Consider the following 50712-nt stretch of genomic DNA (forward strand, 5'->3'; position numbering starts at 1 on the left):
CCCTGCAAGAACCACCACTTTCGTTAATGCCTCAGTGGTAACAATAACCGCAACATACAACTAGATAAAAATTCAAACATAATGGAGATTGAATAAATGAAAAAGCTCTTCGCATTTTTCTCATTGATCATGTTAAGCCTTTCAGCGCATGCTGCGAAATTTAACGAAGGTGAACACTATAAAGTCCTCGATCTGGAAGCGTCAAAGCACCCAGTCGTGACGGAGTTTTTCTCTTTTTACTGCCCGCACTGTAATAGCTTTGAACCTATCATCCAGCAGTTAAAACAGCAGTTACCTAAAGACGCTAAGCTACAAAAAAATCATGTTTCATTCATGGGCGGTAATATGGGATTACCGATGAGCAAAGCTTACGCGACCATGATTGCACTAAAAGTTGAAGACAAAATGATACCGGTGATGTTTAACCGTATCCACAATATGAACAAACCTCCACGAGATGAGAAAGAGCTTCGTCAAATTTTCCTAGACGAAGGTATCGATGCCAAAAAATTCGATGCTGCATATAATGGCTTTGCGGTAGATTCAATGGTTCGTCGCTTCGACAAAGCATTCAAAGATAGCGGTCTTTCAGGCGTTCCATCTGTTGTTGTCAATAACCATTACTTGGTTAATGCACAAAGTATCAACAGTCTAGATGAATATTTTGAGTTGGTTAACTTCCTATTGAAAAAATAATCTCTTAATTAAGGAAGCTTCGGCTTCCTTTTTATTGATTCAAAAATCAGAATAAAGAAAAACCAACAAGGGAACAGATCGCTTCACTCTCATTAATCGCCATTCTAAGAATCGGTGGGCAAGGAGCCCTAAAATGAAAATAAAAATAAAAATTACACTGCTCGCAATCAGCACGGCGGCTTCACCAGCCTTTGCTAAACTTGCGGACGAACAAGGTTTTAGTGGTGAAATATCTATCAATACTGGGGTAACCTCTTCCACCTCAAATTTTAATCCCAACGCTGATAGCACCCTCTTATCCAATACACAAAAAGCCTCTTCAGAGAGAACATTTATTGTCGCACCTTTAGGCACAGTGGCTTACACCTTCGGTGAGAAACTAAACCATCAGGTCTATACAGGGACTGCTCGTGACGACGTGGCAACCGGTACTGTCGTGCTAGAGGTTGGCTATAAATATCAACGAGAGTCAGGCATGATCATCGACGCTTCCGTTCTGCCAACCATCATGTCAGGAGAAACTTGGGCCGATCCATACAATACGGCATCACCTCGCACGAAAACCGATGAAACGGGTAATGCCTTTCGTTTGAAGCTCAGTAGTATTGCGGGCTCCGCTTTCTCGTTAGACATGGCCTATGCGACCAAAGATGTCGACAAGGATGATATTCAAGAGCAAGAGCTCAAACGAGATGCAAATACTCTCTATTTGAAAGGTCAATACCGCCTGCCACTAAGTCGTACCATGATGCTTATCCCATCGATCATCTACCAAACAAGAGCTGCCGACGGTAAAGCTGAGTCTTACGACCAATTCGGTGGTGAGGTAAGCTTGTTTGGTGGCTTGGGTCGTCATCAGTACGCATTGACGGCAGGATACAACCAACGATATTACGATGCCCGCAACCCAATTTATGATAAGAAACGCAACGACGACAACATCAACCTATTCGCCGCCTATGAGTATGACCAATTCATGAACTGGGAAAACTGGTCGTTTGTCTCTCTTGCCGGTTACGGCACCAGCGAATCAAATATAACCTTCTACGATGAATCACAATACCTCGTTTCAGTCGGCCTGAACTACAAGTTCTGATCACGAGCAGCATCTCGCTCACAACAGTAAAAGCCTGCATAATGCAGGCTTCTTTCCACTACACAGCCTGAGCCGTAAGTTGCTTCAATAATCTATCCATCGCTCGGTAGCCAAGCGCTTCCGATAAGTGTTTTTTTTCAATCTGTTGATTGCCATCAAGGTCAGCAATCGTCCGAGCAACTTTAATAATTCGATGATAAGCACGAATCGACAATCCCAGTCGATGCAGTGCCGTTTCTAGGAACTCAGCATCTTCGCGTTTTAATGGACAATACTTTTCAATTTCTCGACTACCAAGCAATGCATTCGACTTATGGTTTCGAGACAACATCAACTCACGAGCCTGCTTTACCCTCTGTTGAACCTCATGGGTGGTTTCTCCACGATCACCGCCCTCAGCTAGCATCCCTTTGGGTAATAAGGGGATCTCCAAAGACATATCAAAACGGTCAAGCAATGGGCCAGACAACCGATTGAGGTAACGTAAAATGATCTGTGGATTAGCACGCGCCTGATTCCCTTCGTAGTATCCCGTAGGGCTCGGGTTCAGTGCCCCTATTAACTGAAATCGAGCTGGAAAACGCGTCTTACCTGCCGCACGTGAAATAATGATCTCACCAGATTCCAAAGGTTCTCGCAGTGAATCAAGCACCTTACGTTCAAACTCGGGCATCTCATCAAGAAACAGCAGACCATTGTGTGCCAAAGAGATCTCTCCAGGGCGAGGGATTGACCCTCCCCCCACTAATGCCGCCATCGAACTCGAATGATGAGGAGCTCGAAAAGGTCTTTGTTTCCAGTTGTATTGATTGATCTCTTGTTGCGTTAACGAAGCAACGGAGGCCGTTTCCATTGCCTCTTCGTTGCTCATCTCAGGCAATAAATCACGCAATCGTGAAGCTAACATCGTCTTGCCAGTTCCGGGGGGGCCGAGAAAGAGTAAATTATGGTTACCGGCCGCCGCTATTTCTACACGTCTAGCGTCACCTAGTTTTTTACTAAAAGTATTATAAATACTGCCAGACAAGGCTTACAAAGAGATAACACAAAAAAGTGTTACTTATGCATACTTTATATGTACTGATTTGAGGTTTTATGGAAAATCGTTACCTAAACGGAGGGATTTGAGTATTGAGCGATCACATCAGAAAAACCCATTGAATATCAAACATTATATGGAGCACACAATCTAGACAGGTTGCTCTATATTGGTTGTGCCTATCTCTAAGCTATCTCACTTAGCCGTCATACTTTACTGATAAATATTTGGTTTGGCCTACCTTTTCTTATCAGTTTGGTGAGAATTTAGTATGCTGGGAGCTTATCACTTTCCAATTAGTGGCAAGCTGCTTTTGCTACACCAAAGCCAATTCAAGCATCGTATTGTCGTATATACTATAAATGGTTCAAAGAAGGCAGCTACAACTGATGAATTGATAGGGGTTCTAGTACTAACATAAACGTGTCATAACCCCACTATGTGAATAGAATAGGTTTTAAGCAGCAATGAAAGTAAAAATTGAGAAGACTAGTGATGGTGAAGCTTTGCAATAGGGTGTTTACCGCCAGCTTACAGAGAAGTCCATGTAATGCTCGAGTTAATGTTAAAAACACCAATTTGAGTACCACATGGACTGTTTAGTTCCCTATCATGCGACAGAGCCGCTTTAAATTCAGGAGAGTGGTTTCTACGTTTTCTAGTCATAATCTGTTCCAATGTTTCTGGGTACTATCACAACAGATCAATCACTTAAAGTCATGTCCGAAAATTGGGGGCCACTTCTCCGATCTCACGTTAAACTAAATCAACGGCTCAACATGTGACTAATTTGTATAGATACCAATGCTCAGAACCCCAGGTTACTCACTGTCTTTATCCATCATTTCTGAGTGCTCTAACCAAAGAGCGTTGATGATACCGAATGCACAAGCAAGTAGTACACCTAGAATCCATGCGAAATACCACATAGTAATAGCTCCTTAGTATAGTGAGTTTTTGTTTTCTTCGATGAACTGGTCATCCAAGCGGCCAAACATCTTGTAGTAAGTCCAAGACGTGTAAGCTAGGATGATTGGAACCATAACAAACGCTACGCCTGTCATTAGGTTCAAAGTCAGTTCAGATGAAGTTGCATCCCACATTGTCAGACTTTGGCTTGGCATTAGGTCTGAAGGCATTACGAATGGGAACATTGCGATACCAGCAGTAAAGATAACACCAGCGTTACCAAGGCTTGACGTTAGGAACGCGATACCACACTTCTCTAGGCGAGATGCCAATACAGCTAGAAGCGGCATAGCAACACCTAGTACAGGTGCAGCCCATAGTAGTGGGTAAGCTTCGAAGTTGTTCATCCACGCACCAGCTTCACGGATAACCTCTTTGTTTAGAGGGTTAGAAGCCGCTGCAGTGTCGATACCACCTACGATAACGTAGCCTTCGATGCTTTGGATCCAGAAACCAGCAACCACAAATGCAACCACTGTTAGTAGACCAGTAAGCTGAGCTACGTTACGAGCACGAGTATGTACTTCGCCAGTTGTCTTCATTTGAAGCCAAGTTGCACCTTGCATCAGGATCATGAACAAGCTTACTAGACCACATAGCAGAGCAAATGGGTTTAGTAGACCAAAGAATGAACCGTGGTACGTTGGCATTAGGAATTCATTCAACTGGAATGGAACACCTTGTAGAAGGTTACCAAACGCTACACCAAAGATGATTGGTGGAACGAAACCACTGATTGAGATACAGATATCCCAAGTGTCACGCCATTTTTTATCTTCAATCTTTGAACGGTAATCAAGACCGATTGGACGTAGCCAAAGTGCCGCTAGAGTTAGGATCATCGCTAGGTAGAAACCAGAGAACGATGTCGCGTAAACCAAAGGCCATGCTGCGAACAATGCACCACCAGCAGTGATAAGCCATACTTGGTTACCATCCCAGTGAGGTGCGATCGAGTTAATCATTACACGACGTTGCGTGTCGTTTTTACCGATAATAGGTACAAGTGCGCCCACACCCATATCGAAACCGTCAGTAATTGCAAAGCCAACTAGTAGAACACCGATCAGTACCCACCAGATGGATCGCAAGATTTCGTAATCAAACACCTTTTTGTCTCCTTGTCTTACGCTTCTATTTGGCGACTAACTTTGTCTTCAACAGAGTCAGCGTTTTGCTCGAAGTGGTAGCGACCAGTTTTCAGGCTGCTTGGACCTTTACGAGCGAATTTCACCATTAGGTATGCTTCTGCAATTAGGAATGTGGTGTATAGTGCTAGGATTGCAAATAGTGAAGTCCAGATTTCACTTGTTGTCAGTGCTGAAGCAGCAACGTGTACCGGTAGGATTTCATTTACAGCCCACGGTTGACGACCATACTCAGAAACGAACCAACCTGCTTCGATAGCAATCCATGGAAGTGGAATACTGAACAATGCAGCTTTAAGAATCCATGGTTTCTGTTCGATCTTCTGACGACATGTTTGGATGAATGACGCACCAAATCCGAATAGCATGATGAAGCCACACGCAACCATGATACGGAGCGACCAGAATAGCGGCCATACTGTTGGGATTGAATCATCCGCAGCGGCTTGGATTTGGTCTTCAGTCGCGTCAACAACCTTGTCTGTGTAACGTTTTAGAAGTAGACCGTAACCTAGGTCACCTTTCACTTCGTCAAATGCAGTCATGTTTGCTTCAGACTTGTCGCCTGCACGCAGTTTTTCAAGCAATTCGTATGCGTATATACCGGTACGGATACGGTCAACGTGCTCTTCACGTAAGTCATGTAGACCTGTTACTTTCTCGTCAAATGAACGTGTCGCGATGATACCCATTATGTAAGGGATCTTAATTACGTAATTGGTGTTCATTGTTTCTTGGTTCGGTAAACCAAACAAGGAGAGAGCCGCTGGTGCTGGCTCTGTGTGCCATTCAGCTTCTACTGCTGCTAACTTCACTTTTTGAACTTCACCAAGTTCGTAACCAGATTCATCTCCTAGCACGATAGTAAACAAGATTGCTGCCATACCGAAAGAAGCTGCGATAGCGAACGAACGACGAGCGAACGCCACATCACGGCCTTTTAATAAGTAGTAAGAACTAATACCTAGAACGAACATTGCACCACACGTGTAACCAGACGCGACTGTGTGTACAAATTTAACTTGCGCTACAGGGTTTAGTACAACGTCTGCGAAGCTCATCATTTCCATACGCATAGATTCAAAGTTGAACTCAGCGCCAACTGGGTTTTGCATCCAGCCGTTCGCAATAAGAATCCAAAGTGCAGAGAAGTTAGAACCCAGAGCAACCAACCAGGTTACAGCTAAGTGTTGATGTTTTGATAAACGATCCCATCCGAAGAAGAATAGGCCAACAAAAGTTGACTCAAGGAAGAAAGCAACCAGTGCTTCGATCGCCAGTGGGGCACCGAAGATGTCACCTACATAGTGGGAGTAGTATGACCAGTTCGTACCAAACTGGAACTCCATGGTAAGACCAGTAGCCACACCCAGTGCAAAGTTAATACCGAACAGCTTACCCCAGAACTTGGTCATGTCCTTGTAGATTTGCTTGTTCGTCAATACGTACATCGATTCCATAATGGCCAAAAGAAAGACCATACCGAGAGTCAATGGTACGAATAGGAAGTGATACATCGCTGTCAGTGCAAACTGAAACCGCGACAGATCAACTACGTCAATCATGGTAACTCCTATGTGTCTGCTGAATGACACTCTCTACATGTTGCAATTTATATGCAAGTGTTATTTACACTTGAAAAATATTGAATTATCACAACGCTTTTTTGCAAAAATACGCTTTGTTGGTTGATTGGATCCTGCCGAAAATATAGGTTTAATCCATCCGACACGAGCCTGAACTATCCACCTATTTCAAACTCATTTCTCTCTTGGAATAGAGTCAAAACCCCCATTGTGATATTGTTAAAGAGCTTGCTATTCAGCCTCGCCATCGCTCTAGAGCGACCGCACCACCAACCTTCGGAAGCATGAATGGTATAGTTACCATGAAGTAATAAAATGCTAGCTCCCAGCCTCCTCCCGGCAAAATCCACGTATAACCGACAGAGAAGTGACCACCAACGATTTGAGCAACAACTAGGTAAGATGCAGACATAAACGCACCGAATCTTGAGAATACTCCCAGACCAAGTGAAATAGCGGTTGCAAACTCAACAATACCGCCCAATACAATTAGAGCATTTGCTGTTGAATCGGTAAGAGGGTGACCAACCACCAAATTACCAAATCCATTCGCAAAGAATCCAACTAAACCAGCATCATGAGATGATACGAATAGCTTTTCCGTACAGTGCGTCAACCAGTTCAAACCGATAAAAATGCGGATCATGCTAAGTGCAGTTTCAGTCGAACCTTCAACCAGATATGTCTTTCTAAAAACAATGAATGCCTGTAGCAACAACGGTATATATGTTACTGCTGCAACCCAACCAATTGCAGTCCAATCATGTTGATCGGCGTTTCGAACTACAATCGTGTTGAAAAACAGCGGGATTAAAAATGATAGTGTTAAATTGTTCCTAAAAACATAAGCTGCTACGGGGACCAACAATGCAGCAGCAACAGTGGCTATCATTGACCAAGTTCCGTCATACAACTCAGCGTTGAACACCGCACTGGCCAAAGTAATTAGACCAGTAATGACGACTATCATAGAATAGTTTTTTCTTTCCATTTCTTTCTCCTATACAACTACCGCATGCGCATGTAGCTGACCTTTTTGTTGTATTACGTTATTTTACTCATGATATTAATTAGAGATTTCTTATCATCATCACTTAAGTTAGAGAACTGTTCTGACATCACATCAAAAAATATTGGATGGATTTTTTGCACAAGCTCCAAACCAGATTTAGTTAATGCTACTTTTACACTTCTCTTATCACGAATATCATGTCGTCTTTTGGTCAGTCCTTTTGACTCAAGTCTATCAACGCGATTAGATAGTGCGCCCGATGAGGGTAAAAGTGTTCTCTCTTTTAATTCTTTTGCAGTAAGCTCATGCTTACCTCCGGATCTGTATAATGTTGCAATAACGTCGAACTCTGAGGTATTTAGACCGTAAGATTTGCAAAAATTACAACGAGTATTAATTATGTTATTAGAAAATAAGACAAATTGAGTATTCAACTTAACATCAATATCAGATAAATTTGGATTGATATCCATCCACTCTCTAAATATTTCTTTGTCTTTACCATTATTTTTCATGCACACCTCAGTTATGACGCTATATGTATTTTAAAACTAGCAATTGGAACTTAGTTACTGCTAACTGAAACATCAAAGTCGAGAAGATGACGATGCCAGTTGAGATGACACAAAAGTCTACCAAAAAGATTGGTAAATACTTAATGGTTTTCTTAATTAATGTTAATGGATTCAGTGGCATATCACCCAACTCTTCGACCGTTTGGTGATTTAGTTCCCACTTTAGTTAATGACATTTGCCACACGCTTAAATCGCGACAGCGAAAGGCGCCAGCACAACTCAATAGGTAATATTTCCACATTCGATAAAAGCGTTCGTCATAATCGATTTGTTTTGTCGTCCATGCCTTATGAAAATTTTCATACCAAGCACAAAGAGTCAGGTCATAGCTCTGACCTATATTGTGCAAGTCTTCCATGTTAAAGGCAGGTTCCATTGCAATAGAGAGCTGCGCCAATGATGGAATTTCACCATTAGGGAATATGTACTTATGAATCCAAGGATCATTTGTTGTTGTTGACTCAAAAGAACCGATGGTATGAAGCAAAAAAATTGCATCATCTTTCATGAGTTTATTTGCGCATTTGAAAAAATCAGAATAATTTGATGAACCAACATGCTCTAGCATCCCAACTGAAACTATTCGGTCATATTTTTCATATGGTTCATATAGTCGATAGTCTTTAAGGATAAAGTTTACTGGAACATTTTTTTCATCTACTAGGAGAGAACCAAGCTTTGCTTGCTCTTCGGATAGTGTCAATCCATCACAAGTTACACCATATTTTTCAGCAGCATAGATCATAAAACTGCCCCATCCACAGCCGATATCTAGAATTCGCATCCCCGGTTTTAGGTCTAACTTTTTGCAAATTAAATCAAGCTTTGCCTCTTGTGCATCATCTAGATTATCTGAGTTATCCCAGTATGCACACGTATATGTCATACGTTTATCTAACATTGCTTTGTATAAATCATTGCCAATATCATAATGAAATTGAACGTTTTTCTTTGATAAAGATGTTCCTTGAGGATTAAAGAATTTTTTTACTTTGCTTTTTCCGATGTGCGCTCCAAGAACTAATTTTTTCTTTAGATCTAATTTCTTATCGATTTTAGAAGCAAGTACTCTAGAGATCATTTCAGCAATGTCATCACAATCCCACATTTTATCCATGTAAGACTCGCCAAAACCAAGAGAGCCATCTGTTAGCACTCGGTTAAATACGGCAGTGTCATGGATTTGAATGTCCCAAGGTCTATTGCCGTTAATTTTTATGTCTGCAACAGCAAGCATTTCTTCAAACATAGCGTACTCACCCTCTTTCATTTCTATTTCTCCAAAAGAATTAAATTGAGCAAAGACTTTACTACTCAAGAAGGTTTATGTAAAGTATATTTACGTAAACATTAATTGAGAATTGAAATGAAAATACTTTTGGCGATATTGGCGCCATTGTTATGGGGAACTACTTATGCAGTTTTGACAACTTTTTTTAAAGGATGGTCTCCTTTTGCGTTAGCAGTTTGGCGAGCGCTTCCAGCAGGAGTTATTTTACTAGCATTAAGACCGACTCTGCCTACAAAGCAAGAATTGCCTTGGTTGTTATTGATTGGGTTGCTAAATATAGCGCTCTTCTTTGGTCTTCTTTTTGCTGCTGCTCTTTACCTACCTAGTACTCTGGTAGGCGTTGGAATGATAGCGCTTCCTGTCATTGGCATTGTTGTTATGGCAGCCGCTCACAAGGTACATCCATCAAAAGTTCAATTTATTTCATCTGCAATTCTTATTGTTGCGGCTTCATATTTATTCTTAACCTCATCAACATCTATTAGCTTGATTTCAGTAATTTTGCTTATCGGCTCGATGACTGCACTTATTGCAGGCAGCATTGTAACTAAACATGTAATGAAGACCATAAATTGGTATAAATTATTGACGTGGAAGCTTTTATTTGGTGGGGTAATTCTTCTTCCAATTGCATATTGGGATGTGAATTTAAGAGGAATTAATTATGTTTCAGCTATTCCTTCATCTCTTCATCAATGGGAAGCAATGGCGTGGTTAGTTATTGGTTTAACTTGTATCGCATATGGGGCTTACGTATTCACAATTCCATTGATAACCACTACAGAGTTAAGTTTTTTTGGAACTATCAATCCAATTCTAGCAATGGTTCTAGGAGCAACCGTAATGGGAGAACAATTCAGCACAACTCAAATTACGGTAATGATGTGTATGATCGTGTCAAATTTAGCAGCTCAAACATACGAAAGCCTGAAAAAACGCCAACCAGAAGCAGTAATAATCGAATATTAGCAAACCCAATAATCATTTTCGTAATTCGAACATGGAAATTGAAAATAGACGTCTAGATGTAGAAATGCCTACAAAACATATTGTATTTTTCGTGGCAAGCTTGCGTTAGTTAGCCATGAGTAAACCTTAAGATTGGAGCTATCATGACTAAGCACCTGTTCACTTCTGAGTCGGTATCAGAAGGTCATCCAGATAAAATCGCAGACCAAATCTCTGACGCAGTTCTTGACACAATTATTGAGCAAGACCCAAAAGCACGCGTGGCTTGTGAAACTTACGTAAAAACCGGTATGGTTATGGTTGGTGGTGAAGTAACGACTTCTGCATGGGTTGATATCGAAGAAATCACTCGTGAAACAGTTCGTGAAATCGGCTACGTTCACTCTGACATGGGCTTTGATGCGAACTCGTGTGCGGTTCTAAACACCATCGGTAAGCAGTCTCCAGACATCAACCAAGGTGTTGATAAGGCAGACCCTAAAGAGCAAGGCGCAGGCGACCAAGGCATCATGTTTGGTTACGCTACAAACGAAACTGAAATTCTAATGCCAGCTCCAATTACTTACTCTCACCGCCTTGTTCAAAAACAAGCTGAAGTTCGTAAGAGTGGTAAACTAGATTTTCTTCGCCCAGATGCGAAATCTCAAGTAACTTTCCAATACGACCAAGGTAAGATTGTTGGTATCGATGCTGTTGTTCTTTCAACTCAACACTGTGATTCAGTAACAACACCTGACCTACGTGAAGCGGTAATGGAAGAGATCATCAAGCCAGTATTACCTTCAGAGTGGATCACTAAAGATACCAACTTCTTCATCAACCCAACCGGTCGTTTCGTTATTGGTGGTCCAATGGGTGACTGTGGTCTAACTGGTCGTAAAATCATCGTAGATACTTACGGTGGCGCAGCTCGTCACGGTGGTGGTGCGTTCTCTGGTAAAGATCCATCGAAAGTAGACCGCAGTGCAGCTTACGCAGCACGTTACGTAGCGAAAAACATCGTAGCTGCTGGCATGGCTGACCGTTGTGAAATCCAACTTTCATACGCTATCGGTGTTGCTGACCCAACATCTATCATGGTTGAAACGTTCGGTACTGAGAAAGTATCACATGAAATTATCATTGATGCGGTTCGTCAAAACTTCGACCTACGTCCATACGGTCTACAAGAAATGCTTAACCTGCTTCAACCTATCTACAAGCGGACGGCAGCATACGGTCACTTCGGTCGCGAAGAGTTCCCATGGGAAGCAACGGATAAAGCAGCTATCCTACGCGATTTCGCTGACATCAAATAACCGAGTCATGCAAGAATCGATAAAGCCCTCGCCTCTGGTAGAGGGCCTTATTATCTGAGTCCAGTTAGTGATGAAGCAGCGGCCAAAGCCTTTCTAAAATAAGGCGGTAGCTCAAACGGCTTACCAGAGGAAGCGGTGATAGATGACAATGAAAAACAACACTGCTATCGATGAATGAAACAGAAAATTCGACAAGTGCTGGGGCTACACACCTCCAACTATATTTGTGACAGAACCCGCGGCGGCTATAAGCGTGGGGCCTATAAAAGCAAACCTAGCTTAATTAAAGTTGCAACACGCGTGGAGCAAACTACAAAGACGTATGGCGGGCAGTTGAAGCAATGTCGTCAGGAATTAGAAGACTACAGCGGCTGGCTCTTTTAGCCCCCTAATACGTTAAGGGGAATGAATAGAAATGATGACCAATACGTGTAAGTATTGGAGGTTACAATCAGGAGATATGTAATGCCTTTATTAGACAGTTTTACCGTAGACCACACACGTATGCATGCTCCAGCAGTTCGTGTGGCTAAAACGATGCAAACTCCAAAGGGAGATACCATCACAGTATTTGACTTACGTTTTACGGCACCGAACAAAGACATCCTTTCTGAGAAGGGAATTCACACGTTAGAGCACTTGTACGCTGGCTTTATGCGCAACCACTTAAGCGGTGATAGCGTTGAGATCATCGATATCTCACCAATGGGTTGCCGTACTGGTTTCTACATGAGTTTGATTGGTACGCCTTCAGAGCAGCAAGTGGCGGATGCTTGGGTTGCAGCAATGGAAGACATATTGAAAGTAGAAAGTCAAAACAAGATCCCTGAGCTGAATGAATACCAATGTGGTACAGCAGCAATGCACTCTTTAGATGAGGCAAAGCAAATCGCGAAAAACATTCTAGAAGCGGGCGTTGCAGTCAATAAGAATGATGATTTGGCACTGCCAGAATCTATGCTGAAAGAGTTGCGTATTGACTAAATTAGGCTCTGTCGCATGATAGGGAACTAAACAGTCCATGGGCTTTGTTGCGTAATTCGATGGAACTAAATCAGAAAGTTACGATCTGATCGGCTAAATCAGCTAATCTTCGTTGCCTTATGCCGAAACCTCGTTATAAAACAACTAACTGGAAACAGTACAACAAAGCCCTAATAAACCGTGGTTCACTTACTTTCTGGATTGATGAGGAAGCGATAGCCGAGTGGAAGCAAAACAAACAAGGCAAGCGTGGTAGACCTCGCCGATTCAGCGACTTAGCCATTACTACCGCACTGATGGTGAAACGCGTTTTCTCTCTGCCATTGAGAGCGCTGCAAGGTTTTCTAGACTCAGTATTGAAGCTGGCTAACATCCCGCTTGTTTGCCCGCACTATACCTGTATAAGCCGCCGAGCTAAGGAAGTTGAGGTTTCATTTAAAACCAAAACCAGAGGAACAATACAACATCTGGCCATTGATGCCACTGGCCTCAAGGTTTATGGCGAAGGTGAATGGAAGGTCAAGAAGCATGGTACTGATGGGAAGCGCAGAGTCTGGCGTAAGCTGCACATCGCAGTAGATACAAACACCCACGAAATAGTCGCAGCAGAGCTGAGTTTATCTAACGTAACCGATGCCGAAGTGCTCCCAAACTTGCTAAAGCAGACACGTCGTAAAATCATTGAGATATCAGGTGATGGCGCTTATGACACAAGGGGTTGCTATGATGCTATACGGATCAAGCGAGCGGTTCCACTCATCCCGCCACGAGAAGGGGCGGCATTCTGGGAACGTGGGCATCCTCGTAATTTAGCGGTAGGTTGTCAGAAGCTATACGGCTCCAACAGGACTTGGAAAAAGCAGTATGGCTATCATAAACGCTCGCTGTCAGAGACAGCAATGCATCGAGTGAAACAGCTGTTGGGTGGGAAACTCAGTCTCCGAAATTACAACGCTCAGGTTGGTGAGACTTACGCCATGATCAAAGCTCTGAACAAGCTTACAGGACTTGGTATGCCTGAAACTCAGTATATCGTTTAAAAATCAAGCGTGATGGAACGGGCATGTCTTCTCTCTGAATTAAGCAACAAAGCCTCACACAATCTACATATTTACCATTGATAATGAGAAATATCACATAAATACAATCACTTCAGGCCTAACTTATTCACGCAACATTTCAATTCCGTGAGCATATCGAGCTCTATCATTGGATGAATACTTCTCAGGCAACAGTACAACCCTACACCCACACAAAGCCTATGAGTAGCGCGCACGAAGAGAAAGTAGTAGTACATAACGGGGTATGAAGCCCAATGAAACGTACACGCTTAATTCTCGAAGTTATTCCTATTTAAATTCAAAACTAGGGGGATGTTGTTATAGCCTTTACCTAAAATAGTCACTTCACTGCGCATTAAAGCTTCCCATACTTTTCTTTATATTCTAGTAGTAACTCAGATGCATTCTCGTATCTGACTCTCATATCATCATACATGCTGTACAAGGCGTTAATGTGTGATAGTAAGGCAGATACGTCATCACCTTTAGCCGACTTACTCAACTGTGATATAGCCTTCTGCTGCTTCTTATTCTGCTCTGTTAGCTTCTTATTTTTATAGGATAAATCTCTATTATCCCATTGTTTTTTTTGAACTTGCCCCGCAGTGTCAATTTTTGCCAATAGTTTAGGATAGTTATTGGCAATGTTAGAGCGTTGGCAGCCTAGATATCTCGCGATGGCATTAGCATTTATTTTTCTATCTTCACTGATAAAAAGGGCTAAAGCCTGCTCGATTTTTTCCTCTGATACTTTACCCATTATAAACCTCTTTTGTTCCATTACCTTCTATATCAGATATAGCCTTATCAGCTGATGCTAGCGTCCTTTTCAAGACACTTAAGAAGGTTTGGTATCTATCAGCTAAGCCAGCATCCATGATTCGGCTAATGCCTCGCTCGGCGCTGTTTTTGGTTGCCGTCCAAAATGGTAAGTGCCTTCTAGTCGCAAAATATGTATAACAATAAATACAGCTATCAGGAACGGCCACATTGTGCATTTTACAGCTAGAACCTGCTGCACAATAACCATGAGGTAAACCAAGGATTCCATCACTGTTTTTTGTCGCCAAGGCAATTAGCTCTTGAATACTCTCTATATGTTCGTGATGGTCTGTCGAGAATATAATTCCTGATTGTCCTTTGTTTAATTTATTGACGATGTTTTTCAGCCGTTTGCCACCGCCGCCACCTATTTCACCTTTTATAGCGCTTTCAACAATATCGGTAATTACTTCCTCTGTTAAAAGAGCATCAAATCCCTCGATAATATTTTTTAAATCATCAATCGCCTCAAAACCACGTTGAGCATAAACAAATGTGACCATCTCGCTCATATGCTTAAACTGTTGGGATATATGATGGATATCGCCTAATTTATTGGCAATAATGAACCACGCAAAACTATGCCTCAACATATGAGGCGTAACTCTGAAAATATCTCCTACTTTATATTCAACTCCTCTCATACCAGAGTTTGCACTTACTGATTTATAGTTGCATTTGTATTTTTTTAAAAACTCAATATCAGACTCTGTTACTTCAACTTCAATTAAATCTAACGCTACAGCAGTCGAGCCTTGCCCAGAAGTATCAGTTTTAATTGGTTTGGTTGGTTTAGGAAACCAGAGGTTTCCTTTTTGTGATGCGTAGTTAAATGCGAAGAGATAATTATTTTCAAGAGCTTCTTCAAATAGCTCCTCGTTCCTTTCACTAATTTTTGAAGGATAGTATTCTAGAATTAGCTTAATTCTATCATAATAGACAGTATTAACGTCACTTAGTAATTTCATAGCGTCATACACTTGTTTACAGGATACCCAATCAAGAACAACATCCTCATTGGTATATTTCCTCAATGTTGACTCAATGAAATATTTCACCTTCCCATTTTCTCTTTTACACTTATGAGCGTTGTTTTTTGTTGCTTTGCCTTCCGATACCCTAAACCCTGTAAGAGCTAGCAACATAGTAAATGCATAAGGAGTTATTCTTCTTATCTTATCCCTTAGCCCCCTATATTCAACAACTTCATCTTTACTCAGCATTCTAGGTAATATACTTAAAACATTCTGGTTCACATTTGGGTTTCTTAGTGCATAAGCTTCAAAATTGACATTAACTTTTTTTCCTAGGGTGATAAACCGCTTTATATCCTTTTTATTTTCAAATAATTTACTACATTCAGAAATTATTTTTTTCTGAATCATCGGTGGAACTAATGGGTGTTTCAGTCGGTTGACAGTATCAGCTTTAGTTCGTTTGGCTTTAGTGTTAGCCTCAATAACTTCCTTTGAAAACTCTTGATTTATGAAGTTCAGCTCAAGCAATACGGTCAAGGAGTCCTTAACCACACCAACTGTTGACGGACCATGCTCCTGCCGATAGTTAATATAAGATGAAACAACATCATTAAACTTCAACTTTGGTAATTCACCTAATTCATGAAATGATTCATAACCTCTGGAGTTAAGATACTTTGAGAGTCTTATCAATTCTTTTATTATTCTTGAAGATGTACTGAACCTTTTTGTGGCACCTCCTAGTTTAGTACCACGCTTAGCTATTAAGATAAAAATCGTTTTTACTTCAAACTCGAATATAGGAAGCGTCTCTATTACGAGTCTTTTTTCAGTTTTATTTGGTCTAAATTTATTACCTTTAAAATTGTAAGCTTCGCCGCTCAACTGTGATTCGTAGACAGTAAAATCAGGTATTTTATTGATTTCTTTCAATGTTAGCCTATTAATTTTATAGCTTCCATCTAGCTCTTGAGACACTAGCTTATCAAACACTTCATCCAATTTATTCATGGCTATTACCTACAATATTAGATAATGGAAATGCAAACTCCCAATCAGGGTGCAGCCCCTTTGTCTCAATTAAAGATCTCGCTTTATTAACAATGTCTGGCTTAGATGCTTCTATGAAAGATATAATGTCATCAACTCTCTTTGACAATATGTCAACGAACTCCCTCTGATTCTCAGGATCTTCATTGTTGACTATAGCTCGCTCCATTGATGATATGACATATTCTTTATATGACAATAACTTCCACATATGGTCTGCGTCTTTCACTACTTTAAAATACTTACACCAAATACAAGCAAGAAAATCGCCGCAATACTTATTGTCTTTATCAACAATTTTAGCATTTAATTTATTAAATCGTTTCACTTCATCGCTATCTGGTTCTGATGAGCAAACTCCTACTGGTGTTTCTTGAGCATTATCAAGTTCATTAATATCATCGATAGCATTTAACTCTTGGCTTATTTCTTTCCCTGAGAAATAGTTAGCCATTATATCGATCCCCCTTGAAAGTGTTTCCTCGCCCTCAGATTTTGATATCGCCTTGTAGCTTTTCAGGAAAGTTTGAAAGTTATGAGCAGCCAATTCCTCATATTCTCTCACACTCTTGGCTATATTTTTGTAAATAAAATTCACACCACCTTTCCTAATTTTTCTTGGGTTATAGTGTATCTCGCACCCCAAGTCTGATATTAATTTAGGTATCCTTCTTAAATTACCGGCATCTATCCTTTTTACACCATTTACGTCACATGGCTCTATAAATAAATGACTTTCTATACTGTGTCTTTCCCTTAATTCAGAAGTTAGGTTATCTCTGACAAATATAATATCTCTTACAACCGACCTTAAGTCTCGGTCTGCAACTGAACTGCTATCAAAGTCATATTGACTTGACTTATATGAACGCCTATTTTTAATCAAAACCAAGTCATAGTTTTCTTGATTAGTTATAGGATTAACTCTTTTGGTTAATCTATCTAGTGATAAGTCCAATAATGGCTGTTGATTCCAACCTGTCTTTATTTGTATCTTTGCATAATAGAAATATATTTTATCACGTAAAGAATTATTTTTACATCTTAGTGCTTTCTCTATGTAGAAAGCCAACTCTCTAACTTCTTCCACTGTATAGTGTTTATTGCTATTACCAGAAATCTTTTTAATTTTCTCATCTTTAGAGTTTGATATAATATACACATCTGGAATCTCTCCAGCAAACTCGCCAATAATACTCCTAAATGAATTTCTATAGTGCATAATTGTTGTGGAATTTTCGCTCTTATCTTTTACAAGAGATTGAAATATCTCTAAGCAAGTAACGCCTACATTATATTTTCTATCAACAAAGGCTAATAACCCATTATCTTTTATTGCCTCTAATTGTTTACCGGATAATCTTGGCAAGACTTTTTTTAAACCAGCTATAAAATTCTGAAGTTTTGAGTGATAGGTTATTTCAGATATATCAATATGGTCTAGATTTCGCATATATTCTTCATGTTTTACTTTGAAGTCATAGAAAGCCTTTTCTGATAAATACCCTAAGACATCTAGGCTCATAGGTTTAATTTCATCATTTCTTGATATACCGCTAAAATATAACGTATATGGAGAGTCTTTTATAACAAATACTTCTTTATTGAAATGATGTTTTAGTATTGACAATCCAAGACGATATAGTGACTTTGCTCCGATTAATCTAGCGCGATCATTAATCCTATCATTTATATCTTCTTTATCTAAATAATTAAGACCAAATCTACATAACTCATTAAAGTCATTATCAGGTAGTATCTCTTTTAGCAGTGGAAGACCGATAGAATCAAAGTCTGAAAAATAATGCATGACAGTGGTTCTACTTACTCCCTTAAATTCATGTTTTGTAGCTATATCCGCTAATTCATTGAATATTACCTTTGAGTATTTGTAGGTATTTTTTAAAAATACATCTCCTCCTTGTAACTTAAGTGGCACTCTATAATTTGGGTAATAAATACCTAGCTGAGTCAAGACTTCAATCATAGTTTTATGATTAAAATGATCTACATTTCCCTTTAAATCTTCTGACAGATCTATATTTTCATTGAATATCAACAGATTTACATCAGTGAATATTTCTTTATACTTATCACTACTTTTTATGTATTCAATTGCTTCTAATGCACCAATTATATTCAACCTGACAGTGCATTCTTTAACATCATTACTTAGTTTCTTAACTTTCCAATCAACAAGTGCATCAAAGAATTCAATCGACACATGGTAAGCACTGTATAACACAGGGGTATCAACCCCTTCATGTTTAGTTGTTGTAATTAAATCAGCCTGCTTATAAACACCATTAGAGTAATTTATTAAGTTAGTTAGTTGTTTTATTCGTAGCAAAGCTGATTTTTCGTCACTTACATTGTATATGGTATACTCAAGATCGATCCAATCCACCTTATTGATTATAAGTGGATGCAAACCTTTTTCTTTTAACTTCTTGATTTGCTGATTATTCAAAAGAGGTAAGATGTCAAAAAAACCTTTGATAGAGCCAGCAAGCGTTACTGATAATCCACCATGTTTGTAAACAGAGGAAGTTAAGTCTCTTAGATCTTGAAAAAGCTTTGTTCCAAAAAGTCCATGATTAAAAATGAGATCACTGTGTAATTGAAGTCTGTACTCATTACCTACCAGAGTCTCTGTAGTAACTATTTTAGATGTTGCATAAATACCATGAGAGTAATTTATGATATTTGCTAAAGCCTTTCTTAACCCTACTGCTTTTTTGGGGTTAGAAGCATGAGCAGCATGAATAAGATATTCTAACTCAACCCATACATCTGTTTCTTCTAACAAGAAGCTTACGCCAGAACCTCTCAATACCTTAAGGTTTTCATCGGATAAACAGTCCAAGAGTTCAAAGAAATAATTTATTGTTTGGCGCTTTGTGTCCCTTGATGCTCCCGCAGGTAAAGAAGTTGTGAGTATGCTATCTAATTGCTTCAGTAGCCTAGAATCTTGCAAATGATGCCTTTCAATGATGGCTCCATTCTTCTCGTGAAACTTTTTAACCATGTTTGCTTCACTTATTGTCATCCCTGATCCTCACTTCCTAGTTCTATTACTGAAGCTTCCACTTCTTGACTTAGCTCCTGTTTTTCCCGAGTTAAACGTTCTTCAACATCCTTGTAAATTTCACTAACCCACAGGTCTAACTTCTCATCATATGTAATGCCTCTAGCCACATTAACGTAATGCTGTAATGTGGTATCCCAGTTATTATGACCTAGCAGCTCCATAACCTTCCATTTGATGAAACCTAATGGCATCCCCATAGCGAACATAGCTTTAATTAACCTTGTAGCATATGTGGATCTAGAGCCATGAAAGTGCGGCTCATCAAGGATTAAGTTGCCTTTTTTTCTGAGTTCTGGTCTAGATTTGGAAACAATATTAATAACAGAGCGCTCAGAGATTCTGACCCCACGTTGGTTTATAAATAATGGCTTGCCGTGTGTTTGTTCGTAGGCTAGTGCATCGGAGTGCTCAGGAAGGCTTTCTAAGTAGGATTTGTACTTAGGCATATGCTTGAGTCGTTTTGCAGAATTCTTATGAGCAAAAAGACGTGACATCAGTTTCTTGGGAACTAATACGGTTCTTCGCTTGTCATTTTTGCCAATTATCTCAACATCGAATACTGATTTATCAGAGAGTTCAGGATCTACAATTTGTTCATCAGGTAAGCGGGTTATTTCTTTAGCTCTGAGACCCACCTGAAAACCTAAATCAGCCCAGAGGCGCCTTGTCTCAAACTGCATGTATTGAGTTCCGAAAAAAGCCGTCATTTCAGCTAGTGACCAAGGCTGATTGTCTCGTTTCACCTTATCCGATTTGTGTTTCTTTGGTACCCTTAGGTCAGTTGTTTGTACTAGGAGTGGTTTCTTATATGCAGAAATAACTGCATCAGGAGCAAAGAGAAAGTCCAACTCATCATCGTCTTTATCCTTGCCCTTGGATACTGAAACGTACTTATAATCAAAAGGGATCTTATCAATTCGACCAGTCTTATACATCCATTCGTAAAACTGTTTAACGTGCAAGAGTAAAAGGTTCCCAGTGCTGAACTCTATCTCTCTAGATTTCACTCTATCAATGACATGACTTTTAAATCGGTATGGCGGCAGCCATAGTTTCTGGTCAGCAGAGAAAGTGTTTAGTAGGCCATCGTAAATATCTAAGCTCTCTTCTTCGCAGAAAGTAAAGTATGCTTTGAGTGAAGCTGCTATCTTATCAAGTGTGACCACCTGAACTGTCTCACCATCGCTATCTCTATTCTTGTCCTCTATATCCTTGTAATTAACACGACCTGTGTATTTCTGCTGTAAGAACAAGTTAGCATCAAGACATTCACTCATCATAGAAGTGCTATGCAACACGGGAAACTTAAGTACCACCTCTGGTGCCTGATATTTGATAACTCTCAAATGTTCACCATTCAGCTCTTCTGTCTCTCCATTGAAAGAACCTAATGCGCCTACTTCTAATTCGATAGCCTTCTTAAGAATCATATGGATAACCACTGTTAAGTAACACAAACTAAAGGGTAACACTTTTTGCATTATTTTACAGGTGATACTTCCATAAACTTGATCGAGGTGACGGTGATGCTCGCTTACCTTGTTGCTGACCAATAATATCTTGTAGATCACGATTGTTTGACCCATCAACCGGATGGTACTCGGTTCGATACAAGCCCAGTTGAGCCTGACCACACAGGTCCGCACAAACCTCCAGCAACGTTTGTGCGGATTTGTGATCGCCTCTTCCAACCAACGCAGCCTGATCACCATTATGATGAGGAACAACTAAGCCGCGTTCAACACTGTCGGCGGCTAACGTTGCTGGCAACACGCCCTTTACTGATCGCAACTCTCCTGACAACGCCAACTCTCCGATGAATTCATGCTGCGCTATTTTTGATGTGGGTAATTGTTCCGATGCCACCAATATACCCAGCGCAATTGGCAAATCAAAACGACCACCTTCCTTGGGCAAATCAGCAGGAGCAAGATTGACGGTGATTCTCTTCGATGGAAACTCAAAGCGAGAATTGATAATGGCGCTTCTCACTCGATCTTTAGACTCCTTAACCGTTGTTTCAGGTAGACCCACCAGTGTAAAGCCAGGCATTCCGTTACTTATATGCACCTCAACAGTCACTTCTGGCGCCTCTACACCCACACTAGCTCGACTGTGAATTATCGCGAGTCCCATAACTTTCCTTTGTCTTTGATTTAAAAGTATTCACTCTGGATATTCATGCTTCACCAAAGCGATAAGGTTGTTATATAGCGTGATGGAATGGTATTTTAATGTGAAAAAAGAATGACATTTTCCTTGTCATGCGGCAGATTTGTGTGATAACACTAGAGATGTAGACATTTACTGAAGACAATAAACGAGAAAACTCGAATTTTATGATTTTTAACGCTCGCATTTACGCACTGATTAACCTGATTATCGTAGTCATTATTGGGACGGCGCGGGGGCGAGTGGGAAAAAAGTAACCACGAATTAGAAAAAACCCCCGCACTGAAAAGTCCGGGGGTTTTTTCTAATTTAATGATTCGATTTTTATAATTTTGATTATTTTCGGCTTTGCCGATTTACAGGAAGAATGGGAGCACAAGATGTGCAGAGACAATGGAAACAATGACCAAAATAAAGGTAATACGGAGGAATTACGATGAAAGGCGCAGAACTTGTCGTATCCGCACTCAAGCAACAAGGCATTGAGACCATTTTTGGTTACCCTGGTGGTGCCATCATGCCCATCTACGATGCTCTCTATGATGGGGGGGTCGAACACATCCTATGTCGCCACGAGCAAGGCGCTGCAATGGCCGCCATCGGCATGGCTCGAGCAACACAAGAGGTCGCGGTTTGCATGGCCACCTCAGGACCAGGGGCAACCAACTTAGTCACAGGTCTTGCTGATGCCTTTATGGATTCCATTCCACTCGTTGCCATTACCGGTCAAGTCGCTAGCTCTCACATCGGCACGGATGCATTCCAAGAAATGGATGTGATTGGTATGTCTCTATCTTGTACTAAGCACAGCTACCTAGTGACTGACATTGAAGACCTTGCGCCAACACTCGCAGAAGCGTTTGTGGTAGCAAAATCTGGTCGGCCTGGTCCGGTTATCGTCGATATCGCTAAAGATGTTCAACTAGCAGAAGCACCCGTTAACACTCTTCCTGAATTTACGCCACCCGCCATGCCTGTTGCAGCCACTGATGCCATTGAACAGGCACAATACTTTTTGTCTCAAGCGACCCGCCCGGTTTTATACGTTGGAGGGGGCGTTCAACTTGCTAAAGCCACCGATGCAGTTCGTGAGTTTTTACGCCTTAACCCCATGCCAGCAGTAAGCACACTCAAAGGCTTGGGTACGATCGAACGTGACGACCCACACTACCTTGGCATGCTGGGTATGCACGGCACTAAAGCCGCTAACCTTGTGGTTCAAGAGAGTGACCTATTGATTGTTGTTGGTGCTCGTTTTGATGACCGAGTAACAGGCAAGCTCGATACCTTCGCGCCGCATGCTAAGGTTATCCATATTGATATCGATGCCGCCGAGTTCAGTAAACTTCGCCTTGCCGATGCACCAATTCGCGGCGACATTAACAAGGTTATGCCTCAGTTAGAACTGACTCAAGATATCTCCTCTTGGGTTCACCACTCTGAAGGCCTTCGTCGCTCATTCAAATGGCGTTACGACCACCCTGGCGATTTGATCTTTGCTCCACTGCTGTTGAAGCAACTGTCAGATATGATGCCAGCAAGCTCTATTGTTTCAACCGATGTCGGCCAACACCAGATGTGGGCCGCTCAACACATTCAGCCACGCGATCCACAGAACTTCATCACCTCTGCCGGTTTAGGCACCATGGGCTTTGGCTTACCCGCAGCAATGGGCGCCTCAGTTGGCCGTCCAGATGACCAATCAATTCTTATCTCTGGTGACGGCTCGTTCATGATGAACGTGCAAGAACTTGGCACGTTGAAGCGTCGCCAAATCCCAGTGAAGATGGTACTGCTTAATAACTCTCGCTTGGGTATGGTTCGTCAATGGCAATCGCTGTTCTTTGACGGTCGCCACAGTGAAACCATCCTGGATGACAACCCTGACTTCGTGATGCTCGCGAAAGCATTCGATATCCCAGGAAAAACCATCACTCGTAAAGAGGAAGTCGAGCCAGCACTGAAAGAGATGCTAGAGAGCAAAACCGCTTACCTCCTTCATGTCCTGATCGATGAAGAAGAAAATGTATGGCCACTAGTACCGCCAGGTGCTTCAAACAGTGAGATGTTGGAGAACACATAACATGAAAAGATACCTATTAGACATCAAAGCCGATGATAAGCCAGTACTACTAGAGCGTGTTCTTCGTGTTATCCGTCACCGTGGCTTCATTGTCAAACAAGTAGCTGGTACTCAAAACCAAGAGAGTAAAGTGGCAAGTGTTGAGATCATTGTCGACAGTGACCGCCCGATCTCTTTCTTGGTGAATCAAATCGAAAAATTATGGGATGTACGTACCGTTGACGTTATCTCTATCAGTCGTAATGAGCTACCAAACAACAACCTACAACAAAAGATCAATGCTTGAGGAACCACTGAAGATCAGTGGGGCTGGTTAGACGACGTTTACTCAGAAAACCATCGACCTATGAATCAGTAAGCAATAGCCAAATATTTTATAAGGAATTAAGTAATGCCTATCTATCGTTCAGCAACGACTACCCACGGACGCAACATGGCTGGTGCGCGCGCTTTATGGCGTGCAACTGGCGTCAAAGATGATGACTTCGGTAAGCCAATCATCGCCGTTGTAAACTCTTTCACTCAATTCGTACCAGGCCACGTTCACCTAAAAGATATGGGGCAACTGGTTGCTGGTGAAATCGAGAAAGCGGGCGGCATCGCTAAAGAATTCAACACCATTGCTGTCGATGACGGTATCGCTATGGGTCACGGCGGCATGTTGTACTCACTGCCATCACGTGAGCTTATTGCAGACTCAGTTGAGTACATGGTCAATGCGCACTGTGCTGATGCGATGGTATGTATCTCTAACTGTGACAAAATCACCCCAGGAATGATGATGGCAGCAATGCGCCTTAACATTCCGGTGATCTTTGTATCTGGCGGTCCAATGGAAGCGGGGAAAACCAAGCTTTCAGATCAAATCATCAAACTCGACCTGGTTGACGCGATGGTTCAGGGTGCCGATCCAACCATTTCTGATGAGCAAAGTGAACAGGTAGAGCGTTCTGCTTGTCCGACTTGTGGCTCATGTTCAGGCATGTTCACAGCTAACTCAATGAACTGTCTAACAGAAGCGCTTGGCCTATCTCAGCCAGGTAACGGTTCTATGTTGGCAACGCACGCAGACCGTAAAGAACTATTCATCAATGCCGGTAAACGTATCGTTGAGTTGACTAAGCGCTACTACGAGCAAGATGATGAATCAGCACTGCCACGCAACATCGCTAATCGCGCAGCATTTGATAATGCCATGGCGCTTGATATTGCGATGGGGGGTTCAAGTAACACCGTTCTTCACCTTTTAGCTGCCGCTCAAGAAGGCGACATTGATTTTGATATGAGTGATATCGATGCAATGTCTCGTCGTGTTCCTCACTTATGTAAAGTGGCACCGTCAACACCGAAATACCACATGGAAGACGTTCACCGCGCGGGTGGGGTTATGGCAATCCTAGGGGAACTTGACCGTGCGGGACTGATCAATAACCAAACTCGTACTGTGCTTGGTCTAAGCATGCAAGAGCAGCTCGCTCAATACGACATCATGCAGACAGAAGACGAAGCGGTACTCAAGTTCTTCCGCGCGGGACCAGCAGGCATCCGCACCACCAAAGCTTTCTCACAAGATTGTCGTTGGGATCGCCTGGATGACGACCGCGTCGATGGTTGTATTCGTGCCAAAGAGCACGCATTCAGCCCTGAAGGTGGCCTCGCGGTACTTTCCGGGAACATCGCCGTTGATGGTTGTATCGTTAAGACCGCTGGCGTTGATGAAGAAAACCTAAAATTCCAAGGCCCTGCGATCGTATTCGAAAGCCAAGATAGTGCCGTTGACGGCATCTTGGGTGGAAAAGTCAAAGCCGGTGAAGTGGTTGTTATTCGTTACGAAGGTCCGAAAGGTGGCCCGGGCATGCAAGAGATGCTTTACCCAACCACTTACCTAAAATCGATGGGCTTAGGCAAGTCTTGTGCTTTGCTAACAGACGGTCGTTTCTCTGGTGGTACTTCGGGTCTATCGATTGGTCACGCCTCTCCAGAAGCAGCAAGCGGCGGCGTCATTGCCCTTGTGAATACTGGCGATATTATCACTATCGATATACCTAACCGTTCAATCACACTTGATGTGCCAGAAGCCGAGTTAGCAGCGCGTCGTGTTAAGCAAGACGCACTAGGTTGGAAACCAGAAAACCGTCAACGAGAAGTCTCTTTCGCACTGAAAGCTTACGCAAGCATGGCGACCAGCGCCGACAAAGGCGCGGTACGTGACAAGTCGAAACTAGAGGGCTAATCGATGAGTGATGACACTTCCAGTACCCAGAAACAAACTGGCGCAGATTATCTGCGCCAGATCCTGAGAGCACCGGTTTATGAAGCGGCAATTGTGACCCCTCTTCAGGATATGCCACGCTTAAGCGCTCGTATCGGCAATCGGGTTCAGCTAAAACGCGAAGACCGTCAACCAGTACATTCGTTCAAGTTGCGTGGTGCCTATAACATGGTATCAAACCTCACTGAGCAGCAAAAAGCCGCCGGTGTGATTGCCGCATCGGCAGGGAACCACGCTCAAGGTATGGCGCTATCAGGCTCTAAATTGGGGATTCAAACCACCATTGTGATGCCAAAAACCACTCCGGATATTAAGGTCGATGCAGTACGCGGATTCGGTGGTCATGTGGTTCTGCACGGCAGCAACTTTGATGAAGCTAAAGATGAAGCCGAGCGCCTCGCTTCTGAACATGGCTACACCTTTGTCCCTCCTTTCGATCACCCATTGGTGATTGCTGGACAAGGCACAATGGGGATGGAGATGCTGCAGCAAAACGGTCACATGGATTATATCTTTGTCCCCGTCGGTGGTGGTGGCTTAGCCGCTGGTGTTGCTGTGTTAATAAAACAGCTGATGCCAGAAATTAAAGTGATTGCGGTTGAGCCTGAAGACTCTTCTTGCTTAAAGGCGGCACTCGATGCGGGTGAGCCCGTGATACTGGATCAAGTCAGTATGTTTGCTGATGGTGTTGCGGTTAAACGCATTGGTGAAGAAACCTTCCGCCTTTGCCAACAGTACATTGACGGCCACGTTGCGGTTTCGAGCGATGAAATCTGCTCTGCGGTGAAAGACATCTTTGAAGACACTCGTGCAATTGCCGAGCCTTCAGGTGCACTTGCTCTGGCTGGTTTAAAAAAGTTTGCCGAACAAAACCAACTGCAAGATAAGCAACTGGCAACAGTACTGTCAGGCGCCAATACGAACTTTCACGGTCTACGCTATGTGTCTGAACGTTGCGAGTTAGGTGAGAAACGAGAAGGTCTACTTGCGGTGACGATTCCAGAACGTCAAGGCGCATTCTTAGAGTTCTGTAACTTGATTGGCGGCCGAGCCGTGACTGAGTTTAACTACCGCCACAATGACGAAAGCTTAGCGAATATCTTCGTTGGTGTTCGTCTACAGGGTGGCCAAGAAGAACTTGAGCATATCATCAACGATCTACGCGAAGGAGGCTATCCGGTTGTCGATCTTTCTGATGATGAGATGGCAAAACTGCACATTCGCTACATGATTGGTGGTAAACCATCAAAACCATTGAAAGAACGCTTATACAGTTTTGAGTTTCCAGAATACCCAGGTGCATTGATTAAGTTCCTTAGCACCTTAGGGACTCACTGGAACATCAGCCTGTTCAACTACCGTAATCATGGTGCCGATTACGGTCGTGTATTGTGTGGTTTTGAGCTTGGCGATGATGATTTGGCTCAGTTTTCAACTCACTTAAGAGAACTGGGTTATCAGTGCAAAGATGAAACCGATAACCCTTCTTACAAGTTCTTCTTGTCTTAAGAGTGAGTTATCAAACTCAAAAGAGCGAGTGTTTACTCGCTCTTTTTATTTGTGCGCTTTCAGATAAAGCCTCATACGATCCGATGTAAATGAGATCATTAAAGTGCTTTGCGATGCTCTAGCCAATCTTGATAAAGCTGCTCACTCGATCCTAAATATTTAACCATCCAATCGATCAATTTATGATTGTCGTCTTTACGCCACACTAAGCAGCAATGACTCTGTGGGCTTGGTTCGGGGAGTACTTTCTCTACCAACAAACCTTGTTCGATGATAGGTGCTGCAATGTGCCTTGGCATATAACCCACCCCAACACCACTCTTAAGACATTCTATAGCGCTATACCAGTTGGGTAACAACAGACGCCTTTGATTAGAATAATGGCCCGTATGCCGCTTAGGGAGTACGCTAGAAGTATCATCCAAACATATTGCTAGGTACTGACTCACAACGGCTTCATTGAGGTTTTGCTCTCGCACACAAGGGTGACCAGGCGACATCACAAACGCCCAGTCTAACCGTCCCATATCTTTAACCTCAAAGTCGCCACCGACTGGAATTGCCGAGGTAGCACCAATCACGATATCAGCCCGCCCCTGTGCAATGGCCTCCCAAGAACCGTTAAACACCTCCATGTTGATCTGAAGCTCGGCAAACTCAAAGGTTTGATAGAACGCTTCAATCATTGGCTTCATCTGGTCGAGCTTAACCACATTATCGAGCGTTAAACGTAAGGTTCTTTTCCAACCACGTGCAGCCCGTCGAGTCTGGGCACTGACCTCTTCCATCTGTCTCAGTAATGCACGTGCCTCTTCAATGAACAACTCACCGGCAGGCGTCAACTCAACCTTTCTCGGTAAGCGCCTGAACAGTAAAACATCCAGCTCTTGCTCAACTTGCCTAACGCCATAGCTGATCGCTGAAGGTACTTTGTGCAATTGTTCTGCGGCAGCAGTAAAGCTGCCTAATCGAGCGACAGTATCGAGCATTTCTAATGAGGATTTAGAGAACATAAGCCTTCAAATTTTTTGATTGATAACTACATATTTTAGCGTTTTATTTTACCATCACTGAAAAATAGAATGTCAGCATAGATAAGAAGGGATATGAGTCCCTTAATTATCAAACAATTTTTTTGATGATAAAACATCACCACCTTCAGTTTAATGGCATCTTATGAATATATCTAAATTTCAATTGATCTACCTTGCGGTACTTTCCATGCTTGGTTTTATTGCGACTGATATGTACCTTCCAGCATTTAAGGCAATGGAAGTCGATTTCGCAACGGGCCCAGAGCAAATCGCACTGTCTCTCACCGTATTCCTGGGCGGTATGGCCATTGGTCAGCTTCTGTGGGGTCTAGCGAGTGACAAATTTGGTCACCGCAATACGCTTGCGGTTGGTCTTGTTATCTTTACTGCCGCTTCATTCGGTTTGGCATTCAGCACCGAGGTTTGGCATTTGCTGACCCTGCGCTTCATTCAAGCAATCGGAGTGTGTGCTCCTGCGGTCATTTGGCAAGCGATGGTTATCAAGCGTTACTCTCAAGGCAGTAGCCAGCAAATTTTTGCAACCATCATGCCTCTTGTTGCGTTATCTCCAGCATTAGCACCTCAACTGGGGGTGTTACTCGCGAACAACTTCGGTTGGCACAGTATCTTTGTCACATTGACGCTAATGGGCGCATTACTGATCGCAACGACAATGGCTCAACCAAAAGAGACGCCAGAAGTAAAACAAACGTCGATCAAAACTGACATTAAAATGCTACTTCAATCCAAGCCATACCTAGGCAATGTGTTGATGTTTGCATCGGCATCGGCAGCATTCTTCGCTTACCTCACGGGTATGCCGGAAATCATGGCTCAATTGGGTTATGAAGCAAAAGACATTGGCCTTAGCTTTATCCCACAAACGATTGCATTTATGGCAGGGGGTTACTTCGGTAAGCAAGCCGTCAAAAAGTATGGTGATGGCATCGTATTACGAAACTTGATAGGTCTGTTTAGTGTTGCTGCGTTACTGATTTTCATCGCATCACAATGGGCGCTGACATCCATTTGGCCTCTACTCGCACCGTTCTGTCTGATTGCAGTCGCAAACGGCGCACTTTACCCAATTGTAGTAAACCGTGCACTATCAAGCGCAAAACAGAGCCCAGCTACGGCTGCCGGACTACAGAACAGCCTGCAAATAAGTGTTAGTAGCCTCTCAAGCGCACTCGTAGCCGCAATGGCGAGCCAAGCATTGAGCGCAACGGGTATCGCTGTGGTGATTTGTTTAGGTACTTTATGGATTGGCTATATCATGTCGAACAAAGAACTGTCTGATCACTTTGTTGCGCCAGATAATTCACGCGTAGTAGCCGATGAGAAACAAGATTAATTTCTTGTGCAATAAAAACCAAAAAAGAGCGAGTTGACTCGCTCTTTTTTAGAAGAAAAAACCAGTCGCTGTGCGACTGGTTTTAATTAAAATCATCGTTTTATTTCGAGGCTACTTTTTCTTAGTCGGGCGCTGCCAGTTGGCAATTTTACGTTCTTTTGCTCGGCTAATAACCAGTTCATTCTCAGAAACATCACGTGTCACCGTTGAACCCGCTCCGACAGTTGCACCATTACCAATCGTGACAGGCGCAATCAGCTGACTGTCTGAACCAACAAATACGTCATCGCCAATGATGGTTTTAAACTTGTTCACACCATCGTAGTTGCATGTGATAGCACCTGCCCCCACATTTACGCGCTGGCCAATTTCAGCATCACCAAGATACGTTAAATGGTTGGCTTTAGAGCCCTCACCAAGGCGAGTATTCTTCACTTCAACAAAATTACCCACGTGTGAATTGTTACGCATATCTGCTCCCGGGCGCAGACGGGTAAATGGGCCAACGGTACAATCTTCACCGACCGTTGCGCCTTCAATTACGCTGTATGGACGAACGACAGTGTTATCATCAATCTCACAATCTTTCAGTACACAACCCGTGCCGATAAACACGTTATCACCAATGCTGACACTGCCCTCGATAATAACATTGGTATCAATCTCTACATCCATACCACACTGAAGTTCACCACGGAGGTCAAAACGGCTTGGGTCACGTAACATGACACCTTGCTTCAATAACTTATCAGCCTGATCAGCTTGGTAAGCACGCTCTAGACGAGCCAATTGAGAGCGATCGTTCACGCCTTCCACTTCAATTGGGCTTACTGGATGCACAGCTTCAACCGCACGACCTTCGTCATGAGCCGCAGCGATAACGTCAGTCAGGTAGTATTCCCCTTGCGCGTTGTCATTGCTTAGGCCTGATAACCAGCGCTTCAGATCGCCACCAGTCGCCACCATCACACCCGTGTTGATCTCTTTGATAAGCTTCTGCTCATCGGTTGCATCTTTCTGCTCAACGATCGCAACCACCGGCCCATTACGACGAATGATACGACCGTAGCCCATTGGGTTGTCTAACACGACGGTAAGCAGAGCGATGCCACCGTTTGGCTGAGCGTCTAATAGGTTTTCAATGGTTTCTGGAGAGATAAGAGGCACATCACCGTATAATACGAGTACCTTTTCATCATCAGCGAAATGCGCAGAGGCTTGATCAACCGCATGTCCAGTACCCAACTGTTCAGCTTGCAGTGCCCAGTTTACAGACTCTTCAGCTAACACCGCTTTCATCTGATCACCACCGTGGCCGTAGACCAAGTGAATGTTCTGTGCACCTAAACCGTTGCAGGTATCGATAACGTGTTTCACCATCGGCTTACCAGCCAGCGTATGTAGCACCTTTGGTGTGTTTGAATACATGCGAGTGCCTTTGCCCGCTGCGAGAATCACTGCACTAAACTTCATTGTTAACCTATCCAACGTTATTTTTATTAAGCCGATATTGTAACCGTTTTTGGTCAATAAATTAAATATCAATCACTCCCAATCATTCCTGAAACATAACACTGAACAATATCGATATACAAAAATGCAAAAAGGCGACCTTTAGGTCGCCTTTATCTCATAGCCAATAATCTTACAAAAGATTAACGGCGTCGCTTCGTCAGTTCGATGACTCGTAACTGAGCAATGGCTTTAGCCAATTCACCAGCCGCTTGTGCGAAGTCCATGTCGCCATGCTGATTTTGGATATTCTCCACAGCCTTGCGTTTAGCTTCTTCCGCCTTTGCTGCGTCTAGCTCTTCACCACGGATAGCCGTATCAGCCAGTACAGTTGCAGTACCAGGTTGAACTTCTACCATACCACCAGAAACATAAATAATTTCTTCGTGGCCGTGCTGCTTAACAATACGCACCATACCAGGCTTGATAGCGGTCAACAGCGGAGTATGTCCATGGAAAATACCAAGTTCACCTTCGCTACCGGTCACCTGAAACGTCTCAACAAGGCCAGAGAAGATTTGTTTCTCAGCACTTACAACGTCTAGGTGAAAGGTTATTGTTGCCATATCGCCTCCTAGTTAGCCTTATAGCTTCTTAGCATTCTCAATAGCTTCGTCAATTGCACCACAGTACATAAACGCTTGCTCTGGAATATCATCGTATTCACCCGATAGAAGACCTTGGAAGCCACGTAGAGTCTCTTTTAGAGGTACGTAAACACCTGGGTCACCTGTAAATACTTCCGCTACGTGGTAAGGCTGAGTTAGGAACTTCTCAATCTTACGAGCACGAGATACGACTTGCTTATCTTCTTCAGATAGCTCATCCATACCTAGGATTGCAATGATATCTTTCAGCTCTTTGTAGCGCTGAAGAGTCGACTGAACGCCACGAGCAACGTCGTAATGTTCTTGTCCAACTACCAATGGATCCAGTTGACGTGAAGTAGAGTCTAACGGGTCGATCGCTGGGTATAGACCCATGGCTGCGATGTTACGGTTAAGTACAACCGTTGCATCCAAGTGAGCGAACGTTGTTGCTGGAGACGGGTCAGTCAAATCATCCGCAGGTACGTATACCGCCTGTACAGACGTGATAGAACCGGATTTTGTTGACGTGATACGCTCTTGTAGCACACCCATCTCTTCAGCCAGTGTTGGTTGGTAACCTACCGCAGAAGGCATACGACCTAGCAGTGCTGAAACTTCAGTACCAGCGAGTGTGTAACGATAGATGTTATCAACAAACAGTAGAACGTCACGACCTTCGTCACGGAAACGCTCTGCCATTGTTAGCCCCGTCAGTGCAACACGTAAACGGTTACCTGGTGGCTCGTTCATCTGACCGTAAACCATTGCTACTTTTGATTCTTCAGGGTTTTCGATGTTTACAACACCCGCTTCCTGCATTTCAAAGTAGAAATCGTTACCTTCACGAGTACGCTCACCTACACCTGCAAATACAGATAGGCCAGAGTGTTTCAGTGCGATGTTGTTGATAAGCTCCATCATGTTAACGGTCTTACCGACACCTGCACCACCGAATAAACCAATTTTACCACCCTTAGCGAATGGACAAATCAAGTCGATTACTTTAACACCCGTTTCTAGAAGAGTGGTCTCGTTAGACTGCTCTTCGTAACTCGGAGCTTCACGGTGAATAGCATAATGCTCTTCAGCACCAATTTCACCGCACTCATCAATCGCGTCACCTAGGACATTCATGATACGACCCAATGTCTTAATACCCACTGGTACTGAGATTGGAGCGCCAGTATTTTCAACTGTCAAACCACGACGTAAACCATCAGAGCTACCCATTACGATTGCGCGAACTACGCCACCGCCAAGTTGTTGCTGAACTTCAAGAACGAGACGTTCTTGTACTTCATTAACATTCAGAGCATCGTATACACGAGGTACTTCGCCCTGTGGGAACTCTACGTCGACTACCGCACCGATGATCTGTACGATCTTACCTGTAGCCATCGTTAATCCTCTAACTATTTAGTTTTACCTAAGCTTAAACTGCAGCTGCGCCTGAAACGATCTCAGAAAGTTCTTGTGTAATCGCCGATTGACGGGCTTTGTTATACACAAGTTCTAAGTCATCAATAATGTCACCAGCGTTATCTGTTGCTGATTTCATCGCAATCATTCGAGCGGCTTGCTCACAAGCAAGATTCTCGACCACACCTTGGTACACTTGAGATTCGACGTAACGAACCAGTAGTGCATCGAGCAGTGGTTTTGGCTCGGGCTCATAAATGTAGTCCCAAGAATGACTGCGTTGCATTTCTTCGCTATCTGATTTAGGCAAAGGAAGTAATTGATCGATCGTTGGTTCTTGAACCATAGTGTTTTCAAACTTGTTGAACACTACGAACAGGCGATCCAATTCACCTTCATCATATTTCTTTAGCATTACGCTTACAGAGCCAATCAAGTCTTCAAGGCTTGGACGATCGCCCAGACCAGAAACTTGAGCTGCTACTTTCGCGCCGCTGTTATTGAAAAATGCTGTTGCTTTAGAACCGACAATTGCAAGCTCTATATCAGCACCTTTCTCAGACCAACCTTTCATGTCGTTCATGGCTTTCTTAAACAAGTTAATGTTCAAACCACCACAAAGACCACGGTCTGTAGAAATGATGATGTAACCAACACGTTTGGCTTCACGTTCCTCAAGATAAGGATGCTTATACTCAAGGCTACCGTTCGCCAAATGACCGATCACTTTACGCATTGTTTCTGCATATGGACGAGTCGCTTCCATTGCGTCTTGAGAACGACGCATTTTTGAAGCTGCTACCATTTCCATCGCTTTCGTAATTTTCTGTGTGCTTTTAACACTACCGATTTTATTACGTATCTCTTTTGCGCCGGCCATCGTTACTCTCCGTTAACGGTATGAGGTGGCCCTAAGACCACCTACCAATTACCAGGTCTGGGTTGCCTTGAAATCGTCAACAAGCTTCTGCAGCTCAGCTTCGATTTCTTTATTGAACGCACCCGTAGTGTCGATCTGTGTGACTAGATCGGCATATTGACCATGAGCAAACGACAGTAAAGCAGCTTCAAAGTCTAGAACTTTTGAAAGTTCAACGTCTTGAAGGTAGCCTCGCTCTGCAGCGAAGATGACTAGAGCTTGGTCAAATACAGACATAGGAGCATATTGTTTCTGCTTCATCAGTTCTGTCACTTTTTGACCATGATCGAGTTGCTTCTTAGTCGCTTCATCAAGATCCGATGAGAACTGTGCAAAAGCAGCAAGTTCACGGTATTGAGCTAGAGCAGTACGGATACCGCCAGATAGCTTCTTGATGATTTTAGTCTGCGCCGAACCACCTACACGAGAAACTGAAATACCAGGGTCAACAGCAGGGCGAACACCCGCGTTAAATAGCTCAGTTTGTAGGAAGATCTGACCATCAGTAATCGAGATTACGTTGGTTGGTACGAATGCAGATACGTCACCCGCTTGCGTTTCGATGATAGGAAGAGCAGTTAAAGAACCGGTCTTACCTGTCACTTCACCATTAGTGAATCTCTCTACGTAAACTTCACTTACGCGAGCAGCACGCTCAAGCAAACGAGAGTGAAGGTAGAAAACATCACCAGGGAATGCTTCACGGCCAGGTGGACGTTTCAGTAGTAGTGATATTTGACGGTAAGCAACCGCTTGCTTAGATAGATCATCATAAACAATCAGTGCATCTTCACCGCGATCACGGAAGTATTCACCCATCGCACAACCAGAATACGGCGCAAGATATTGCAGCGCTGCAGATTCAGAAGCCGATGCAACAACAACAACCGTGTTAGCCAGTGCACCGTGCTCTTCTAGTTTGCGAACTACGTTGGCAATAGTCGACGCTTTTTGGCCGATCGCTACGTAGATAGAGAAAATACCTGAATCTTTTTGGTTAATAATCGCATCGATCGCCATCGCTGTTTTACCAGTCTGGCGGTCACCGATGATAAGCTCACGTTGACCACGACCGATAGGGATCATTGAGTCAACAGACTTGTAACCAGTTTGAACAGGTTGATCTACCGATTTACGGTCGATAACACCCGGTGCGATAATTTCTACAGGCGAAGTCAGTTTCGCTTCGATAGGCCCTTTACCATCAATTGGCTCACCTAGCGTGTTTACAACACGACCAAGCATTTCTGGACCCACTGGTACTTCAAGAATACGACCAGTACCTGTAACTTTCATGCCTTCCTGTAGGTCAGCATATGGGCCCATAACAACAGCACCAACCGAATCACGGTTCAAGTTAAGTGCGAGTGCGTAACGGCCACCCGGTAGTTCAATCATTTCACCTTGCATTACGTCCGCTAGGCCGTGAATGCTAAGGATGCCATCGCTTACCGAAACGATGGTACCTTCATTACGAGCTTCACTAACAACGTCGAAAGATTTAATGCGTTGTTTAATTAGATCGCTAATTTCAGTGGAATTAAGTTGCATGCTCCAATCCCCATTAAGACTGCAATGCATCGCTCAGGCGGTCTAAACGACTGCGCGCTGAGTTATCGATGACTAGGTCTCCGGCTCGAATAATAACTCCACTAAGTAGAGTCTCATCTATACTGCAATTCAGCTGAACTTTGCGCGCAAAGCGCAATTCCAATTTGCTGATGATATTTATGCGTTGTTCTTCTGAAAGTTCAACCGCTGAAATCACTTCAACGTCGATCTCTTTCTCATACTCTTTTTTAAGTATGAAGAACTCTTTACAAACATCAGGAAAGGCCATTAATCGACCGTTCACAGCCATCACTTTAATTAAGTTCTGACCGAATTCATCAAATTGTTCGCCACAAATGACAATGAATATTTCAGCTAATTTATCAGCGGTCATAGAACCACTTAATAAATGGTGAACATCATCATTTTGTGCCACTTCGGCAGCAAAAGTAAGCATTTGACCCCACTGGTCTAGCTCACCTTTATCTACCGCAAAGTCAAACGCTGCTTTAGCATAGGGGCGTGCGATTGTAGTCAAATTAGACATATTCAGCCCCTTGCTTTAAAGCTTTGCAGAAATATTATTAAGAAGATCATCGTGTACATCTTTATCGATTGTACGCTCAAGGATTTTCTCAGCACCAGCTATAGCCAGAGTTGCGACTTGTTTGCGCAGGTCATCACGGGCTCGTACGCGTTCAGCTTCAAGTTCAGCTTCCGCTTGCGCTAAGATCTTCTGGCGTTCTACCAGAGCCTCTTCGCGAGCTTCTTCAATAATTTGAGCCTTACGCTTATTCGCCTGATCAATAACCTCAGTTGCAGTGCGCTTTGCTTCTTTCATTTGCTCAGAAGCATTGGCTTGTGCCAGGTTTAAGTCTTTACTAGCGCGTTCAGCGGCTACAAGACCGTCAGCGATTTTCTTCTGACGCTCTTCAATTGCTTGCATAATTGGCGGCCATACATATTTCATGCAGAACCAAACAAAAAGAGAAAAAGCAATTGCTTGACCTAGCAGAGTTGCGTTCATATTCAAAACAGCTACCCCTCGTTAAGAATCAACTACAAAAATGTCATTAACTACTAAAATGAGTTAATTAGCCTGCTAGTTGACCAACAAATGGGTTAGCAAACGTGAATAGTAGTGCGATTACGATACCGATCATTGGAACAGCATCCAATAGACCAGCGATGATGAACATCTTAACTTGTAGCATTGGAGCCATTTCAGGTTGACGCGCAGCACCTTCTAGGAATTTACCACCAAGAATAGCAAAACCAATTGCTGTACCTACGGCACAAAGACCAACAATAATAGCAACAGCGATTGCTGAAAAGCTTAGTACAGTTTCCATTTACGTTCTCCGATTAACATTTATAGTTAGAATAAAGCTTAAAAATTTTTTAGTGATCACTATCTTCATGAGCCATTGATAAATAAACGATTGTCAACATCATGAAAACAAACGCTTGAATCAAAATAACTAAGATATGGAAGATAGCCCAAGGTAGTGCACCCACCCATTGTAAGTACCACGGCAGCATTGCCGCGATAAGAATAAACACCACTTCACCAGCAAACATATTGCCAAATAAACGCATACCTAAAGACAGTGGTTTCGCTAATAACGAAATAACTTCAAGTACCAAGTTAAATGGAATCATGATTGGGTGATTAAATGGATGCAGTGCCAATTCTTTAGCAAATCCGCCGAGTCCCTTCACTTTGATGCTGTAATAAATCATCAGAGCAAAAACACCTAGAGCCATTGCCATTGTTATATTCACATCAGCTGTAGGAACCACTTTCAAGTAAGGGATACCTAGCCAATGTTCAGCTGGATACGGTAAGAAATCGATAGGCACTAAGTCCATCAAGTTCATGAGAATAATCCAGCAGAATATAGTCAGTGCTAGTGGGGCAATCAGAGGGTTGCGGCCATGGAAAGTTTCTTTAACGTTGTCACCAACGAATTCCACCACCATTTCAACAAAACACTGAAGCTTACCAGGTACACCTACTGTTGCTTTCTTAGCGACTGAGCGAAAAACCCAAAGGAATAACACCCCTGTCAACACCGAAAAAAACAGACTGTCTATATGTACGTTCCAGAAACTTGTCTCCTCTACAAGACCAAACTTAGCTAAAGAAAGGTTTTGTAAGTGATGCTCAATGTATCCGGATGCTGTTGGCGCAGCCATAACTCATCCTATTTTTTATTGTTAATGAAAAGCACTGGCGCAAAGATATTAATACCGAGTACCAGTAAATAGGTCAGTTTGAGGGGAATTAACTCCACCTGCATATACATGTAGACAATAGAGAATAGTAGAACTGTGATAAGGATTTTTAGTGCTTCACCTGTGTAGAACGATGCCGCAACTAACTTAGTCGCACGAGCTCCGCAAAATAGGAAAGCACTCACACAAAACACTGCATTTGCAATGACAAAAATACCGCCACCGATTAACGCAGAAAAACCCCAATCAAAATTAACAGCTAAACCTAACCCTATCGCCACTAATATAACCGCGCTAAGCTCGAGCAATAACATCTGCTTTGCAAGCACTCGCCCTGGTCTTGCTAACGCTGTTATCATGTATTCGTTCCTCTTTTAAGCCCAATTAACTACTCGCTTAAAAGCGTTCTGAGAAGCTGTCAAAATTATACGTTCAGGCAAACCGATTTCAATAATACTGCAGCAATTGCTTACACTTTTGCTTACAAGCTTACAACTTTAAACGATATTACTGTTTCTAACATAATTGACCTAAATCAATTATGTCACTTAGCATTCTAATTTCGCAATAAGTTGCTCTAATTTGTGAGGTTCATCAAGAGTAATTACTACTTTTGACTTACCGCTAACAGAACGAGTAATTGAAACATTTGATTGCAATTTTTCTGAGAGTCTTTGGGAGAGTTTGATGGCTTCTGCGTCCTCCGGTTTTGATTCTGGTTCAACGTCCGGTTTTAAGCACTTTTTGACGAGTTGTTCGGTTTGACGCACGGTCATTTTTTTGCTTGCAGCCACATTTGCGACTTCAACTTGGGTATCTCCTTCAAGCGCAAGGAGTGCTCGTGCATGACCCATTTCTAGCTGCTTTGATATCACCAAAACCTTGACAGGTTCTGCCAACTGGTTCAGGCGCAGTAAATTACTCACGGTTGCTCGTGATTTACCGATCACATCAGCGACCTTCTGGTGCGTGAGTTCAAATTCATTTTGTAAGCGCTCAAGCGCTTGCGCCTCTTCGATAACATTAAGGTCTTCACGCTGAATATTCTCAATCAATGCCATCGCTATCGCGGCTTTGTCTTCAACCTTTTTAATCAAGCACGGCACTTGCTTTAAGCCGGCTTGACGAGCCGCCCTCCAACGACGTTCTCCAGCGATAATCTCGAACTGATTCTGCGTTAATGGACGCACAACGATTGGCTGAATAATACCTTGAGATTGAATAGACGCCGCCAACTCTTCTAAAGCTTCAGGCGCCATATCCTTACGCGGTTGGTAGACACCAGGCTTTAAGCAGCCGACAGCAAGTTCAATGAGTTCACCATCAACCGATAACGACTGACTATGAGAGGCGACTTGTTGTTTTTCACGAGCCAACGAGCTAGTTGCAAGTAATGCATCTAACCCTTTTCCTAAACCACGCTTAGACATTGAGCGAATTCCTTTTGTTATACCTATACAGGGACTTCTTCACGACGTAACATTTCTCCAGCAAGAGCAAGATATGCTTTGGCACCTGCGGAGTATTTGTCGTAGTACATTGCTGGCTTACCATGACTCGGAGCTTCCGCCAGACGCACATTTCTAGGGATAACCGTTCGGTATACTTTACTCCCGAAGTGTTTTTTTAATTGATCCGATACTTCATTTGATAAACGGTTACGAGGATCGTACATCGTACGCAGAAGACCTTCGATCTTCAGATTATCGTTGACCACCGCTGCAAGTTTACTGATGGTATCCATCAATGCAGTTAAACCTTCCAGAGCAAAATATTCACATTGCATCGGAACCAATACTGAATCGGCCGCCGCCATCGCATTGATGGTAAGAAGGTTTAGCGAAGGTGGACAATCGATAAAGATAAAATCATAGCTATCACGAATTGGTGCCAACGCATTCTTAAGTCGAACTTCGCGGGCAAACACTTCCATTAGCTTAATTTCAGCGGCTGTAACATCACCGTTTGCGGCAATGAGATCGTAGTTACCGGATGTACTCCGGCAAACTACCTCATCAAATGGGGAATCTTCAACTAATAAATCGTAAGCAGTTGCTTCAACTTGATATTTGTCGACACCACTTGCCATAGTGGCGTTACCTTGTGGATCAAGGTCAACAACCAAAATCTTGCGTTTTGTTGCTGCCATCGATGCTGCTAAATTTATGCAAGTTGTTGTTTTTCCTACACCACCCTTTTGGTTGGCAATTGCGACTATTTTACCCACTGTGGCCTCGCTGATTATCCTTGACGCGATAAAGTAACTAGATGACGCTCTCCATCAAGCTCTGGCACTTGCAAAGCTTTAATGTCTGTCACTGAACACCATTCAGGTAACAAATCTATTTCGTCTCTAGGATGTTGTCCTTTAAGAGCCAAAAATACACCGGATGACTCTTTAGGTAGATGGTGACACCACTCGACCATATCTGTCATTGACGCAAACGCACGACTGAGGACTGCATCAAACTTTTCTTCAGGTTGAAACTCTTCAACACGGCTTTGAACCGGCACCACATTGTCGATCCCCAGTTCATGAATCACTTGTTTAATAAAACGAATACGTTTACCTAAACTGTCTAACAAGTAAAACTCGCAGTCTGGATTCATGATTGAGAGCGGAATCCCAGGAAGACCAGGTCCCGTACCTACATCGATAAAGCGCTTGCCTTGTAAGTGAGTGCTCACAATGATGCTATCTAAGATATGTTTCACCATCATTTCAAGCGGATCTCGAACCGACGTTAGATTGTAAGCTTTATTCCATTTGTTAAGTAACTCAACGTAACCAACTAATTGGCCACGTTGTTTTTCCGATACTTCAAGTTCCGTCTGGCCAATCAGGTGATCCAGTTTTTCGCGTAATACGCTCATTATGCTTCCTCACCTTTTTTCAACAGGCCGTGTTTTTTCAGATAAACCAACAGAATAGAGATTGCAGCAGGCGTAATTCCAGAGATACGAGAAGCAATGCCAATTGAGTCAGGTTTCGCGGTTGTCAGTTTTAAAACCACTTCGTTAGAAAGTCCTTTTACCTTGCTGTAATCGATATCAGCAGGCAGTTTGGTATTTTCATGACGCAGTGATTTCTCAATTTCGTCTTGTTGACGCTGAATATAACCATCGTACTTTACTTGGATCTCTACTTGCTCAGACGCTTGTTGATCGTCCAGCGCAGGGCCAAAACGATCCAATGCCGTTAGCTGTGAATAAGTCATTTCTGGGCGACGAAGAAGATCCTCACCGCTCGCTTCACGTGACATCGGTGTTTTAAGAATTTGGTTCAGTTGATCAATATCTTCCGATTTTGGATTAATCCAGGTCTCTTTCAGACGTTGACGCTCCTTCTCCATATTTTCTACTTTCTCGTTGAAACGAGCCCAACGAGTATCGTCGATAAGACCAAGTTCACGTGACTTCTCTGTCAAACGAATATCAGCGTTGTCTTCACGAAGCAGCAAGCGGTATTCCGCGCGAGATGTAAACATACGGTAAGGTTCTTTGGTGCCCATGGTTGATAGGTCATCAATAAGCACGCCCATGTAAGCTTGGTCACGACGTGGGCTCCAGCTTTCTTTGCCTTGAGTAAACAAACTTGCATTCAGACCCGCCATCAAACCTTGTGCAGCCGCTTCTTCGTAACCTGTGGTCCCGTTGATTTGACCGGCAAAGAACAGACCTTTGATAAACTTAGTTTCGTAAGTCAGCTTAAGGTCTCGAGGATCAAAGAAGTCATACTCAATGGCATAGCCTGGACGAACGATATGCGCATTTTCAAAGCCCTTCATCGACCGAACAATTTGAACCTGTACATCAAACGGCAGACTGGTAGAGATACCATTCGGGTATAGCTCATGGGTCGTTAACCCTTCAGGCTCAATAAAAATTTGGTGGCTGTTCTTATCTGCAAAACGCATCACTTTGTCTTCAATTGAAGGACAGTAACGAGGGCCAATACCTTCAATCACACCCGCATACATAGGGCTGCGATCAAGGTTGGCACGAATTACGTCATGAGTATTTTCATTGGTATGCGTGATGTAACATGGAATCTGACGAGGTTGTTGAGCTCGGCTGCCCATAAACGAGAAAACAGGCGTCGGATTATCACCGTGCTGAACCTCAAGCTCAGAAAAATCAACGCTGCGAGCATCAATACGAGGAGGAGTACCTGTTTTTAGGCGATCAACCCTAAACGGAAGATCACGCAGACGTTCAGCTAGCGCGATCGAAGGAGGATCTCCCGCTCGACCGCCTGAAGAACTTTCCATGCCGATGTGGATCTTTCCACCAAGAAATGTGCCAACGGTTAACACAACTGCGTTAGCATGAAATTTAAGGCCCATCTGTGTGACGACACCCACCACTTGATCCTGTTCAACGATCAAATCATCAACGGCTTGTTGAAACAGAGTTAAGTTTGGTGTGTTTTCGAGAACATTACGGACAAAAGCTTTGTAAAGAGCGCGATCAGCTTGCGCGCGAGTTGCACGGACCGCTGGACCTTTTGATGCATTTAATGTTCTGAACTGAATACCTGCATGATCAATAGCTTGCGCCATTAATCCACCCATTGCATCGACCTCTTTTACCAAGTGGCCTTTACCGATACCGCCAATCGCTGGGTTACAAGACATCTGCCCCAATGTATCGATATTATGAGTTAGCAATAACGTACTTTGACCAGTACGTGCCGATGCGAGTGCAGCTTCCGTTCCTGCATGGCCACCACCAACAACGATGACGTCAAATTTTTCGTGATAAAGCATGAACCAACCTCAGGTATTCAAACGTTTCTAGACTGACAAAAAGGAGCGATATTCTACCTGTTTTCATAGCATGAGAAAACGTTTTTGAAATTTTTAGAGAAAGCGGTTTTTAATTAATATAGATAAGATCTTTAAAGAGATCTTTTATTAGATCTATTATTAGGATCGAGGGTATCTGTGGATAAGTCAAAAATGATCAACAAGATCATGGATCTTTTTTGGATCAAAGCATGTGATCTAACTTTGATCATGATGAGGATTAGCTGGGATCAAAATAGCGACTTATTCACAGGTGAAAATCAGAAAAAAACTTATTATTTGGATAACTATAGGTTAATCACCGTATATGTATGATCTTATCCACAAAGGAAATTGAAAATTGTTTGTATTTTTTGATGTTTTTTAAAAAAAGTTATTCACAATCACGATATTGAGAGACAAAAAAAGCGGCCTAAGCCGCTTTTTGAGGTAAACGAGGGGGTTAAAACTGGTCGCTATGATTGTTAAACCACGCTTCTGCAGCGTCTTCGGGTACCGGAGTTTCTAGTACATCGATGGTTAAACAGTCAGAAATAGGCTGAGCGCAGAGCTCTTTTAGCTGGCTGTGGATTAATTTACCCGCCAAACAGAAAGTATCGTAACTCGAATCTCCAAGCGCCACGACAGCAAAGCGAACCTGACTTAAATCTGGAGATTGCTGAGTTAATGCGTCGATAAACGGCTTAATATTGTCAGGAAAGTCACCTGCACCATGTGTTGACGTTACGAGCAACCAAGTGCCGTGCTGCGGAATGTTGTCGTATTCAGGCTGATTATGAAGGGTTATCTCGGCCCCTTGGGTCTTGAGAAGATCATGGAGGTGATCGCCAACGTATTCAGCGCCACCTAAGGTGCTACCTGTAATAATGTGGATCATGAAACTGTCCTTACAAAAGTAAAGGCTAGCCTAAGCCAGCCTTTATAATTATTTACCGATACAGAATGAAGAGAATATGCGGCCTAATAAATCATCTGAGCTGAATTCGCCTGTGATCTCATTGAGGTATTGTTGGGTGATTCGCAGCTCTTCCGCCAAGATTTCCCCTGCCATATAGCCTTCGAGCTGTTGCTGACCAATATCGAGATGCTCAGATGCGCGCTCTAGAGCATCTAAGTGGCGACGACGTGCCATGAAGCCACCTTCATGACCACCAGCAAAGCCCATGCAATCTTTTAAGTGATTACGCAGTGCATCAACGCCTTGTCCCGTCTTGGCTGATAGTCGAATCAGAGTTGGATCATTAACATGGCAGATCCCGAGCTCTTCACCGGTTTGATCGGCTTTGTTACGAATTACGGTCATTCCGATGTTATTCGGCAGACGATCAACGAAATCGGGCCAGATATCTTTTGGGTCGGTAGCGTCGGTAGTGGTGCCATCGACCATAAATAAAACGCGATCGGCTTGGGCTATTTCTTCCCAAGCGCGTTCAATACCGATTTTTTCGACTTCATCGGAGGCTTCTCGCAGGCCTGCGGTGTCAATAATGTGCAGTGGCATACCATCAATATGGATATGTTCACGCAGTACATCACGCGTGGTACCAGCAATATCAGTCACAATCGCGGAGTCTTTACCCGATAATGCATTCAGCAAGCTCGACTTACCGGCATTAGGACGACCTGCAATCACCACCTTCATGCCTTCACGCATGATGGCACCTTGATTGGCTTCTTGGCGCACTGCTTCGAGGTTGTCGATGATAGCTTGTAAGTCTGCACTGACTTTACCGTCAGCAAGGAAATCAATCTCTTCTTCAGGGAAGTCGATCGCGGCTTCAACATAGATGCGTAAGTGAATCAGAGAGTCCACCAGCGTATTAATGCGTTTTGAAAACTCACCTTGTAACGATTGCAGGGCTGATTTCGCCGCTTCTTCTGAACTGGCATCAATGAGGTCGGCAATCGCTTCTGCTTGGGTTAAATCCATCTTGTCGTTCAAGAAGGCACGCTCCGAGAACTCGCCTGGACGTGCTGCGCGTAGCCCTGGAATAGCAAGGATACGTTTGATGAGCATATCTATGACCACAGGACCGCCGTGGCCTTGCAGCTCTAACACATCTTCACCTGTAAACGAGTGTGGGTTAGGGAAGTAAAGCGCGATGCCTTGGTCTAGCTCTAAACCATCGTGAGATTTAAAAGGGGTATACTCAGCGTAACGTGGTTTGAGTACTTTGCCGGTAACTTCAAGCGCAACTTGGGCTGCTTGTGGGCCTGAAACTCGGATAATACCGACGCCGCCACGGCCGGGTGCAGTCGCTTGAGCGACAATCGTGTCTGTGGTCATAGTTGTGCCTGCTAGCATGTGAAAGCCAAAAGGGGGCATTCTCGATTAATCAATTAGCTGAATTGTAATCAGCTAAAAACAAAAAGGCGACCTTTTGGTCGCCTTTCTTTATCTCTTTCTATTATCGAACTTACTTAGAATGTAAGCCTTTCTTTTCCAGCGCTCGGTAGATAAGCGTTTGCTGAATCAGAGTTACAATGTTCGATACTAGCCAGTAAAGAACCAGACCTGACGGGAAGAACAGGAAGAAGAATGTGAACATAACCGGCATAAAGGTCATGATCTTCTGCTGCATTGGATCCGTTACGGTCGTAGGGCTCATCTTCTGGATTAGGAACATTGAAGCACCCATCAGAAGTGGCAAGATGTAGTAAGGGTCTTGTGCTGAAAGGTCTGTAATCCAACCGAAGAACGGTGAATGACGAAGTTCAACTGACTCCATTAGTGCCCAGTATAGCGAAATGAATATAGGCATTTGTAAGACGATTGGTAAACAGCCACCAAGTGGGTTTACTTTCTCTTTCTTGTACAATTCCATCATTTCTTGACTCATGCGCTGGCGGTCATCGCCAATACGCTCACGCATCGCTGTCAGTTTAGGCTGAAGCATGCGCATTTTAGCCATCGATGTGTACTGAGCTTTTGTCAGTGGGTACATAGCACCACGAACGATAAACGTTAGACACATGATCGCTAGACCCCAGTTCACAACAATACCTTGAATAAATGAAAGCAGTGTGTGAAGTGGTTTAGCGATGAACCATAACCAACCATAGTCAACAACCAAATCTAGGTTTGGCGCCACTTCAGCCATTTGGTTTTGAAGTTTAGGACCGACCCAAAGTGTTGCTTTGAAGTTTGCTTCATCACCTGCTGCGATGGTTTTGTTTGGCATGCGAACACCAATATCACCAAGGTTACCAATGACACGAGTGTAAAGGTTGCTGCCTGCTTCGTCGCGCGGGATCCATGCCGTAGCAAAGTAGTGTTGAATCATCGCTGCCCAACCTTGACCATTGGCTAGGTTAAGAGACAGGTTGCGATCTTGCATGTCTTTGAAGCTGTATTTTTTGTAACGTGTGTCTTCCGTAGAGTAAGCACCACCACGATAAGTTGGCATAGTTAGACTACCACCGTCGTCCATTACGTTTTGACGAAGGTGAGCATACATGCCTAATGTTGCGTTATTTCCAGAGTTGTTCACGACATCGTATTCAACATCCAATGCGTAGCTGCCACGCTTAAGGATGAATGTTTTGGTGTAATTAAGGCCGTTCGCTTGGAAAGTCATTGGAATGCGCAGTTCGTCCTGACCATCAGCAAGTGTAAAGCTGTCTGCTGAAACTGTGTAACTAGGACGATTTGTGCTGCTTAGATCGATACCTTGAGGACCCACTAGACCGCTTTGAGCGATAAATTGGTGACCTGGTTCGTTCTTCAGAAGAACGAACGTATCCTTAGAATCGAATTCTGCAGAGTAATCATTTAGGTTTGCCTTAACTACATCACCACCAACTGTATCAATTGACAGAGTCAGTACATCAGTTGTTACTGTGATCGTTTTTGCAGAAGCGACTTGGCCCGGAGCTGGGTCTAGATCATCTGCATAAGATGGCGCTGGTAGAGTGCTGTCAGATTGTGCCTGCTCAATCGCTTGTGGAGCTGGGTTCTTCGCTACATTCCATTGTTGGAAAAGTAGGAAAGAAACCAAAGCCAGTGCGATTAACAGGATATTACGTTGAGAATCCATCGTTATTTATCTCTGTCTTGTTTTTGGACTGGTGGAATGGGGTCAAAGCCCCCTTCGTTCAAAGGATGGCATTTTAATAGACGTTTGCCTGATAACCAACACCCTTTTACAAAACCGTGAGCTTTCAACGCTTCTATCGCATATAAAGAGCAGGTCGGAGTAAATCGGCAGCGTGGGCCGATGAGTGGACTAATAAACCATCTATAAAAATAGATGGGTATTAGCGCTATCCACGCGAAGGGCGAGACAGGCGAAGCCATAATTTGTCGAGTAGCTTAAACATTTCATCATTGCTTAAATCTTGCGCGCTCTTTTTAGCAATTACAACAAAATCTTTGTTTGGAAGTTTATGTTGAATGTTACGAAAGCTTTCACGAGTAAGACGCTTGAATCGGTTACGACCCACGGCGGTTTTTATCTGCTTTTTCGGAACAGCTAATCCAAGACGAGGATTTGAAAGAGAGTTATTTCGGGCAATGATGGTGAAATGAGGGGAGCCTGCTCGATGAGCTTGCTTGAAGACGTTTTGATAATGTTCGGGAGTTAACAAGCGTAACTCCCGACCGAAGGCTAGCTTATTCAAAATAATCAAAGATTACTTAGAAAGACGCTTACGGCCTTTTGCACGACGTGCATTGATTGTTGCGCGACCGTTCTTAGTAGCCATGCGAGCACGGAAACCGTGAGTACGCTTACGCTTTAGAACTGTAGGTTGAAAAGTGCGTTTCATTGTAATTACCTTACTGATCAGTAGTTTTAGGTTTTTGTTAAACCCGGCGTGGGTATTTTTTCTCTTCTTTATATAAGAAAGGAAAACCGACGCCTCTCAACAAAGAGGCGGAATTGTAATCACTGTCACAAAAAGTGTCAATGATTGGGTTAACTAAAATTCCGGTCGGGGGATTATACGTAGAATAACTAAAATCACAAGGATCCTTCGTCGATCCCTACCTTATTTAAGAATTTTTTTAATTTAGGATCCTGTGGATTACCAAAAATATCCTGTGGAGATCCCTGCTCGACAATATGGCCGTCAGCCATGAAGATCACTCGGTCTGCTACCTCTCTAGCGAACTGCATTTCATGGGTAACCACCAGCATGGTTTGATGCTGATTTGCCAGTTTTTTCATTAGGTTAAGCACTTCGCCAACCCACTCAGGATCGAGCGCTGAAGTCGGCTCATCAAACAGTAAAAGCTCAGGTTGTAGTGCCATAGCACGACCAATACCCACCCGTTGTTGCTGGCCACCAGAGAGCGCGGCTGGGTAGCTATCACCTTTGTCACCCAAGCCAATGTCATCAAGTATTTGTTGTGCCTTTTTATGGGCTTGTTGTTTTTTCCAACCACGAACGGTAATTAAACCTTCAGCAATATTCTGTCTCGCGGTTTGGTGAGCGAACAGTGCATAGTTTTGGAACACAAAACCGGTCTTACGACGCAGTGCAAGTACCTCTACCTTGGTGTGCTTCTGGACATCCACTTTGATATCGTCAATCGAAATTGTACCTTGATCGGCTTGCTCTAGAAAATTCACACAACGCAGTAATGTCGACTTACCCGTGCCACTAGAACCTATGATGACAATGATTTCACCTTGTTTTATTTCAAGGTCGATGCCTTTCAATACTTTGGTGTCGCCAAATTGCTTATGAATATTTTGTAATTTGATCATCGTATATACGCCTTGTTTAGTTTCACTTCAGCCCAAATTTGAATACGAGTGAGGATGGCCACCACACCCCAATAAATCAGGGCGACGGCTAAGAAAGCCTCGAAGAAACGAAAACTTGAGGAGGCTTCCATTTGTGCTCTTGCCATGATTTCTGCAACACCTAACGTGAAAGCAAGCGATGTCGACTTAATCATATCGATGAAGTAGTTCATTAAAGAAGGCAGTGCAACACGTGTGGCTTGTGGCAAGATCACTCGGCGCATTGCTTGGCTGGTTGTCATGCCAACAGAAAGGCTGGCTTCCATTTGGCTGCGATCAATACCGATAATCGCAGCACGAATACTTTCTGCCATATAAGCGGCGAAGTGAAGGGTTAAGCCGATCACGGCAGCGCTGAACGCATCTAATCCCACCATCCACGGGAAGATTTGTGGCAAGCCGTAATAAAGGAGGAACAATTGCACCAACAGCGGCGTTCCTCGGAAGAAACTGATATACAGTTGACTCAATTGATCGAGTACTGGAATTTTGAATACACGAATGTTTGCCAGTATCAGAGATAGGATCAGAGAAAAGAACAATCCCCAGATAGCCATCTCCATAGTAGTGCCGAGATACCTTAACAGTATTGGCAGCAGCTCTAGCATGTAATTAAAGTCAAATCCCATAATCTATCTCGCATTTATATTGGAGGGGTGTTCTATTTAGAAATACTGTTCTATCTGGCTTTTTAATCAGTGAAACTTAATCTGTGAAACAAAAGCAAAAAGCCCACCGCTGAATAAGCCGTGGGCTCTGAATGCGTTGAGTGAGTCATTACTTCTGAGTAATGTCTGCCTCGAACCATTTCTTAGAGATGCTTTCTAGCGTGCCGTCTTTGCGCATTGCTGCGAGCGCTTGATTGACTTCAGCTTGTAGCTTTTTGCCCTTATCGTTATTGACGAAAGGCCATGCATTTTCAATGGTTTCAAATGGTTGCCCAGCTAGCTGTAATGGCAGACCAGTCTTCTTGATTAGCTCGAGTGTTGATAGGCGATCCATAACGAACGCATCTGCACGGCCTAATGCGACATCATGCTCGATACCCGTATCGTAGGTCTTTACATTGATTTTGCCATCTTTATCGTAATTGCGTAATAGTTGCGCAAAGTTTGATCCAAGGTTTACGGCAACCGTTTTACCAGCAAGGTCTTTGAGGCCTTTGATGCTGTCATTACCTTTGCGAACGGTAATCTGTGCACCATCTATTACGTATGGGTCTGCAAATAGGTATTTTGCTTTGCGTGCATCGGTGATCGTAATTTGGTTTGAAATAGTATCGATTCGACCTGTTTCAAGAAGACCGAACAGACCTGAGAAGTTTGCTGTCACGTATTCAACGTTATAGTCATTGCGCTTACCGATCTCATCCCATAAATCCACTTCAAAACCTTGTAATTGGTCCTGTTTCACGAAAGTGAATGGGAAGTAGCGACCAGACATGCCGACTTTGACTTCTGTTGCGGCTTGAACCGTTGCTGCTGAGAGTGCGATAGCCGCAATTGCCGCTTTAATCCAGTTATTCATTAGGTAACTCCTTATATTTATGGGATTGGATGTTACTGGGAAAATGCTCAATAGAATAAATAACCAGATGTTATTAACCATAACTAGATCGTTTTCTGTATTTGGGGATAACTAGCAAGGATCCGGGCATAAGTTGATCATTGTGTGAGTAAATTAGGGGCAAGGTGTGGGGATCTAAAGATTTTCACACGATTTATTGTGAATAACTTGGATCTTATTCACTGGATCGGTGATCAAGTGCTGGTGATCTGACTTATCAACAGGTAAAATTAGCAGTCATTTCATATAACTTAAATAGAGTGGGGCACC

Annotated in this window: 46 protein-coding genes and 3 pseudogenes (1 of these 49 only partly in view); 13 read left to right on the forward strand and 36 right to left on the reverse strand. The window is 43.1% G+C overall.

The genetic code is table 11. The annotated features are described in order from the left end of the window. The 3 genes from OCU36_RS13865 to OCU36_RS13875 all read left to right on the forward strand — a co-directional run. Window positions 1–41: the end of a serine/threonine protein kinase gene (locus tag OCU36_RS13865; protein WP_261839744.1), read on the forward strand. 946 nt of this gene lie to the left of the window's left edge; only the last 41 of its 987 coding nucleotides appear in the window; its start codon lies beyond the left edge, outside the window; its stop codon occupies window positions 39–41. Between the two features lie 55 nt (window positions 42–96). After that, on the forward strand, window positions 97–696 hold the full coding sequence (locus OCU36_RS13870) for a thiol:disulfide interchange protein DsbA/DsbL (protein ID WP_261838455.1): 600 nt from the start codon (window positions 97–99) through the stop codon (window positions 694–696). Window positions 697–835: 139 nt separating this feature from the next. Next, window positions 836–1792: a DUF2860 domain-containing protein gene (locus OCU36_RS13875; RefSeq protein WP_261839745.1), complete on the forward strand. Its 957-nt coding sequence runs from the start codon at window positions 836–838 to the stop codon at window positions 1790–1792. Between the two features lie 58 nt (window positions 1793–1850). Here OCU36_RS13875 and OCU36_RS13880 read toward each other — a convergent pair. The 7 genes and pseudogenes from OCU36_RS13880 to cfa all read right to left on the reverse strand — a co-directional run. Further along, window positions 1851–2771, reverse strand: a pseudogene (locus OCU36_RS13880) (YifB family Mg chelatase-like AAA ATPase); the annotation flags it as partial. An 881-nt stretch (window positions 2772–3652) separates the two neighbouring features. Further along, the gene (gene cydX / locus OCU36_RS13885) at window positions 3653–3760 is read right to left on the reverse strand and encodes a cytochrome bd-I oxidase subunit CydX (RefSeq protein ID WP_000270284.1); all 108 of its coding nucleotides are present in this window, start codon (window positions 3758–3760) and stop codon (window positions 3653–3655) included. A 12-nt stretch (window positions 3761–3772) separates the two neighbouring features. After that, on the reverse strand, window positions 3773–4909 hold the full coding sequence (gene cydB, locus OCU36_RS13890) for a cytochrome d ubiquinol oxidase subunit II (protein WP_261838456.1): 1137 nt from the start codon (window positions 4907–4909) through the stop codon (window positions 3773–3775). Window positions 4910–4926: 17 nt separating this feature from the next. Continuing rightward, window positions 4927–6513, reverse strand: coding sequence for a cytochrome ubiquinol oxidase subunit I (locus OCU36_RS13895; protein WP_261838457.1), 1587 nt, complete (start codon window positions 6511–6513; stop codon window positions 4927–4929). Window positions 6514–6769: 256 nt separating this feature from the next. Further along, on the reverse strand, window positions 6770–7525 hold the full coding sequence (locus OCU36_RS13900) for a DoxX family protein (RefSeq protein ID WP_261838458.1): 756 nt from the start codon (window positions 7523–7525) through the stop codon (window positions 6770–6772). A gap of 53 nt (window positions 7526–7578) precedes the next feature. Further along, the gene (locus OCU36_RS13905; RefSeq protein ID WP_261838459.1) at window positions 7579–8061 is read right to left on the reverse strand and encodes a MarR family winged helix-turn-helix transcriptional regulator; all 483 of its coding nucleotides are present in this window, start codon (window positions 8059–8061) and stop codon (window positions 7579–7581) included. A gap of 182 nt (window positions 8062–8243) precedes the next feature. Further along, window positions 8244–9392 carry a cyclopropane fatty acyl phospholipid synthase gene (cfa, locus tag OCU36_RS13910; protein WP_261838460.1) on the reverse strand — a complete coding sequence of 383 codons (1149 nt, stop codon included), beginning with the start codon at window positions 9390–9392 and terminating at the stop codon, window positions 8244–8246. 96 nt (window positions 9393–9488) lie between these two features. On the opposite strand from cfa, the gene OCU36_RS13915 reads away from it, so the two are divergent. From OCU36_RS13915 to OCU36_RS13935, 5 genes and pseudogenes are all read left to right on the forward strand, one after another. After that, the gene (locus OCU36_RS13915) at window positions 9489–10382 is read left to right on the forward strand and encodes a DMT family transporter (RefSeq protein WP_261838461.1); all 894 of its coding nucleotides are present in this window, start codon (window positions 9489–9491) and stop codon (window positions 10380–10382) included. Between the two features lie 143 nt (window positions 10383–10525). Then, window positions 10526–11680, forward strand: a complete 1155-nt coding sequence (gene metK / locus OCU36_RS13920) for a methionine adenosyltransferase (protein WP_261838462.1) — start codon at window positions 10526–10528, stop codon at window positions 11678–11680. A 237-nt stretch (window positions 11681–11917) separates the two neighbouring features. Continuing rightward, window positions 11918–12064, forward strand: a pseudogene (locus OCU36_RS13925) (transglycosylase SLT domain-containing protein); the annotation flags it as partial. Between the two features lie 81 nt (window positions 12065–12145). Further along, complete coding sequence (luxS, locus tag OCU36_RS13930; RefSeq protein WP_261838463.1) at window positions 12146–12664, forward strand: S-ribosylhomocysteine lyase; 519 nt, start codon at window positions 12146–12148, stop codon at window positions 12662–12664. A gap of 119 nt (window positions 12665–12783) precedes the next feature. After that, window positions 12784–13704: an IS5 family transposase gene (locus OCU36_RS13935; protein ID WP_261838464.1), complete on the forward strand. Its 921-nt coding sequence runs from the start codon at window positions 12784–12786 to the stop codon at window positions 13702–13704. A gap of 376 nt (window positions 13705–14080) precedes the next feature. On the opposite strand, the gene OCU36_RS13940 is transcribed toward OCU36_RS13935, so the two are convergent. From OCU36_RS13940 to OCU36_RS13960, 5 genes and pseudogenes are all read right to left on the reverse strand, one after another. Further along, the gene (locus OCU36_RS13940) at window positions 14081–14485 is read right to left on the reverse strand and encodes a hypothetical protein (protein ID WP_224067512.1); all 405 of its coding nucleotides are present in this window, start codon (window positions 14483–14485) and stop codon (window positions 14081–14083) included. Next, window positions 14478–16535, reverse strand: a complete 2058-nt coding sequence (locus OCU36_RS13945; RefSeq protein WP_261838465.1) for a hypothetical protein — start codon at window positions 16533–16535, stop codon at window positions 14478–14480. The genes OCU36_RS13940 and OCU36_RS13945 overlap by 8 nt, the downstream gene beginning before the upstream one ends. Then, a complete protein-coding gene (locus tag OCU36_RS13950) occupies window positions 16528–19623 on the reverse strand; it encodes a hypothetical protein (protein ID WP_261838466.1) in 3096 nt (1031 codons plus the stop codon). Before OCU36_RS13950 ends, OCU36_RS13945 begins: the two co-directional genes overlap by 8 nt. Next, window positions 19620–21095, reverse strand: a complete 1476-nt coding sequence (locus OCU36_RS13955; protein ID WP_261838467.1) for a site-specific integrase — start codon at window positions 21093–21095, stop codon at window positions 19620–19622. Before OCU36_RS13955 ends, OCU36_RS13950 begins: the two co-directional genes overlap by 4 nt. Before the next feature lie 97 nt (window positions 21096–21192). Next, window positions 21193–21801: pseudogene (locus tag OCU36_RS13960) on the reverse strand (magnesium chelatase domain-containing protein); the annotation flags it as partial. Between the two features lie 472 nt (window positions 21802–22273). Here OCU36_RS13960 and ilvG point away from each other — a divergent pair. The 4 genes from ilvG to ilvA all read left to right on the forward strand — a co-directional run bounded on the left by ilvG (window position 22274) and on the right by ilvA (window position 27701). After that, window positions 22274–23920, forward strand: coding sequence for an acetolactate synthase 2 catalytic subunit (ilvG, locus tag OCU36_RS13965; RefSeq protein ID WP_261838468.1), 1647 nt, complete (start codon window positions 22274–22276; stop codon window positions 23918–23920). Between the two features lies 1 nt (window position 23921). After that, window positions 23922–24206 carry an acetolactate synthase 2 small subunit gene (gene ilvM, locus OCU36_RS13970; protein ID WP_017073841.1) on the forward strand — a complete coding sequence of 95 codons (285 nt, stop codon included), beginning with the start codon at window positions 23922–23924 and terminating at the stop codon, window positions 24204–24206. A 105-nt stretch (window positions 24207–24311) separates the two neighbouring features. Further along, entirely contained in the window at window positions 24312–26153 is a 1842-nt protein-coding gene (gene ilvD, locus OCU36_RS13975; RefSeq protein WP_261838469.1) for a dihydroxy-acid dehydratase, read from the forward strand. Window positions 26154–26156: 3 nt separating this feature from the next. Continuing rightward, window positions 26157–27701 (forward strand): threonine ammonia-lyase, biosynthetic, encoded by a 1545-nt coding sequence (gene ilvA / locus OCU36_RS13980; RefSeq protein ID WP_261838470.1) that lies wholly within the window; start codon window positions 26157–26159, stop codon window positions 27699–27701. 98 nt (window positions 27702–27799) lie between these two features. Here the strand turns inward: ilvA and punR are convergent, their stop codons facing one another. Beyond that, entirely contained in the window at window positions 27800–28714 is a 915-nt protein-coding gene (gene punR / locus OCU36_RS13985; RefSeq protein ID WP_261838471.1) for a DNA-binding transcriptional activator PunR, read from the reverse strand. A 163-nt stretch (window positions 28715–28877) separates the two neighbouring features. Between punR and punC the strand changes: the two genes are divergently transcribed. Further along, entirely contained in the window at window positions 28878–30089 is a 1212-nt protein-coding gene (punC, locus tag OCU36_RS13990; RefSeq protein ID WP_261838472.1) for a purine nucleoside transporter PunC, read from the forward strand. Between the two features lie 111 nt (window positions 30090–30200). On the opposite strand, the gene glmU is transcribed toward punC, so the two are convergent. The 23 genes from glmU to OCU36_RS14105 form a co-directional block, all read right to left on the reverse strand. Continuing rightward, complete coding sequence (gene glmU / locus OCU36_RS13995) at window positions 30201–31562, reverse strand: bifunctional UDP-N-acetylglucosamine diphosphorylase/glucosamine-1-phosphate N-acetyltransferase GlmU (protein WP_261838473.1); 1362 nt, start codon at window positions 31560–31562, stop codon at window positions 30201–30203. A gap of 182 nt (window positions 31563–31744) precedes the next feature. Further along, the gene (locus OCU36_RS14000; RefSeq protein WP_261838474.1) at window positions 31745–32167 is read right to left on the reverse strand and encodes a F0F1 ATP synthase subunit epsilon; all 423 of its coding nucleotides are present in this window, start codon (window positions 32165–32167) and stop codon (window positions 31745–31747) included. An 18-nt stretch (window positions 32168–32185) separates the two neighbouring features. After that, window positions 32186–33589 carry a F0F1 ATP synthase subunit beta gene (gene atpD / locus OCU36_RS14005; protein WP_261838475.1) on the reverse strand — a complete coding sequence of 468 codons (1404 nt, stop codon included), beginning with the start codon at window positions 33587–33589 and terminating at the stop codon, window positions 32186–32188. 34 nt (window positions 33590–33623) lie between these two features. Then, window positions 33624–34490: a F0F1 ATP synthase subunit gamma gene (gene atpG, locus OCU36_RS14010; protein WP_261838476.1), complete on the reverse strand. Its 867-nt coding sequence runs from the start codon at window positions 34488–34490 to the stop codon at window positions 33624–33626. A gap of 48 nt (window positions 34491–34538) precedes the next feature. Continuing rightward, a complete protein-coding gene (gene atpA / locus OCU36_RS14015; protein ID WP_261838477.1) occupies window positions 34539–36080 on the reverse strand; it encodes a F0F1 ATP synthase subunit alpha in 1542 nt (513 codons plus the stop codon). A gap of 13 nt (window positions 36081–36093) precedes the next feature. Then, window positions 36094–36627, reverse strand: a complete 534-nt coding sequence (gene atpH / locus OCU36_RS14020; RefSeq protein WP_261838478.1) for a F0F1 ATP synthase subunit delta — start codon at window positions 36625–36627, stop codon at window positions 36094–36096. Between the two features lie 15 nt (window positions 36628–36642). Beyond that, a complete protein-coding gene (gene atpF / locus OCU36_RS14025; protein ID WP_261838479.1) occupies window positions 36643–37113 on the reverse strand; it encodes a F0F1 ATP synthase subunit B in 471 nt (156 codons plus the stop codon). 61 nt (window positions 37114–37174) lie between these two features. Next, window positions 37175–37432 carry a F0F1 ATP synthase subunit C gene (gene atpE, locus OCU36_RS14030; protein WP_004411110.1) on the reverse strand — a complete coding sequence of 86 codons (258 nt, stop codon included), beginning with the start codon at window positions 37430–37432 and terminating at the stop codon, window positions 37175–37177. A gap of 49 nt (window positions 37433–37481) precedes the next feature. Then, entirely contained in the window at window positions 37482–38279 is a 798-nt protein-coding gene (gene atpB / locus OCU36_RS14035; protein ID WP_261838480.1) for a F0F1 ATP synthase subunit A, read from the reverse strand. An 8-nt stretch (window positions 38280–38287) separates the two neighbouring features. Beyond that, entirely contained in the window at window positions 38288–38677 is a 390-nt protein-coding gene (locus tag OCU36_RS14040; RefSeq protein WP_261838481.1) for a F0F1 ATP synthase subunit I, read from the reverse strand. A 189-nt stretch (window positions 38678–38866) separates the two neighbouring features. After that, window positions 38867–39748, reverse strand: coding sequence for a ParB/RepB/Spo0J family partition protein (locus tag OCU36_RS14045; protein WP_261838482.1), 882 nt, complete (start codon window positions 39746–39748; stop codon window positions 38867–38869). Window positions 39749–39771: 23 nt separating this feature from the next. After that, window positions 39772–40545: a ParA family protein gene (locus tag OCU36_RS14050; RefSeq protein ID WP_261838483.1), complete on the reverse strand. Its 774-nt coding sequence runs from the start codon at window positions 40543–40545 to the stop codon at window positions 39772–39774. 14 nt (window positions 40546–40559) lie between these two features. Next, entirely contained in the window at window positions 40560–41192 is a 633-nt protein-coding gene (gene rsmG / locus OCU36_RS14055; protein ID WP_261838484.1) for a 16S rRNA (guanine(527)-N(7))-methyltransferase RsmG, read from the reverse strand. Continuing rightward, window positions 41192–43087 (reverse strand): tRNA uridine-5-carboxymethylaminomethyl(34) synthesis enzyme MnmG, encoded by a 1896-nt coding sequence (gene mnmG, locus OCU36_RS14060; protein ID WP_261838485.1) that lies wholly within the window; start codon window positions 43085–43087, stop codon window positions 41192–41194. Before mnmG ends, rsmG begins: the two co-directional genes overlap by 1 nt. A gap of 481 nt (window positions 43088–43568) precedes the next feature. Then, window positions 43569–44003, reverse strand: coding sequence for an FMN-binding protein MioC (mioC, locus tag OCU36_RS14065; protein WP_261838486.1), 435 nt, complete (start codon window positions 44001–44003; stop codon window positions 43569–43571). Between the two features lie 48 nt (window positions 44004–44051). Further along, window positions 44052–45413: a tRNA uridine-5-carboxymethylaminomethyl(34) synthesis GTPase MnmE gene (gene mnmE, locus OCU36_RS14070; protein WP_261838487.1), complete on the reverse strand. Its 1362-nt coding sequence runs from the start codon at window positions 45411–45413 to the stop codon at window positions 44052–44054. A 130-nt stretch (window positions 45414–45543) separates the two neighbouring features. Then, a complete protein-coding gene (gene yidC / locus OCU36_RS14075; RefSeq protein WP_261838488.1) occupies window positions 45544–47163 on the reverse strand; it encodes a membrane protein insertase YidC in 1620 nt (539 codons plus the stop codon). 2 nt (window positions 47164–47165) lie between these two features. After that, the gene (yidD, locus tag OCU36_RS14080; RefSeq protein WP_261838489.1) at window positions 47166–47423 is read right to left on the reverse strand and encodes a membrane protein insertion efficiency factor YidD; all 258 of its coding nucleotides are present in this window, start codon (window positions 47421–47423) and stop codon (window positions 47166–47168) included. Beyond that, a complete protein-coding gene (gene rnpA, locus OCU36_RS14085) occupies window positions 47390–47713 on the reverse strand; it encodes a ribonuclease P protein component (RefSeq protein WP_261838490.1) in 324 nt (107 codons plus the stop codon). The genes yidD and rnpA overlap by 34 nt, the downstream gene beginning before the upstream one ends. Before the next feature lie 45 nt (window positions 47714–47758). Beyond that, a complete protein-coding gene (gene rpmH / locus OCU36_RS14090; RefSeq protein ID WP_004735800.1) occupies window positions 47759–47893 on the reverse strand; it encodes a 50S ribosomal protein L34 in 135 nt (44 codons plus the stop codon). 194 nt (window positions 47894–48087) lie between these two features. After that, the gene (locus OCU36_RS14095; RefSeq protein WP_261838491.1) at window positions 48088–48837 is read right to left on the reverse strand and encodes an amino acid ABC transporter ATP-binding protein; all 750 of its coding nucleotides are present in this window, start codon (window positions 48835–48837) and stop codon (window positions 48088–48090) included. Continuing rightward, a complete protein-coding gene (locus OCU36_RS14100) occupies window positions 48834–49505 on the reverse strand; it encodes an amino acid ABC transporter permease (protein ID WP_261838492.1) in 672 nt (223 codons plus the stop codon). Before OCU36_RS14100 ends, OCU36_RS14095 begins: the two co-directional genes overlap by 4 nt. Before the next feature lie 148 nt (window positions 49506–49653). After that, window positions 49654–50403 carry an amino acid ABC transporter substrate-binding protein gene (locus OCU36_RS14105; RefSeq protein WP_261838493.1) on the reverse strand — a complete coding sequence of 250 codons (750 nt, stop codon included), beginning with the start codon at window positions 50401–50403 and terminating at the stop codon, window positions 49654–49656. Between the last annotated feature and the right edge of the window lie 309 nt (window positions 50404–50712).

Origin of the sequence: Vibrio artabrorum (assembly GCF_024347295.1) — a bacterium.
GTDB lineage: Bacteria > Pseudomonadota > Gammaproteobacteria > Enterobacterales > Vibrionaceae > Vibrio > Vibrio artabrorum.

What these genes read in the sequence shown, in the direction of transcription:
- OCU36_RS13870 (WP_261838455.1), top strand. Translation starts at nt 97, where the DNA reads ATGAAAAAGCTCTTCGCATTTTTCTCATTGATCATGTTAAGCCTTTCA.
- cydX (WP_000270284.1), bottom strand. Translation starts at nt 3,760, where the DNA reads ATGTGGTATTTCGCATGGATTCTAGGTGTACTACTTGCTTGTGCATTC.
- OCU36_RS13895 (WP_261838457.1), bottom strand. Translation starts at nt 6,513, where the DNA reads ATGATTGACGTAGTTGATCTGTCGCGGTTTCAGTTTGCACTGACAGCG.
- OCU36_RS13900 (WP_261838458.1), bottom strand. Translation starts at nt 7,525, where the DNA reads ATGGAAAGAAAAAACTATTCTATGATAGTCGTCATTACTGGTCTAATT.
- OCU36_RS13905 (WP_261838459.1), bottom strand. Translation starts at nt 8,061, where the DNA reads ATGAAAAATAATGGTAAAGACAAAGAAATATTTAGAGAGTGGATGGAT.
- cfa (WP_261838460.1), bottom strand. Translation starts at nt 9,392, where the DNA reads ATGAAAGAGGGTGAGTACGCTATGTTTGAAGAAATGCTTGCTGTTGCA.
- OCU36_RS13915 (WP_261838461.1), top strand. Translation starts at nt 9,489, where the DNA reads ATGAAAATACTTTTGGCGATATTGGCGCCATTGTTATGGGGAACTACT.
- metK (WP_261838462.1), top strand. Translation starts at nt 10,526, where the DNA reads ATGACTAAGCACCTGTTCACTTCTGAGTCGGTATCAGAAGGTCATCCA.
- luxS (WP_261838463.1), top strand. Translation starts at nt 12,146, where the DNA reads ATGCCTTTATTAGACAGTTTTACCGTAGACCACACACGTATGCATGCT.
- OCU36_RS13935 (WP_261838464.1), top strand. Translation starts at nt 12,784, where the DNA reads ATGCCGAAACCTCGTTATAAAACAACTAACTGGAAACAGTACAACAAA.
- OCU36_RS13940 (WP_224067512.1), bottom strand. Translation starts at nt 14,485, where the DNA reads ATGGGTAAAGTATCAGAGGAAAAAATCGAGCAGGCTTTAGCCCTTTTT.
- OCU36_RS13945 (WP_261838465.1), bottom strand. Translation starts at nt 16,535, where the DNA reads ATGAATAAATTGGATGAAGTGTTTGATAAGCTAGTGTCTCAAGAGCTA.
- OCU36_RS13950 (WP_261838466.1), bottom strand. Translation starts at nt 19,623, where the DNA reads ATGACAATAAGTGAAGCAAACATGGTTAAAAAGTTTCACGAGAAGAAT.
- OCU36_RS13955 (WP_261838467.1), bottom strand. Translation starts at nt 21,095, where the DNA reads ATGATTCTTAAGAAGGCTATCGAATTAGAAGTAGGCGCATTAGGTTCT.
- ilvG (WP_261838468.1), top strand. Translation starts at nt 22,274, where the DNA reads ATGAAAGGCGCAGAACTTGTCGTATCCGCACTCAAGCAACAAGGCATT.
- ilvM (WP_017073841.1), top strand. Translation starts at nt 23,922, where the DNA reads ATGAAAAGATACCTATTAGACATCAAAGCCGATGATAAGCCAGTACTA.
- ilvD (WP_261838469.1), top strand. Translation starts at nt 24,312, where the DNA reads ATGCCTATCTATCGTTCAGCAACGACTACCCACGGACGCAACATGGCT.
- ilvA (WP_261838470.1), top strand. Translation starts at nt 26,157, where the DNA reads ATGAGTGATGACACTTCCAGTACCCAGAAACAAACTGGCGCAGATTAT.
- punR (WP_261838471.1), bottom strand. Translation starts at nt 28,714, where the DNA reads ATGTTCTCTAAATCCTCATTAGAAATGCTCGATACTGTCGCTCGATTA.
- punC (WP_261838472.1), top strand. Translation starts at nt 28,878, where the DNA reads ATGAATATATCTAAATTTCAATTGATCTACCTTGCGGTACTTTCCATG.
- glmU (WP_261838473.1), bottom strand. Translation starts at nt 31,562, where the DNA reads ATGAAGTTTAGTGCAGTGATTCTCGCAGCGGGCAAAGGCACTCGCATG.
- OCU36_RS14000 (WP_261838474.1), bottom strand. Translation starts at nt 32,167, where the DNA reads ATGGCAACAATAACCTTTCACCTAGACGTTGTAAGTGCTGAGAAACAA.
- atpD (WP_261838475.1), bottom strand. Translation starts at nt 33,589, where the DNA reads ATGGCTACAGGTAAGATCGTACAGATCATCGGTGCGGTAGTCGACGTA.
- atpG (WP_261838476.1), bottom strand. Translation starts at nt 34,490, where the DNA reads ATGGCCGGCGCAAAAGAGATACGTAATAAAATCGGTAGTGTTAAAAGC.
- atpA (WP_261838477.1), bottom strand. Translation starts at nt 36,080, where the DNA reads ATGCAACTTAATTCCACTGAAATTAGCGATCTAATTAAACAACGCATT.
- atpH (WP_261838478.1), bottom strand. Translation starts at nt 36,627, where the DNA reads ATGTCTAATTTGACTACAATCGCACGCCCCTATGCTAAAGCAGCGTTT.
- atpE (WP_004411110.1), bottom strand. Translation starts at nt 37,432, where the DNA reads ATGGAAACTGTACTAAGCTTTTCAGCAATCGCTGTTGCTATTATTGTT.
- atpB (WP_261838480.1), bottom strand. Translation starts at nt 38,279, where the DNA reads ATGGCTGCGCCAACAGCATCCGGATACATTGAGCATCACTTACAAAAC.
- OCU36_RS14040 (WP_261838481.1), bottom strand. Translation starts at nt 38,677, where the DNA reads ATGATAACAGCGTTAGCAAGACCAGGGCGAGTGCTTGCAAAGCAGATG.
- OCU36_RS14045 (WP_261838482.1), bottom strand. Translation starts at nt 39,748, where the DNA reads ATGTCTAAGCGTGGTTTAGGAAAAGGGTTAGATGCATTACTTGCAACT.
- rsmG (WP_261838484.1), bottom strand. Translation starts at nt 41,192, where the DNA reads ATGAGCGTATTACGCGAAAAACTGGATCACCTGATTGGCCAGACGGAA.
- mnmG (WP_261838485.1), bottom strand. Translation starts at nt 43,087, where the DNA reads ATGCTTTATCACGAAAAATTTGACGTCATCGTTGTTGGTGGTGGCCAT.
- mioC (WP_261838486.1), bottom strand. Translation starts at nt 44,003, where the DNA reads ATGATCCACATTATTACAGGTAGCACCTTAGGTGGCGCTGAATACGTT.
- mnmE (WP_261838487.1), bottom strand. Translation starts at nt 45,413, where the DNA reads ATGACCACAGACACGATTGTCGCTCAAGCGACTGCACCCGGCCGTGGC.
- yidC (WP_261838488.1), bottom strand. Translation starts at nt 47,163, where the DNA reads ATGGATTCTCAACGTAATATCCTGTTAATCGCACTGGCTTTGGTTTCT.
- yidD (WP_261838489.1), bottom strand. Translation starts at nt 47,423, where the DNA reads ATGGCTTCGCCTGTCTCGCCCTTCGCGTGGATAGCGCTAATACCCATC.
- rpmH (WP_004735800.1), bottom strand. Translation starts at nt 47,893, where the DNA reads ATGAAACGCACTTTTCAACCTACAGTTCTAAAGCGTAAGCGTACTCAC.
- OCU36_RS14095 (WP_261838491.1), bottom strand. Translation starts at nt 48,837, where the DNA reads ATGATCAAATTACAAAATATTCATAAGCAATTTGGCGACACCAAAGTA.
- OCU36_RS14100 (WP_261838492.1), bottom strand. Translation starts at nt 49,505, where the DNA reads ATGGGATTTGACTTTAATTACATGCTAGAGCTGCTGCCAATACTGTTA.
- OCU36_RS14105 (WP_261838493.1), bottom strand. Translation starts at nt 50,403, where the DNA reads ATGAATAACTGGATTAAAGCGGCAATTGCGGCTATCGCACTCTCAGCA.